Origin of the sequence: Emergencia sp. 1XD21-10, from assembly GCF_009936045.1 — a bacterium.
Taxonomy (GTDB): domain Bacteria; phylum Bacillota; class Clostridia; order Peptostreptococcales; family Anaerovoracaceae; genus Senimuribacter; species Senimuribacter intestinalis.
Map to the genome: position 1 here is coordinate 1 of NZ_QWEQ01000027.1, position 45077 is coordinate 45077.

A 45077-nucleotide genomic window follows, 5' to 3' on the forward strand; every position below is an offset into this window, starting at 1 on the left:
ACGGAGGAGTGAGCGAAGCGAGCGTTGCCGGTTAAAAAAGAAAAGACAGTCGTATGGCTGTCTCTTCTTTTTTAGCGCAGCGTACAAAACGGGACAGCGGAGAGAGTAATCCGATTTTAGGATTACGACCGGAGAAGGGAGCGGAGCGAGTGTTGCCGGTTTCAGTAAAAAGCAAGTTACGAAGTAGCTTGCTTTTTTAGTGTCCGAAGGACACGTCTGAAACGGGACAACAACGGGTAAGTTGAGTATGGGATTTTGGCTTGAGGTATGGGCGTAGTGCTGGTTTTGATAAATGTAACCTGCAGCATGAAACGATTTTTTGCTTTGCAGAATTTTGCTGTACTTCTGTTCAAAAAAAGGAAAATGATATTTTTGTAGGTCTAAAACTAGAAAAGTGGGGGTGCATATTCTATAGATAATGATATATATTATTGGATTTTTGTCATTTTTTTAATATATATGCCTATTTAAATCCAGGCGGCTGGGTATGGGAATGTGGATTTTCCTTTTTTTGCGAAAGTAAAGGGTAGGTTTCTGCAACTCTTATTTTGCCCAACTTTAAGACAGGAGGCGGGTAGTGAAGATAGGGCAAATGGAAGGTCATGAATCGCTGAATTTACAGTTTTTTACTCAGATAACAGGAAAGTCCTTTATCTCAATGGAGATTTGTGATATACTTATTCTGTATATTTGGGCGAACAGAAAGGATGGTCAGACAATGTTATTTTTGAAAATTATATTCTGCATTCTGCTTTGCTGTCCGTTAGCTTATGGAATTGCACTTCTTTTTATGAAAATGGTAGATGATGCAGTTAAGAAGCACTAGGAGTAGGTTATGAAACGAGGACTTTTTATTACGCTGGAGGGACCGGACGGTTCCGGGAAGTCGACACAAATAGAGTTTTTAAAGGTATATTGTCAGGAAAGGGCTCTGCCATGCATATTTACCAGGGAGCCTGGAGGAACGGCCATCGGAGAGAAGCTCCGCAATATTATACTTGATAAAGAAAACCAGGAAATGTGTGATATGACAGAAGCTCTTCTTTATGCGGCGGCAAGAGCACAGCACGTGCAGCAGCTGATTAGACCGGCGTTAGATTCGGGAAGGATTGTAATTTGTGATCGTTTTATCGATTCCAGTATTGCTTATCAAGGCTATGGGAGAAATCTCGGTGATGTGGTGCGTGTCATCAATGAACTTGCTGTTGACGGGTGTATGCCCGATGTAACTTTTTTGATGGAACTTTCGCCGGAAATCGGAAAGTCCAGGATTAGTGAAGATAATCAGGACAGGCTGGAGCAGGAAAAGTTGGAATTTCACGACAAAGTGTATGCGGGATATAAGGAGATTGCGAAATTTTATCCAGACCGGTTTGTAGAGATTGACGCGGGAAAAGATAAAGAAACCATTCGCGATATTATGTTTTCACATCTTGATAGAATTTTGGAAGGCTAGTTTATATGTCATTAAGAGAGTATAAGGAGTTCGGAAGGCTGCCGGAGAGAATCAGCAGAGCGATTTCCTGCGGGAATGTGTCCCACGCCTATATCATTGAGGGCGACAGCTGTGTTGATAAGCGGAAATTTGCCAAGGATTTTGTAAAGGCAATTTTGTGTTCTGAAGAGCCAGGATTTGGCTGCGATCAGTGTGTAGTTTGCCGGAAAATTGACCATGATAATTATGAGGACTTATATACGGCACAGGCGGATGATCTTTCTGTAAAGGATGCCTCTATTTCGGCATTGCAGGAAAAACTTAAAAATAAACCGTCCGGTGGCATGAGAAATATAGCAATAATTGAGGATGCAGATACGATGACGGTGCGGGCACAGAATAGGCTTCTAAAGACGCTGGAAGAGCCTAATGACGGAACCGTAATTGTGCTTTTGTCTGAGAATACAGAGAACCTGCTGCAGACCATTACATCAAGGTGTATAATCTACAGGCTGGGAAATTTTATAAATAGCAGTGAGAACTCTAATCTTTCCGGTGCAGAGGAAATCATGGAAATGATTTTTGCGGAGGCATACTTTTGTGACATAAAGGATCGTCTTGGAAAGATTGTCAAAGACCGAAAAGAGGCGTTTCAGCTTCTGGATGGGCTGGAACGGCTTTATCGCAGATATTTGACGGCGGACGGTCCGCAGGCGGTGAGAAAAGAAAAGCTAATTGCGAACATTAAATATATAGAAGAGGCAAGGCGGGATTTGCTTGCCAATGTAAATTACAAATATGCAATCAGAAATCTGATATTGAAGCTTGGAGGGTAAGACTATGATAAAAGTAGCTGGAGTTAGATTTAAAAATGCCGGCAAAGTATATTATTTTGATCCGGACAATTTGGAAGTTGGTCTGGGCGATTCTGTCATCGTGGAGACTGCCAGGGGACTGGAGTTCGGTACAGTCACTATGGACATTACAGAAATCAAGGAAGAAGAAGTGGTGCAGCCACTAAAGAAAATTATTCGAATTGCAGGAGAAGAGGACATCAAGCGCCACGAGGAAAACGAGAGAAAGAAAGCTAAGGCACTGAAACTCTGTCAGGACAAAATCGACAAGCACCATCTGGAGATGAAGCTGATCGATGTGGAATATACCTTTGATAACAATAAAATTATTTTTTACTTTACTGCCGATGGCAGAGTAGATTTCAGAGAACTGGTAAAGGATCTGGCAGGTGTGTTCAAAATGCGTATCGAGCTGCGTCAGATTGGCGTGCGTGATGAGGCTAAAATGCTGGGAGGTATTGGTTCTTGCGGGAAAAGTCTGTGCTGCAATACATGGCTTTCCGATTTTGAACCGGTGTCTATTAAAATGGCGAAAGTACAGAATCTTTCGCTGAATCCGACGAAGATTTCCGGCATTTGTGGACGTCTGATGTGCTGCCTGAAGTATGAAAATGATGTCTATATGGAACTTCGAAAAGGACTTCCTGATAACGGAGAGAAGGTGAAGACTCGCGACGGCATGGGAAAGGTTGTGGATACCAATATTTTGGAGAGCAAAGTGCGGGTTAGACTCTATACAGGGGAAAAAGATGACGATGGCGGTGAAAAACTGGGTACGGAAATCTTTACCTATAAAAAAGATGAAATTAAGAGACTAGGTCACAAGAAACATGGTGGTTCCCAGAACAATAATATTTTGGAGGACGTTGACGCTGAGTACATTGATGAACTGAAAGCTTTAATTAAGGAGTAGTTCATGGGTCTTCGGCTGGATAGAACAGGTTTTGGAGAGTTAGAGATTTTTCAAAATCCTGAAGAGTTTTGTTACGGTGTAGACGCAGTGCTTCTTGCGGATTTTGCTGCCAGTGGCGCGATGCGGCGGAAGCAGGCGTGCAGAATTATGGATTTGGGCACGGGAACGGGGATTGTTCCGTTGATTCTCAGTCATAAAACGCAGGCTGCATATATTGCTGGTATGGAAGTTCAAGAAAGCTCATGGGCTCTGGCAGAGAAAAACAGGCGGCACAATAGTTTGGAGCAGCGGCTGGAGTTTTTTCATCAGGATGTCAAGAATTTTGACAAATCTCAGTGCGGGACTTATGATGTAGTGACAACAAATCCACCCTACACCCAGGGAAGCTGCGGTATTGAAAGCAGCAATCGTGCAAAGGCAATCGCTCGCCATGAGACTACAGCCTCTTTGGATGATTTTGTAAAAACTGCTGCGGCGCTTTTGAAGGATAAAGGTGATTTCTATATGGTGCATAGACCGGGGCGGCTTGTAGATATTTGTGAAAGCTGCAGAAGGCATGGGCTGGAGCCGAAGGAAATGCGCTTTGTTAGCGGTAGACCTTTGGAAAAACCCAACATCATGCTGGTACATTGTATAAAAAACGGAAACAAGGAGCTGCGACTACTAGACCCCATGTATGTGCATTGTGCAGATGGCAGCTATTCGGAGGAAATATTAAAAATATATGAGAAAAAATAAGAAATAGGTTGCTATTTTATGGAAAAAACGGTATAATAATCCATAGTCGGGATAAGGAGGTTTACTATGGTAACAATTGACATTAAAGCTACGCTGGTTTATCTGCTTTTTGCAGCTTTGATTGTACTGGTGATATATTTGATTATCATTGCAAAGAATCTAGTGAAGACAATCAAGGAAACCAATAAGATTTTGAGAGATGCCTCAGTAATCTCCGGTATTGCTGCGGATAAGGCAGAGCAGCTGGATGAGATGGTTGGAGACGTCCAATCTGCTGTCGCTGATATTTCAAAAGCAGTGAAAGGTCAGCAGAATCTGGTAGGTGCTGTATCCAATATTGTGAAGGCTTTTGGTTCTCTTGCTGCGATTTTTAGGAAAGAAGACGGCGAGGAGAATAGCAATAATAAAAAAAGTAAGTAAATGCAAGACGGAAAGGAGTTTTTATGAAAGCAACAGGGATTGTAAGACCGGTAGACGCACTCGGCAGAGTCGTGATTCCGGTAGAATTGAGAAGAAATTTAAATATTAAGACAGAGGATTCTCTGGAAATTTTTGTTGATGGTCAGTATATCATGTTGAAGAAATATGAGCCATCTTGTATTTTCTGCGGAGAAGTGGGAGATGTCAGATTAGTTCACGGTAAGACTGTGTGTGTTGACTGCATTGCAGAAATGAAAAAAATGTAGCTGCATGGAATAGAACATCTGCTAAAAGTCTGCTTCGGCAGACTTTTTTTTCATTTTTTTCATCTTTAGTTGAAAAAAAGGGGAATCATTAGTATACTAATAGTATATACCTTTGATTGCGGGGAGAAAATAACCTCGCTGGTTAAGGGAAGTGCTAATAACAATTTGTGGAGGATAGATGTGGCGAAATTTTTAGTTCAGAAGAGCGAGCCATTAAATGGAGAAGTAGTAATCAGCGGAGCAAAAAATGCAGTGCTGCCGCTGATGGCATCTGCTATTTTGGCAGAAGAAAAATGTATAATCCGGGACGTACCGGCACTTCGAGATGTGGATGTGATGAAGGATATTTTGCGTTCCCTGGGTTCAGAGATAAACGAACTGGAAGAATCCATTATTGAGATAAATACAGAGAAAATTTTAAAGTGTGAAGCAGAGTTTGACTTAGTCAGCAAAATGCGGGCATCATTTCTTGTCATGGGTCCGCTTCTTGCAAGAGTGGGAAGAGCCAAGGTGCACATGCCGGGGGGCTGCAGCATTGGAGCAAGACCTATTGATTTGCACCTGAAAGGATTTGAGGCACTCGGTGCGGAGATTATCGTAAAGGATAATTACGTGGAAGCAATTGCAGGTCCACAGGGGCTTGTGGGAAACAGCATTTATCTGGACTTTCCAAGTGTAGGCGCTACAGAGAACATTATGTCTGCTGCAGTTCTTGCCAAAGGCACCACTTATATTGAAAATGCGGCAGAAGAACCGGAGATTGTCGATCAGGCAAACTTCCTCAACAAGATGGGCGCAAAGATTAAGGGTGCAGGAACTGATACTATCAAGATTGAGGGGGTTGAAAGCCTCCACGGCGCGCAGCATACAGTCATTCCGGATAGAATCGAAACGGGAACTTTTATGCTGGCTGCAGCTATCACTCATGGACAGATTCTGATTAAGAATGTGGTACCTGACCATGTAAAGCCGATTACCGCAAAGCTTCGTGAGTGCGGTGTCACTGTAGAAATGGGAGATGAGGGCATGTACGTTATTGCGGATAATCCTGATTTGGTTGCAACGGATTTGAAGACCCTGCCTTATCCAGGATTCCCTACGGATATTCAGTCGCCTTTTATGGCATTTTTGACTACGGTAAACGGCGCTAGTACGGTAATTGAAACTGTCTTTGAGAATCGATTTATGCACGTTGCGGAACTGAATCGAATGGGCGCCAACATCAAGACTGACGGTAACCGTGCCATGATTCAGGGAGCAAAGCAGCTGGAAGGTGCGCAAGTAATCGCAACGGATTTGCGCGGTGGTGCAGCGCTGGTTCTGGCAGGACTTGTGGCGCAGGGAACGACAGAGATTTCAGAGATTTATCATATTGAGCGTGGATACGAAAAGTTTACTGACAAGTTCAGAGGGCTGGGCGCCAATATATTCCGTATCGAAGATTAAATAGAATATTGTTTACAAAAGAGATAATCCCAGAGCAAAATCTATATTTGCACCGGGATTTCCTTTTTCGCAGGGGTTTCCCATAGAGCAAGTCGTCATTTGCTTTCTCCTGTGCTGACAGAAGTTCCTCGGTAATAGTGGGAAAGTATTTTTTTATAGGTCTTTCCTTTCTTTGCCAGACCATTGGCGCCGTACTGACTCATGCCGACGCCGTGACCGGAGCCTGCGGTGGTGATAGTGATTTTCGTATTTCCTGAAAAGGATATCTCAAAGCGGGTCGAGTAAAGGCTTAGGGCAGTGCGGATATCGCTGCCGGTGATGGTTTCTTTGCCGACTTTTGCAGTTGCAACTCGGCCTCCTTCTGAACGAGACTTGATTTTGATATTGGATTTTTTGATGGTGCCGAAGTTCTTTTCGGGAAAAGCCTTTTTGATCGCCTTTGAAAAGGCGGAAATCGTCATGGTAGTTTTCTCTTTCTTATGGGTAGCGCCGGGCTCGTAGGAGCTGTCAACGCTGACCAGATAGGCGTAGGTGCCGGAGAAGACATCTTGTGAGTTTTCTGTGGGTCCTGCGCTGGAAGCGAAATAAAGAGCATGTGCGGCAAGTTTTCCTTTATATAAAAGAACCTGACCACAGGTTTCCTCTACCGCTTTGCTGACCTTTTCATCAATGTTGTCGCTGCGATAGACTTGACAGTGGACGGAGTCACAGATTTCGGTTCCGGCAAGGATTCTGCCGAGGGCATAGGTTCTGCTTGCTACAGCTTGCGCCTTTAAAGCTTCGTACTCAAAGGAGGCGGGCATTTCTGAGGCTACGACGCCTTCTATGTAATCTTCGAAAGCGATGGTTTCGTATTTATCCTCTTTTGTCAGGTAAATTCTTACAGTGTCGGGGATTTCTCCATCATAAGTGGAAGTTTCAGGCAGGTCTTTTACCAGAGCCGGAAACAGTTTTATAGAGAGATAGGGCAGGACTACCATGAGGATAACCATGGAGACAAAATAAATGACAGCGTGCTGCCTGTTCAGTTTTCCGTGATGAAACATTGTACAAATTCTCCTTCTGCTTAAGTTTATGCTGATGTGGACAAAATAGACGTGAAAGTATATAATAAATAGGACAACAGTTAAAATATAATTGAAAGGAATCTGATATGCCTGACATTAAATTCCTGGAGCTGCTTTCGAAGGATTATCCCAATATTAAAGCAGCTACAGCAGAAATCATCAACCTGAGTGCGATTTTGGCGCTGCCAAAGGGAACGGAGTATTTCCTGAGCGATCTTCATGGTGAGCACGAGGCTTTTATTCACATGCTCAAAAGTGCCTCCGGCACCATCAAGACCAAAATTGATGAGCACTACGGCGGCGTTCTCAGCGACAGCGACAGAGAGGATCTGGCGGCGCTGATTTACAATCCGCAGGCTGAGCTGGCGCGGAGAAGGAAGAACGAAGCCGATTTTAATAAGTGGTGTATGACTGTGCTGCATCGTTTAGTTACGATTTGTCAGTCGGTATCTACCAAATACACGCGTTCGAAGGTTCGCCGCATGCTGCCGAAGTATCTGGACTACGCTATGGACGAACTGCTTCACGCAGACGATGAAGAGAACCGTCTCCATTACTATAACGCAATTATCAAAACGATTGTTGAAAGCGGAATTGCAGATGACTTTATCATAGAAATGGCGGACGCTATCAGTAATCTAGCTGTGGATCATTTACATATTATTGGGGATATCTTTGACAGAGGTGCGCACCCTGATACGATTTTAGATTTTCTGATGGATTACCACGATGTGGATTTTCAGTGGGGCAATCACGATATCGTATGGATGGGCGCTGCTACGGGAAACTGGGCATGTATAGCCAATATTCTTCGTATGAATATTAGCTATAATAATTTTGATATGCTGGAGTACGGATATGGTATCAACTTGAGACCGCTCGCTTCCTTTGCGGAGAAGGTGTACGGCGACGATCCGTGCCAGTTCTTCCAGCCGCATATTTTGGAGAAGAACGAGTACGACCAGATTGAGGAGCCTCTGGCGGCAAAAATGCACAAGGCTATCGCCATCTGCCAGTTTAAGGTGGAAGGGCAGCGTATTAAGGCGCACCCTGAATACCATCTGGAAAACCGTCTGATTCTGGATAAAATTAACTGGGAAAACGGCACTGTGGAAATTGACGGTACTGTATATGAACTGAGAGATACCAACTTCCCTACTGTAGATCCGGAAAATCCGTATGCGCTGACGGAAGAAGAAGAGGAAATGATGAATGCACTGGAAGCTTCTGTCCTGAATTCGGAGAAGCTGCAGAAGCACATTAGATTTCTTTACAGCCATGGTGCGCTATATAAACGGGTCAACGGCAATCTGCTCTACCACGGCTGCATTCCGATGACGGAAGACGGAGATTTTGAGCTTGTGGAGCTCAACGGTGAAGCTTTTAAGGGAAAGGCGTTGATGGATTATCTGGACAGCGAAGTGCGTAATGCGTATTTTTCTCCTGATGAGTCCGGAGAAGTGGGGCGTATGGGCGACCTGATGTGGTATCTGTGGCTGGGGGGTAATTCGCCATTGTTTGGGAAAGCCAAGATGACAACCTTTGAGCGGCTGTTCATCGCAGATAAAGCAGCGCACAAGGAGCCGACCAGACCGTACTATAAGTTGATTAAGGAAAGAGGTCCTTGCGAGAAAATTCTTATGGAGTTTGGACTGGATCCGCACCGCTCAAAGATTTTGAATGGTCACGTGCCAGTAAAAATCAAGGACGGGGAAAGCCCAATTAAGGGTGGCGGTCTTCTATATGTCATCGACGGCGGTATTTCTAAGGCCTATCAGAAGCAGACCGGTATTGCGGGCTACACCTTCATCTTCAACTCCAGATTTATGGCGTTGGCGCAGCACAAGCCGTATCAGCCGCTGCAGCCTGACGGGACGCAGGAGTTCCAGTCGCCGGAGGTGAAAACTGTAGAGGTGCTTCCGGAACGTATGATGGTCATTGATACAGATCAGGGAAGGGAGTTGACAGAACAAGTAGAAAACATGAAGCGTCTGGTGGAGGCATACCGAAAAGGTATTCTGAAAGAGAGATATTAAATATAGTTTTTAGTAGCAGTACAGTTTTGTAGACTGTACTGTTATTATTTTTGCAAAATTCCCACATGATGCGGTGAAATCAGGAGAATTGTTCCTATTAAAAAATATAAAAGTGTCTATTTTAAACGGTGCAGATTTCTTCTATAATACTAGATGATCGAAGAAGAACTGATAAGGGGGCTATCGTTATGGAAGATAAGAAAACGAAGACTTTGGTTATGACAGCGTTGATGGCGGCAATTGTGTTTGTTGCTACATATCTGATTAAGATTCCAAATCCAGCAACTGGCGGATACAGTCACATGGGCGACTGTATGATTTTTCTGGCTGTTTTGATGTTAGGCAGGAAAAACGGTGCTATTGCAGCGGCTCTTGGCGGTGCGCTTTCAGATTTGCTTGCTGGTGCTGCAGTATGGATTTTACCAACGCTGGTGATTAAATATATCATGGCTTATATCATGGGCACTGTGATAAAAAGCAATCCACAGGCTCACAAGCTGCAGTTAGCAGGCTCTATAATTGGTGGTATATTTCAGATTATCGCTTATACGCTTGTAAAGATAGTAATGCTTGGAATAGCGCCGGCTGTTGCATCGATACCTAATGTTACCATTCAGACGACTGTAGGCGTGGTGATTTTTATGGTGCTTTCTGGAGTACTATCCGGTAGAATTGTAAATTTGGCAGAGAGAGGAGATGCAGCAAAATGAAAATCATAGATGGGCATGCGCATATCGGATATATTGGAGGCTGGGCAGACGTAGGTATTACAGGTGAGCAGCTCATCGCGCAGATGGATCGCTTCGGCATTGAGAAAACCGTTCTCTGTCACGAGGACAATGAGGTTACTTTGGATATGATGCGGAAATATCCGGGGCGTATTATAGGCGCAGTTTATGTGAATCCACTTAATCAGAGTACCGTGGATTCCATGGAAAACTATTTTGAAAAAGGGTTTAAGGCAGTCAAGCTAAACCCGCTGCGTCATGCTTATTGCGCGGACAGCGAGGCTCTGGATCCGGTCCTTCATAAAGCAGAAAAAGCCGGCATTCCTGTTTGCATTCACAGTGGTCATCCGCCTTATTCCTTGCCTTGGCAAATTGGGCTTCTGGCTGAGCGCCATCCTGATGTAAAGGTAATGATGATTCATATGGGACATGGTCATGGTGTTTATATTGACGCGGCACTGAAAATGGCACGTCGCTATCCGAATCTTTTTCTGGAAATGAGCGGAATGCCGATGCCGTCAAAAATACGTGAAGCTTATGAGACTGTTGGCAATGACAGAATTATGTTTGGTACAGACACACCTTTTCATGATCCATCGGTGGAACTGCAGAAGGTGCTTGTCAGTGGCGTAGATGAGACAGGCATTAGAAGAATCCTTTATGATAATGCAGCGGCGTTTTTTGCATAAACAAAAAAGAAAGCCAGATAACTGTTTTTGTGTTAAAATAAAGCTATGCATTATGTAACGGTAAAGGGGATATTTTCTAAAGACAATGGTATGAATTTGTACCGCGGTTGCTCTCATGGCTGTATTTACTGCGATTCCAGGAGTAAGTGCTATCAGATGAAACACGATTTTGAGGATATTGAAGTAAAATCTAACGCCATAGAGCTTTTGGGACGCGCCCTATCTCGAAAACGAAAAAAATGTATGGTAGGTATGGGCTCCATGACTGATCCGTACGTCCCTTTAGAGCTGGAATTGCAGCATACGCGAAAGGCACTGGAAACGATTTATGCTTATGGACATGGCGTAACGCTGATTACCAAGTCTGACAGGGTGCTGAGGGATATCGATCTGTTAAAGGCGATTCACGAAAGGTCTAAATGCGTGATACAGATGACTTTAACGACCTTTGATGAAGGACTGTGTCGAAAAATAGAGCCGGGGGTTTGTACTACAGCAAGGCGCGTAGAGGTGCTGATGCAGTTGAAAGAAGCAGGGATTCCTACAGTTGTCTGGCTCTGCCCAATTTTACCTTTCATCAATGATACGGAAGAAAATCTGAGAGGAATTTTGCGTGGGTGCAGACAAAGCGGCGTGTATGGTATATTGAACTTTGGAATGGGCGTTACTATGCGTGAAGGGAACCGCGAGTATTTTTTCCAACAGCTGGATTTACAGTTTCCTGGAATGAAGCAGCGATATATGGAGTACTACGGAAATCAATATGTGCTGGAAAGTCCACGCAGCAGGAAGCTAATGGAAATTTTTGTATCTACTTGCAAAGCGTATGGAATTGCTTATGAAAGGGAAAAGGTTTTTCAGTTTTTGCAAACTTTAGATAGTAAGGAGCAGGGAGAGCAGCTAAGCCTTTTTTAGTATAAGGGCATAACGAGCACGGCAAACCCACGAAAACGTTTAGTGATTTTCTGGAACAGACAAAGCTGACAGCTTTTTAGAGTTTTGTCAGCTTTGTCAGTGTTTCTATCAAAAATCCTGACAGAACTGACAATTATTTTTGATTTTGTCAGCTTTGTCAGGATTTCAGGCGTATTAAGATAGGATTCTTTACAATTTGCTGACAAAATCCTGCATGCTGGTATCATTTTGTCAGTATTTATGGTTCAGAATACTTTTCATGCATTTGCCGTGAATAACGGGTTGTAATTATTGACGGAGCGACATTTCGCTGGCGGAAGTGAGGGAAGATACCGGAAAGTATATAGAAAACAATTGAAAAAATAAATCATAACAGCAGGTACGAACCAGTATCAAATGGATTCGTACCTGCTTTTTCTGCGAAAATGCGCGCTTGGTTGGAGGAAAGGGACTGTGAGATTTTGCAAATGCGCAAATTTTTCCATGATTAGCTTGACTATTTGACAAGAATATGGTATCATAATAGACTGCCACGCAAATGTAAACTGTGAAGATATAAGGAGTGATAAATATGCCAAAACCTATCAAAGTAGGTAGAAAAGACCGTATGACATTCTCAAAAATCAATGAAGTTGGTCAGATGCCAAATCTCATTGACATCCAGACCAGTTCATATGATGCTTTTATCAAAGAAGGTCTGAGAGAAGTTTTTGAGGACATCTCCCCGATTAGAGATTATGCGGATAATCTGATTTTAGAATTCATTGATTACTCCCTGAACGATCCTCCGAAGTATGAACAGGAGGAGTGTAAGGAGAGAGATGTAACATACGCAGCTCCGCTGAAAGTCAGAGTAAGACTCGTAAACAAAGAAACTGGAGAAGTAAAGGAACAGGAAGTGTTCATGGGAGATTTCCCTCTGATGACAGAAAAGGGAACTTTCATTTACAATGGCGCTGAACGTGTCATCGTAACACAGCTGGTTCGTTCCCCGGGACCTTACTACGGTGTCGAAACTGACAAATCTAATAATAAACTTTATTCCACCCAGATTATTCCTAACAGAGGTGCATGGTTGGAATACGAGACAGACTCCAACGAAATTATTTCCGTTCGAGTTGACAGAACCAGAAAGCAGCCGCTGACTACGCTGCTTCGTGCACTGGGTATCAGCTCCGACAGAGAAATTATTGATATCTTCGGTGAAGACAGCAGACTGCTGAAGACCTTAGAGAAAGATACAACCAATGACTACGAAAGTGGTCTGAAGGAAATTTACCGCAGACTGAGACCTGGCGAGCCTCCTACAGTGGACAGCGCTAGATCCCTGCTGAATTCCCTATTCTTTGATCCAAAGAGATATGACCTTGCTAAAGTAGGAAGATATAAATATAACAAGAAGTTAGGGCTGTCAAACAGACTGCCTGATGTTGTCGTTGCTGAGGACGTTATCGATCCGAACACTGGAGAAATCCTGGCGGAAGCTGGTCAGAAGATCAGCCGCGCTCTTGCAAAGGACATCGAAAATGCCGGTGTTGAATATGTAATGGCACGTGGAAAAGATGATGAAACACAGATTACAAAAGTAATCGGCAGCAGATTTGTCGAGCTGTCTCAGTATGTAGATTTTGACACGACAGATCTGAAAGTGGCAGATCAGGTATATTATCCTGTACTGATGGAAATTTTGGAACAGTGCCAGGATGAGGATGAGATTAAACAGATGCTGGTGACAAGAAAGAATGACCTTTCTCCAAAGCATATTATTATGGAAGACATCATTGCATCTGTCAGCTATATTCTAAACCTGAATTATGGCATTGGAAGCACTGATGATATCGACCATCTGGGCAACAGAAGACTGAGAACTGTAGGAGAACTGCTCCAGAATCAGTTCCGCATCGGTCTTGCCAGAATGGAACGTGTGGTTAAGGAAAGAATGACCATTCAGGACATTGAGGTAACAACGCCGCAGGCGCTGATGAATATTAGACCTGTTACGGCTGCAATCAAGGAATTTTTCGGAAGTTCTCAGCTGTCCCAGTTCATGGACCAGAACAATCCGCTGGCGGAGCTGACTCACAAGAGAAGACTTTCCGCATTGGGACCTGGCGGTCTTTCCAGAGAAAGAGCCGGATTCGAAGTGCGTGACGTACACCACTCTCACTATGGAAGAATGTGTCCGATCGAGACGCCAGAAGGTCCGAATATCGGTCTGATCGGTTCCTTGACGACCTATGGTATCGTAGATGAATATGGATTCATTGAGACTCCATATAGAGTAGTAGATAAAGAAACCGGTGTGGTTACAGAAGAAATCCGTTATATCACTGCAGACGAAGAAGAACTGCTGATTATCGCCCAGGCAAATGAGCCGCTGGACGAAGAGGGACACTTTGTCAATGCAAAGGTTGCTGCCAGAGGTGTCGGCGGCGAAATCGCTATGTTTGCAAGAGAAGTTGTAGACATGATGGACGTATCTCCGAAGCAGGTAGTATCCGTTGCAACTGCAATGATTCCGTTCCTGGAAAACGACGACGCCAACCGTGCCCTGATGGGTTCCAACATGCAGCGTCAGGCAGTGCCTCTTCTGGTGACAGAAGCGCCGTTTGTAGGAACTGGTATGGAATACAAGGCAGCCAGAGATTCCGGTGTTGTAATCCTCGCTAAGAATGCAGGTACTGTTGAGTTTGTTGACGCTGACAAAATCCGTATCAGAAGAGATGACAACAACGAATTAGATGAATATAAATTATTGAAGTTCAAGCGTTCCAACCAGGGAACCTGTATCAACCAGAGACCGATTGTATCTCACGGTGAACACATTGAAGCCGGCGAAGTAATCGCTGACGGTCCTTCCACAGACCTAGGAGAAATTGCACTGGGCAAGAACCTGCTCATCGGCTTCATGACCTGGGAAGGCTATAACTACGAGGACGCAATCATTCTGAACGAAAGACTTCTGATGAATGATGTGCTGACTTCCCTGCATATCGTGGAATACGAAGCAGAAGCAAGAGACACCAAACTGGGACCTGAAGAAATCACCAGAGATATTCCTAACGTCGGCGATGAGGCGCTGAAGGATCTGGATGAAGAGGGTATCATCAGAATCGGTGCAGAGGTTGACTCCACAGATATTCTGGTCGGTAAGGTAACGCCAAAGGGCGAGAACGACCTTTCCGCAGAGGAAAGACTGCTGCGCGCCATCTTCGGTGAGAAGGCAAGAGAAGTCAGAGATACTTCCCTGCGCGTGCCTCACGGTGAAACTGGTATCGTAGTAGACGTAAAAATCTTCACAAGAGAAAATGGCGACGAACTGCCGCCAGGTGTCAATAAATTAGTAAGATGCTATATCGCAACTAAGAGAAAAATCAATGTAGGCGATAAGATGGCAGGTCGTCACGGTAACAAGGGTGTAATTTCCCGTATCCTACCGGAAGAGGATATGCCATTTAAGGAAGACGGCGAGCCGCTGCAGGTTATGCTGAACCCTCTGGGTGTACCTTCCCGTATGAACGTTGGTCAGGTGTTGGAAGTGCATCTGGGTCTTGCAGCAAAGACTAAGGGCTGGTATATTGCAACACCAGTATTTGACGGTGCGACCGAAAAAGATATCCGTGAGCTTCTTGAGGACTGTGGTTTCTCAGAGACAGGTAAACTGAGACTGAGAGATGGCAGAACCGGTGAGTGGTTTGACAATCCTGTAACCGTAGGTTACATGTATATGCTCAAGCTTCACCATTTGGTAGACGATAAGATTCACGCAAGAAGTACTGGTCCGTACTCTCTGGTAACGCAGCAGCCTCTGGGCGGTAAAGCACAGTTCGGCGGACAGCGTTTTGGAGAGATGGAAGTTTGGGCGCTGGAAGCATACGGCGCAGCACACACACTGCAGGAAATCCTCACCGTAAAATCCGATGATATCGTAGGTCGTGTACAGACTTATGAAGCAATTGTCAAAGGTGAAAATATTCCGGAACCGGGTATTCCTGAGTCCTTCAAGGTTCTCATCAAGGAGATGCAGTCACTGGCACTGGATGTAAGAGTGCTTACTGAGGACAACGAAGAAATTCAGATAAAGGAAGTATCCGAATACGATGACGTTTCCGGTATCGACGGCATTATGGACGTAGATACGGAATTGGAAAGTGAAGAAAAATTGTTTGCAGAGGGATTCACAGAAGAGACCCCCGACGACGATATGACTGGCAACTTTGCAGATGATGAGTTATAAGAAAGGGGAGGAAATCTTTGACTGAGAATGTAAATAAGAACACAAACAATTTCGAATTGAATAATTTCGAATCTTTACAGATTAAACTGGCTTCCACAGAAAAGATTCTGGAATGGTCTCACGGCGAAGTAACAAAGCCGGAGACAATCAACTACAGAACCCTGAAGCCGGAAAAAGACGGTCTGTTCTGCGAAAAGATTTTCGGACCTATGAAGGACTGGGAATGTCACTGCGGTAAGTACAAGAGAATCAGATATAAAGGTATCGTCTGCGACCGCTGCGGTGTAGAAGTAACGAAAGCAAAGGTGAGAAGAGAGAGAATGGGGCACATCAAATTGGCTGCTCCGGTTTCTCATATCTGGTATTTCAAGGGAATCCCTTCCAGAATGGGACTGATTCTTGACATTACGCCAAGAAACCTGGAAAAAGTTCTCTACTTTGCGGCATATATCGTAACCGATCCTGGCGATACAGGACTTGGCTACAAAGAAATTCTGACTGAAATGCAGTACAGAGAAGCCAAAGAAAAGTACGGAAATGACTTTAAAGCGGCTATGGGTGCAGAGGCAGTTAGAGAACTGCTTTCTCAGATTGATCTGGAAGAGCTGTCTGCATCTCTCAGAGAAAAGCTGAAGGATGCCAGCGGTCAGAAGAAAATCAGAATCGTAAGACGGCTTGAAGTTGTAGAGGCTCTCCGAATTTCTGGAAACAAGCCAGAATGGATGATTCTGGAAGTAATTCCGGTTATTCCGCCTGATATCAGACCGATGGTACAGCTGGACGGCGGCAGATTTGCAACTTCTGACCTTAATGATTTATATAGAAGAGTAATCAACAGAAACAACAGACTGAACCGTCTGTTGGAACTGGGCGCACCTGACATTATCGTCAGAAATGAAAAGAGAATGCTGCAGGAAGCTGTAGACTCTCTGATTGACAACGGCAGAAGAGGAAGACCTGTTACTGGTCCTGGCTCCAGACCGCTGAAATCTTTGTCCGACATGCTGAAGGGTAAGCAGGGACGTTTCAGACAGAACCTGCTGGGTAAGCGTGTTGACTACTCCGGACGTTCTGTAATCGTAGTCGGACCGGAACTGAAATTCTATCAGTGCGGTCTGCCTAAGAAAATGGCGCTGGAGCTGTTCAAGCCTTTCATCATGAAAGAACTGGTTGAACAGGGCTATGCCCACAATATTAAGAACGCCAAGAGAATGGTAGAAAAAGTAAGACCGGAAGTATGGGATGTATTAGAAGGTGTCATCAAAGAACACCCTGTAATGCTGAACCGTGCGCCGACACTGCATAGACTGGGTATCCAGGCATTTGAACCGGTACTGGTAGAAGGTAAGGCAATTAAGCTGCACCCGCTGGTATGTACAGCGTTCAATGCTGACTTTGACGGAGACCAGATGGCTGTGCACGTACCTCTTTCCGTAGAGGCACAGGCAGAAGCCAGATTCTTGATGTTATCCATCAATAACATTCTGGCGCCGAAGGATGGTTCCCCAATCACTACGCCGACACAGGATATGATTCTGGGTGCGTACTATCTGACCTATCCGGGCACCTGCAAAAAGGTTGAAATCGTTGACGGCAAGGAAAAGGTTTCCTATGATAAAGACGAATTTAACGACAGAAAAGCTTCTGAAGCGCACAAGGCCGCAGGCTTTGAGCGTGTACCGGAAAAGGGCGACGGCAAAGTATTTACTGACCTTGATGAAATGCTGATGGCATATCAGGATGAAATCGTTGATATCCACGCTAAGGTAAAGGTTAGAATGTACCTTGGCGAAAATGACCAGAGAGGACATCTGGTTGAATCCACTGTGGGAAGATTCATCTACAACCAGCAGATTCCGCAGGATCTCGGCTTTGTTGACAGAAATGTTGACCCGTATTCCTTGGAAGTTGACTTCCTTTGCGACAAGAAAAAGCTGGGTGCGATTATCGATAAGTGCTACAAAGCACATGGCAATACTGGAACTGTTATCATGCTTGACTATATCAAGGATATGGGATATCACTATTCCACAAAGGCTGCCGTTACAATCGGTATCGACGATATGAAAATTCCTGACAACAAATGGGATATCGTAGCAGAATCTCAGAAAGAAGTTGACAAATACGAAAAAGCTTTCAGAATGGGTCTGATTTCAAACTCTGAAAGATACGATAAAGTTATTGAAATCTGGAACAAGACTACGGATGATGTAGCAGACGCACTGATGGAATCTTTGGATCCGCAGAACAATCTGAACATCATGGCAACATCCGGAGCCAGAGGTAGTAAGAACCAGATCAGACAGGTCGGCGGTATGCGTGGTCTGATGGCGAACGCAACTGGTAAGACTGTAGAAATTCCAATTAAGGCGAACTTCCGTGAAGGGCTTTCAATCTTGGAATACTTCATTTCTTCCAACGGTGCTCGTAAAGGTCTTGCCGATACAGCGCTTCGTACAGCCGACTCCGGTTATCTGACAAGAAGACTGGTTGACGTATCTCATAACGTTATCGTTAGGGAATTTGACTGCGGCACTGACGAGGGTGTGGAGGTTAGAGCCTTTACCGACGGTAAAGAAGTCATCGAACCTTTGAATCAGCGTATCGCAGGAAGAACTGCGCTTCTTGACATTGTAAATCCGCAGACCGGGGAAATCATTGTTGAACAGGGCGAGGAAATCAGCGATGAACAGGCAATGGATGTTGTCAACGCAGGCATTGACTCCGTTGCAATCCGTTCCGTTATGACTTGTCACTCCAGAACCGGTATTTGTGCAAAATGCTACGGAAGAAACCTGGCAACAGGTGAAGAGGTTAATATCGGTGAATCTGTCGGTATCACTGCGGCACAGTCCATCGGTGAGCCGGGTACACAGCTGACTATGAGAACATTCCATACCGGTGGTGTTGCAGGTTCCGATATCACCCACGGTCTTCCGAGAGTAGAGGAATTGTTCGAGGCTAGAAAGCCAAAGGGTCTTGCAGAAATCTGCGAGGCAAACGGCAGAGTAATCGATATTCAGCCTAGAACTGACAATAAGACAGAGGTTATCGTAAGAAGCGATGACGGAGAAGATATGACTTACGTTGTGCCTTATGGCGCAAGACTTGCCGTAAAGAAGGACGATTATATCCTTGCCGGCGGTAACATCACCAGCGGTCCTTTGAACCCGCACGATATTTTGAGACTCAACGGTGTTGAGGGCGTATATCAGTACCTGCTCAAGGAAGTGCAGCGTGTATATAAGAACCAGGGTGTAGATATCAACGACAAGCACGTAGAGGTTATCGTAAGCCAGATGCTTTCCAAGTTCAAGATTGAAGACGCAGGCGATACGGATCTGCTTCCGGGTGGTCTGTACAGCAAGTTTGAAATCAAGGAAGCAAACGAAGCTGCCTTTGCAGCAGACGGCGAACCTGCAAAAGCGAAACAGATGTTGCTTGGTATTACCAAGGCTTCTCTGGCAACTAACTCCTTCTTGTCTGCAGCATCCTTCCAGGAAACCACCAGGGTTCTGACTGATGCCGCAATTAAGGGCAAGAACGATAAGCTGATGGGTCTGAAGGAAAACGTTATCATCGGTAAGCTGATTCCTGCAGGAACCGGTATGAAGCGTTACAAAAATATTGACGTGGATTACGGTGTAAATGAGGAATTCATGCGTGAATATACTCGTATGCAGGAAGAGGCCCTGTTAGAAGCTGAAGCTGACGTGGAAGCGATGGATGATGAAAGCGCAGAAGATTTGGATTTGATGAGCATGCCTAACGAGGGTATTATGGAAATGGATACAGCATTGGTGCTGGAACCGGAAGAATCCGAGCTGATTGAATTAGAATAAGAGACTGGATATTGTAAAGGGGCTACTTGTACGGTTGACCAATTAGGTTGATCTGAGGAGGTAGCTCCTTTTTGTTAGTGCGTTCTGTGCCGCCTGTGCATATATTCGTAAAAAAGACCTAAAATATGCATAACGTCCTGAAGGAATCTGCATATTTTTGGCAATTTTTCCTCTCATATGCATTTTCGCCAATAAAATACTCTGAAATAGCAACGCGATTACCGGTTCGCAGTGAAAAATATGCATATATAATGCAAAATCCCCGCAAATATGCAGACTGATGTGCATATTTGCGGGGATTTCTTTAAAAATATGCATTTTGCCATGAGGAAGGAGTATCGTGGAATCATTAGCGTTAAATTGGGAGCCAGTCATTTTTATTGACTTAATAGGAATTGTGCGATATATTGAAATTAATTTAGGGAAAAGATTTGGCGGTGAATTCTGAAAGGAGAAAGGATATGAACCCGATTGAAACCAAAGATTTAATCATACGCGACAGCGTTTTTGAGGATTTAAAGTATTTTGACCCATGGGAAAGGCAGCCTGCAGTAACGGAGTTTTTCAGCATTGCGGACGGGCAGAGTCTGGAGGATGTGACCAAGGCATATGTGAAATTTGATGAGGCTGCCGATATGCGCCAGTACACTATTTGTCTGCGCGAGAGCGGTGAGCCGGTGGGAAGAATTATTCTTGGCGATATCATAGAAGGCTGGAAGTGTGAAATTTGGCGGATTTACATTGCGGACACGGCACTTCGCGGCAAAGGCTACGGCAGACAGGCTATGGAAGCGACCATGAAACTGTGCTTTGAGGATTTTGGGATGAAACGGGTATATCTGGATCATTACACGGGAAATCCAGCGGCGCACCTGTATCTGAATCTGGGATTTCAGTACGAGGGCGTGCTGCGAAAGAACTGCCGGAAGAACGGCGTCCTCTATGATGTGCACCTGATGTCCATGCTGGCGGAGGAGTATTTTAGAAATAAGAACTTATAAGTATAGTGGTAAGAAAAAAAATTGACGTTGTCAATTTTTTTTTATAAATGTGGAGAGTGATTTTCGGCGAAAACGAATTTTATTTCGGAAAAAGGGAAGAGGGTGACGGAGGTGAAAAGGGGGAGATTGCAGGGAATATGGCTTTTGTGTGGCGTGGTGAAGGCAGGAGGTCTGGCTGTTGCTTATCTTTGGCATGTGTTTTGCTTCTTTAATAATAGTAAAAGGAACATGATGAAAAAAGGAGGAGGCAAAATGATTATTAGTGTAATAAAAGAAATCAAACCTTATGAAAACAGAGTGGCAGCTACGCCAACAACGGTGGGAGAGCTGGTGCGAAGAGGCCATGAAGTTTTGGTAGAAAGAGGTGCAGGTCTGGGAAGCCATTTTACTGATGGGGAATACGAGGCGGCAGGTGCTAAAATTGTAGCAAAAGAAGAAGCCTGGAATAAAGGAGAACTGATTTATAAAGTTAAAGAGATTTTTCCCGAAGAGTACCAATATATCAATGACAAAAAGATTATTTTTACTTATATACACTCCAATGCGCATTTGGATCAGACGCAGTATTTACTGGCATCAGGCTGCACCAGTATTGCATATGAGGATGTGATTGCATCGGATGGAACCTTCCCGCTTCTTGCACCGATGAGTGAGCTGGCAGGTAAGGGAGGTTTTTTGGCAGCGCTTCATTTTAGCCAGAGTGTGCATGGCGGACAAGGGGTTTTGCTGAACAATGTATCTGGTGTAGAGAGTCCGGCTGTAACGATTATTGGGGCAGGAGTCAGTGGCATGGGTGCTGCAGAACTGGCGGCAGCATTTGGAAATCGGGTGCAGATTTTGGAAGTTAATTCTAAAATTATAGAAAATGCTAGAAACCGTTTACCATATAACGTAGAACTGCTGTACTCCAACAGAGCAAATTTAGAACGTTGTTTGAAGAACTCTGATGTTATTATCAACTGCATACTATGGGATAAGACCAGAAAAGACCATTTGATTTACAGGGAGGATTTAAAACTCATGAAATCAGGTGCGCTGATTGTAGATGTGGCCTGTGATGATAACGGGGCTATTGAAACTTGCAGAAGTACCAGTCATGCTGATCCGATATATGTTGAAGAAGGTATTACGCATTACGCAGTTGACAATATTCCATCTGCTTTTGCGAAGACTGCATCGGTTACTTTGTCCAATGCAACTCTTGCATATGTCATAGAAATTGCGCAAAAGGGTGTGGAACGGGCACTTAAAGAAAATGCAGGATTGCGTAGAGGACTTACAACTTATAAAGGACAGCTTACTTTGTTGGAAACCGCAGAAAAATATGGCATTGAATTCATAAATCCGAATGAGCTTGTGGAAACTTTTTAAATCTGGGAGGGGCAGAAATGAGAAGAGCACTCATCAATGGTCGCATACATTGTCTTGATGATAAAAGAACGGTAGCCGAGGCGATTGCAATAGATGGAAATCGCATATCGGAAGTAGGGACTAATGCGGAGATTTTGGCGCTGATGCACGAGGAAGAACTGGAGGCAGTGGTAGATTTAGAAGGTAAAGTGGTACTGCCTGGATTTAATGACAGCCATTTGCATTTGCTGAGTTATGGCTATGGAAAAACCATTGCAGATTTGGAAGGAGTAGATTCTCGTGATAGCGTGAAGGAAATTATTCGCACCCATATTGAAAAGAATCAGATTCCACCAGGACAATGGGTGGGAGCAGCCGGATGGAATAATGATAACTGGGATGACAGCAGAAATTTAACGAAAGAAGATTTGGACCAGATTTCAACAGAACATCCGATATATGCGGTTCGCATCTGCGGACATATTTCTGCGCTGAATACGAAAGCAATGGAAGTAATCGGTCTGAATCGGAATACGCCGCAGCCACATGATGGACATTATGAGGTGGATGAGATGGGTGAGCCGACAGGCAGTATTGCTGAGATGATGAATCTGGTCTACAATCAGATTGAAGAACCAGATATAGAGGCAATTAAATCAATGATTTTAAGAACCTGTCAGGATGCGAGTCGGGTAGGGATTACATCTATGCAGACAGATGACTTTGATACGCTGCCGGGAAGAAATTTCCGAAATATCATCGCTGCTTACAGACAGCTGATTGCAGAAAATCAATTAAATGTAAGAGTGAGTGAGCAATGTGCGCTGGCAGATTTACGGCGTTTTGATGAATTTCTGGCAGCTGGGTTTCGGTTAGGAGAGGGGGACAACTTTTATAGACTTGATACAGTGAAACTATATATTGATGGCTCTTTAGGGTCCAGGACAGCGTGGCTTTTGGAAGATTACAGTGATGATCCCGGTAATCAGGGATTTGCTGTTTATCGTGATGAGAGACGATTATTTGAAGTAGTGGAACGGGCACATAGAATGGGAACAGGTGTAGTGATGCATTGCATCGGCGATGCTGCTTGTGAACAGGCAATTTCTGCTGTTGAAGCAGCGCAGAAAAAATATCCTGGGATTAAACCGCGCCATGGATTGATTCATGCCCAGATATTAAACGATGATTTATGTGAACGGATGATTGCAGCTGGAATATATGCATATATTCAGCCTATTTTCATTGAATACGATCTTCATATGGCAGAAGAACGGGTGGGTGCTGAGCGTATCAAAACCAGTTACCATTGGCGAACAATGAAGGATATGGGGATAGAGATGTCAATGGGAACTGACTGCCCCGTTGAAAGCTTCAATCCAATGTTGAACATATATGCAGCTGTGACCCGAAAAGACTTGGATGAAGAACCGAAGGCTGGATGGTATCCGAAAGAGGCGCTTACTGTTGAGGAAGCTGTCGATGGTTATACCTTTATGGCGGCACGAATGTCAGGGGAAGAGGATTGCAAGGGGAGACTGCTTCCTGGCATGCTGGCTGATCTGGTTGTGCTTGATGAGGATATTTTTTCAGTCTCCCCTGAAAGGATTAAGGAGATTTCCGTAGCAATGACGATAGTGGATGGAAGGATTGTATATGCAAATGCAACATCTTAATTACGAGGAGGAAAAAAAGCAGTTTTACAGAAAAGTATTGATTATTGCGATTCCTGTAGTGATACAGCATTTAATCAGCATTGGTTTAAATTTGGTGGACACGCTGATGATTGGTCTGGTTGGAGAAGAGGCATTAGCGGCAGTTGGAGCGGCAAATCAAGTTTATTTTATCTTTTCTACGATGTGTTACGGACTGTACAGTGGTGCGGCAATTTATACAGCGCAGTACTTTGGCGCCGGGGATATCGGCCGCATCCGTAAAATTTTGGGAATGGATTATGTAGTGGGATTTGTAATTGCCTGTCTCTTTACCCTTTGTGGATTTTTTATGGCACCGCAGCTGATTTCAATTTTTGACAGCAGCCCAAAGGTGGTAGAATTGGGGACGCAGTATTTACGGATTGCATGTTTTTCCTACTTGTTTGCTGCGCTGTCTTTTTCTATCAACTATAATTCCCGTGCGATTCAGGATTTACTGATGCCAACTGTAATCAACGGTGCAGCCTTGGCGATTAATACTAGCTTGAATTATCTGCTGATTTATGGATATATGGGGTTACCGCAGCTGGGTGTTAAAGGTGCAGCAATTGCGACGGTCGCGGCGAGAGCTATGGAATGTACTACATTGTTTACGTATGTATACACAAAAAAGTCTCATGTTTTTAGAGCTGGGCCTATGGAACTATTCAATTTTAGACGATCGGAGTTTTTGACAGTTATGAAAACCGCTGTGCCGGTTGTAGTAACAGAGGGAGGCTGGGCAGTCTCAATGTCTGCGATTTTTTCTATATATGGAAAGTTGGGAACATCGGCTTTGGCGGTAACACAGGTAGCAAATACCATCAGCGAATTTTTGCAGTCGGTTTACTTTGGTCTTGGCAATGCGACGGCTGTGCTAGTGGGGAATGCCCTCGGTAGCGGAGAGACGGATAGAGCTTACAATCAGGCGAGAATTGCGATAAGACTTACTTGGTTTATCAATATAATTATGGCGGTTATCTTGGTTCTTGCTCGAGGTCCGGCGGCGGCAGTGTATCAGTTTAATCCGGAAACGACCAAGCTTTTATGTGATGCCCTGTTGGCATGGACGATTGCATTGGCGCCAAAGATGCTGGCATATATGTTGGTCTGTGGGGTTTTGCGCGCCGGTGGCGATACAGTTTTTTGCATGGTTATGGATTTTGCTTTTAATTTGGGTGCGCAGGTGACCATGGCGGCTGTGGCTGTATTGCTGTTTCAGTTGTCGCTGCCTTATGCGATGCTCATGGTAGCTATAGGGGATGTTCTGAAAGTGATTTGGTGCTATCGCAGATTTTATGGAAAGAAATGGATGAGAATAATGACATAATTCATTGTTACAATTTAGGACATGAGACAGTGAGCTGAATTACAGGAAAGAGTAAAGAAAATAGAAGAGGTATCAGAAATGAATGAAAAACCCAAAATTGCTATTTTACGATGGGAGGAAGGACGAGTACCCATGGGGTTGCTGCAGTTGGAAAATTTGCCAGGAAACAGTACTAATCCTGCGTCCTACCCCTTTGAGGTGCGAATGATTCATGTCGAGGGGGCCTGTACCGAAACAGTGATTACGAATCCCAGTCAGAAACTTTTGCAAGGCATGATTGAAATTGCAAGGCGCTTGGTGGAGGAGGAAGGGATTCAGGCAATTACTACAAGTTGTGGATTTAATGCAGTGTTTCAAACTGAGCTTAGTAAAGCGGTGCCTGTGCCCGTATTTACCTCTGCGCTGCTGCAAATTCCATTTATCAAAAATTTGATTGGGGATAGACCCATTGGTGTTTTGACAGCAAACGGAAAGGCTTTAACGCGGAAACACTTTACGGCATGTGGAGTTGATAAAGATACTGCTTTGCATGTGATGGGGCTTGAAGGAGCACCGCAATGGAATAAGATTTTTACCAATCCAGACGAGATGTTTGAGGCAGAACTGGTAGAGCAGGAAATTTTAGAGGAGGTAAAGCAAGGGGTGAAAAACTGCCCGAATATGGGGGCAATTCTTCTCGAATGTACGGATTTGCCGCCATTTAGAAGGAAAATTCAGGAAGCAACAGGGCTCCCTGTGTTTGATTTTAGTTCTATGATGAGTATGGTGGCTGCAGCACTGGGGGAAGTTTCGTTGGTAGAAATTTCTACTTTTATGGGCAGCTGAGGGATGAATACTTTATAATCATAAAATAAGTACTGGAGCCAGTTTTAGACTAATCAGACCTGCAGATAGAGGCTTGCTTTTAGGTTTGCAGTATTTCAGGTTCAATGTAAAATGTTGGGGTGGAACGCAAAATAAAAAATTTAAGTGACTGAGGAGGCAGTGATAAAGCTGTCTCCTTTGGTTTAATATTGAACCATAGTATGGAGAATTCTTTTCTTAAATCTTTCGTAGTTTCTCATGCCATAAGTGACTCTCTTGGTGACTTTGATTGGATTGTTGCAGCCTTCGGTATATCCGTTGGAAAATGGTACGTCAATTCTGTGTAGGCATAGGCAACTTTGTTGAACGGGCTAGGTTTGCTGCTTGTACCGCCATTTTAAAGGCTAGTAGTCTTTTCTTTGCGGTATAGATATCTGGGGAAGCAAATCGGTCATACGCCAGTTCTTTCAGGGCTAGTTCTTTGGATAGTGTGAGCATATTGGATACTTGTTCGAGTTCTTCTGGCTCCAGTTTCTCTTTGTGTTTGATGAGGAGTGTTCTGGCATGTTTAAAGTATTTTCTTCGTTTTGTGTGGAAGTTCTTTTGGACTTCTTTGCGAATTTGTTCTAACGCGTAAATGGCAAGTCTCAGGGCATGGAATCGGTCGGCGACGATTTCTGCTTTTGGAAATGCTGTTTTTACCACGCGCTTCTGAATAGTGTGCCTAAATCTATGACGACGTATTTTACGTTGTTTCGGTTTGGATATCTTGCAAAGTATTGGTATAGGGCATCGGTTTTTCTGTTTGGCAGGATGTCCAGTACTTTCTTTTCTTTTGGGTTTGAAATATGCTGAAAGGAAGATAGTTGTTTGAGGAAATTCATGGAAAAGAAAAATACAGGATGTAAGATAGCGTTTCTCTTTGGTGCCGGAGCGGAAGGAAATTATGATATGCCCGCAGGGATGGAGTATTTGATTAAGAGTGCACTGTCTCAACAAAAGGAAAATTGATATGAACCCGATTGAAACCAAGGACTTAATCATACGCGACAGCGTTTTTGAGGATTTAAAGTATTTTGACCCATGGGAAAGGCAGCCTGCAGTAACGGAGTTTTTCAGCATTGCTGATGGGCAAAGCTTTGAAGATGTGACCAAGGCTTATGTGAAGTTTGATGAAGTAGAGGATATGCGCCAGTACACTATTTGTCTGCGCAAGAGCGGTGAGCCGGTGGGAAGAATTATTCTTGGCGATATCATAGAAGGCTGGAAGTGTGAAATCTGGCGGATTTACATTGCGGATACGGCGCTTCGTGGAAAAGGCTACGGAAGGCAGGCGATGGAAGCGGCTATGAAGCTGTGCTTTGAGGAGTTTGGCATGAAGCGGGTTTATCTGGATCATTATACGGGAAATCCAGCGGCGCTTCTGTATCTGAATCTGGGATTTCAGTACGAGGGCGTGCTGAGAAAGAATTGCAGGAAGAATGGAGTGCTTTACGACGTGCATCTGATGTCCATGCTGGCAGAGGAATACTTTGAGCGATATGGTAAATGAATGCAGTGAATAAGCTGGAAAAACGCCAACACGCCGAAAAAAATTATGCCAACACGCCGAAAAAAATAGACACAGATAAAATGAAAAAACCGGCTTTTTTAATGATTCTTATTGGCGTAGGTGATTATGCTTACCGAAGGCAGGATGGAATTTATGTAGTGCCGGTGGGATGTCTAAAGAATTAAGAATAATTAACAGCCGCCTAGCGAAAAGGGCGGCTGTCTTTATAAGTGGAGTTTGACAGGTTTACGGCGTTTCCTTTTGTACACTCTTCAAGAGATTTTTCCGTCAGTCTGAGAACGGTTTCTGATGTTGACAAAAATAAAAGAATCACGAATATTTGTCACATTTCTTTTTTCATGCCTTTGCCCTGTTTGAAGACATGCAAAAGTCTTGCATTTTCGCTCAAATTGTGTATAATGATATATGAAAATTGAAAAGAGCTTGCCAGTACCCGAAAGGGTTTAAAGGAAAACAGGTGAAATTCCTGTACGCCGCCAACGCTGTAACAGAGGAGTCTTCTTCACGATGTCACTGGGAAACCGGGAAGGCGAAGAAAGATGCTGATACTGGAGTCAGAACACCAGCTGGGGAGCAGCGCAAACGCATTGGAGAGATATGATGCGAAAGTATCTCTGCCGGATGCGTTATTTTTTTATATGGAGGGCACTAATGAAAAAACTATTTAAACTGGAAGAAAATCACACCACTGTCAGACAGGAAGTACGCGCCGGTCTGACAACCTTTTTTGCCATGGCGTATATCATTTTTCTGAACCCGGTATTTCTGTCATCTACAGGCATGAGTTCCGGCGGCGTTATGGTTGCTACATGTCTTTCTGCCGCAGCAGGCACGCTGCTGTGTGCATTTTTGAGCAATAAGCCTTTTGCGATGGCGCCGGGTATGGGGATGAATGCCTTTTTTGCGTATACCCTATGCGGAATTTACGGATATTCATGGCAGCAGGCGCTGGCACTTACCTTCCTTTCCGGAATCCTATTTTTTCTAATTGTTATCTCGCCTCTGAGAGATAAGATAATCAATGCAGTACCTGTAAATCTGAAATACGCTATAAGCGCCGGCGTGGGTCTGTTTATAGCGCTCATTGGTCTTCTGGATACAGGGATTATATCTTTAGCAAGCGGAATGCCTGCTCTCGGGGATCTCAGTTCGCCTACAGTTCTGATTGCATTGCTTGGAGTGGCAATCACAGCTGTTTTGGTGGTATTGAACATAAATGGAAGTTTGATTATCGGTATGGTGATAACGATTGTACTGAGTCTGGCGGCAGGACAGACAGCGATGCCCGACCACCTTGCAGAGTTTCCGGGCGCAATAGCGGACGTGGCTTTTAAGCTTGATTTTTCCGGATTGATTTCAGGAAAAGCGGGCTTGTCCGGTATCCTGTCACTTATTGCGCTTATTATCTCATTGACCATGGTTGATATGTTTGATACCCTTGGTTTTTTAATCGGCACCAGCTCCAGGGCGGGAATGACTGATGAAAAGGGAACCATGCCGGGAAGCGGGTCGATTTTAATTGCTGATGCGGCAGGTTCTGTGATGGGCGCTTTATTTGGAACCTCTACCGTTACATGCTATGCGGAATCGGTTTCCGGGATTGCGGCAGGCGGAAAAACCGGTCTGACTGCTGTAACAACTGCTTTGTGCTTCTTGCTGGCGGTTGTGTTCTCGCCTCTGACAGGGGTGATGACAAGTGCTGTAACTGCACCGGCTTTGATTATCGTGGGAATGTATCTTCTCATGGAAGTGAAAAAAGTTGATTTTGGTCGTCTGGATGACGCCATTCCTGCATTTATTACCATAGTGGCGATGCCTATGACATACTCCATTACGACAGGAATTGCTGCGGGATTTATTTTTTATCTGATTTGCAAAATTGCCGCTGGCAGAAGAAATGAGGTGAATCTGCCTGTTGTGGCGCTGGCTATGGTATTTTTTCTTTATTTCTGCCTGTAAAATTTAGGTTTGCAGTATTTTGAATATATGCCTTTTCTTTAGCTGGTTCAATTCATCACGTGTTGGAGCTGTGAGTGCAGTGGCTTCGGTGAGGTCGGTAAGAGGATTCTCGGTAGCGATACATTTGCTGACAAAGGAATCGTATCGACCAAGGGAAAGACTGCAGAACAGACCAACGATAATTGAAGATGTACCAAAATTGCTGGTAAGATCCAGAACCAGCAAATCATTTTTATTTGCAGTATTTGCGAGGAAAATCCTCTGGGATGAATCGAAAGTCTGCACTGTTCCTGTGTAATAATAGGTGCACTTAGCAAAATCGGTGGGGTCGACTACACGCCCATAAAAGGAAGCTTTTTCTTGATTTATGGTCAAGATGTTGACCTCTTTGTTTTTTTTCTGTATGAGAGAGGGTACGTACACATAATAGATTTTTCCTGGTTGTGAAGAACCGGGTGTTTCTTGTGATAAATTCTCAGTTGGAAGTAAATAGTCCATGTCAAGAAGCTGTGAAATATGAACATCAAGATTCTTTGCAATAATAATGAGTGTTTCCACATCAATTGATACTTCTCCACGCTCATATTTTGAAAGGGAAGATTTACTTTTGTTAATGAGTAGAGCAAATTCTGCCAAACTGTAATGTTTTTGTTTCCTGTAGTGACGAATGCGCTGACCAAGTATACTGCGTATTGTTTCTTCCATGCTGTACCTCCGCAAAGATTTCATATAATTGCTTTTTTCTCTGAAATAAAGTAAAACTTGTAAAGTTTTTTATTAGTATAGCATATTTTATGCAAAAAATCCAATGTCGTTGGAAAAAAGTGCAGAAAATAGTCGTAGAATGAAAATACCGTTTTTTGAAAAGGAAAAGGAAGTTCTTTATAATGATAGAAAATTTATTATAAGGAGTGATTATTTTGAAAGATCGAAGAAAGTATTTCATTGTGTTTTTATTGACCCTGTCTACTTTGTGCTATAATTTGCCCTATTTAAGTTCGACTTTTTATACGCAATTTTTGGAGGCATTTCATTTATCTAATCAGCAGGCGGGGATGCTACTGACGATGTTTTCTTTTACAGCAACGCCGGGATATCTGCTGGGTGGTATTTTAGCAGATAGATTTTCACCGAAGAAGCTGGTTGTAATTTCACAGCTTTTGACAGCAGGTCTGGGCATCCTTATGACCTTTGCACCTAACTACTTGGTGTTAATTGGCTGCTATTTGGGATTCGGCGTATCGACAACCTTCATTCACTGGTCGGCATATTTGAAATTGGTTCGTGCACAGGCAGATGAAAACGAAGAAGGAAAGATGTTTGGATTCTTTGAAATGTGTGCAGCAATTGTAGGTGCAATTATGAGTTACGGTGTGCTGGCGGCACTGTCACAGTTTGCAGAAAGCATGGGATTCAGATATGTAACGACAATTTTTGCCGTTGTAATTGCGATTGTGGCTATTTTAATTATGGTGCTGGTGAAGGATGTAAAGGGCTTAGAGTCTAACGATGATTTCAAGTTTTCTATGCTTGGAAGAGCGCTGGCGCATCCGGTGACCTGGTTGAACGGGTTTATTGTTATGGGGTTGTTTATTGTGATCTCTGGTGCAACATATCTCAACCCGTTTTTATCTGGCTTGTTCGGTGTATCTGTGACTTTCAGTACAGCTTTTGCAATTGCAAATCGTTCGGTGGTAAGAATCATCCTCTCGCCGCTGGGAGGGCTTCTTCTGGATAAGTGCCGCACGCCTAAATTCTTGATTCTGGTTTGTATCGCTATAGGTATTACGATTGTGGGTCTGCTGTTTGTTCCGCATCAGGAATCCAGCAAAACAATTGCGGTGATTTTGAGTATTGTACTTATCAGTGTAATTGCGCTGAGCCGTTCCGGCCTATATACTCCGATTCCTGAAGCGAAGGTTCCTTTTGAAATTACCGGAACTTCTATGGGGATTGCTTCAGCAGTAGGCTATTCAACTGACCTGTGGCTGTATAATTTATGTGGAAAATGGCTGGATACAAAAGGCGCAGATGGATATAACAACATTTTTATTTTGCTGATAGTTGGTCTTGGAATTGTAGTGGTTTGTGCAGTGTTGCTGCATTTATATGAAAAGAAAAATCACTGCTTTGAATCTGAGCGGGCAGTGATGTAAAGATTTGGAGGGAATGTAATATGAAAACTTTAGTTTTGAAAAATTGCAGACTGATTCCCTATTTGACTGAGGGATTTGTGGTTCAAGAAAATCAACTGGCAGATGTTGTGATTGAAGACAAGAGAATTAAGACGATTCTTCCGGCGGGAACTGCCTTTGAGGGGGATGTTGACATACTGGATGTCAAAGGAGATACTCTCATGCCGGGTATGTTGGATTTACATATGCATTTTGATTTTACAACGATGGACGTTTTGCAGATTAAATATCGCAGTGCGGTAAAAGAACTAGTGGAAGGAATTGAATATGGCTTTGATTATCTGCGCAGCGGTTATACTACGGTTAGGGACTGTGGCTCTGCATTTAATCTGGGCGTAACGCTGCGTGACATGTATGCTAAGGGAACTATCATGGGTCCGCGTGTGATTGCTTCCGGCCATTGTAACACCCCGACTGCACCGGGCAATGCAGAATTCGGACCACTTTATAAAGTGTTTGACGATGTGGCTGACGCAAGAAAAATTGTGAGAGAAGATATTGAAGCTGGCTGTGATTTTGTCAAATATATGGCAACTGGTGCAGTTATGAACATCGGTGGGGATCCTGGAGCTATGATCTGCTCTTTTGAAGAACTGAAGGCACTTTCCGATGCGGCGAAAGAACAGGGAACTTATGTAGCGGCTCATTGTCATGGAAAAAAGGGCATTATGGCATGTGCGGAGGCAGAAATAGGCAGTATTGAGCATGCTTCCTACATTGATGATGCGTGTATCGAGACATTATTAGCGCATGGAAACCAGACTTTCATCGTTCCAACTGTGGAAATTGCATATTCCATGTTGAAGGATTTGACGGGAAATACGCCTGCGTTCATGCATGAACGTTCTATAGAAATCATGGAGCATATTTCGGAGTATATGACAAAAGCCTATCGCGCCGGAATTAGGCTTGGTTGGGGTACGGATGCAGACAGAGTTACTTTTAATGAATTCCCTGGGTTGGAATTTATTGCCAGAAAGGCGGCGGGATTTTCTAACGAAGAGCTACTGAAGATGGCGACGGTGGACAGTGCAGCTCTTGTAGGACTGCAGGAGAGTATTGGAACCGTAAAAGAAGGCAAATTGGCTGACTTAATCGTAATGGAAGGTGAGCCTGATATAAATATTGAGGACATGAAAAAACTACCCAAATATGTATTTAAGGAAGGTAAATTGTTTGTCGAGTAAAGAAGGCTGTGTAGAATGATGAAGACGATAGACTATATTTTTATGGCTCTGCTACTTGCAGCTGTTTTAATTGTTGGTCACTGCTCCAATCGCAAACTTTCGGATTCAAGTGATTTTCTGACGATGAATAAAGGCTTGAATAAGCTGCAAACCGGACTGTCTATGGCGGCGACGGATTTTGGCGGGAGCGGACTGGTTGGCGCAGTAGGGTACTGCTATCTGATGGGGATGGGCGGCATGTGGTGGAACCTTGCCGCTGCGCCAGGATTCTTACTGATAGGCTTTGTTTTGGCGAAAAGGCTCAACGGTTTGAACGGACTTACTGTACCGGATTATTTGGGTAAACGATATGGATTGAGCGTAAAGTACATTACCAGTGTAATGCACATCTGTGCGTCTGTTGCTGCACTGTCGACACAGTTTACGGTTTCATCTGTAATGCTTAACACGTTGACTGGTTTAGACGTGCGAATTACACTGGTAATCGGAATGCTTATTACATTGTTTTTGACTAGCGGGGGTTTGAGAACTGTTGTTAATACAGACATTTTGCTGTTCTTTGTTATGGTGGCGGCTGTTTTTACGGCAGTACCTGTGACAATCAGTGCAGGTGGAGGCCTTGGAGAAATAACGAGGAGTTTGCCGGAAGGATTTATGTCGATCGGCAGTATAGGCATATGGACGCCGTTGTCCTGGGGGATTTTGTTTGGCATCTCTTATGGGACCAATCAGAATTATATACAACGAATTGTATCTGCAAAAGACGGCAGTACGGCAAGATTTGGGATGCTGTTTACTGCAGGATTTTATGTTGTGGTTTCGGCAGCAACGGGGTTAATTGGTGTAAGCGCTGTGTCGCTTCTTCCAGAGATAACAGACTCGAATATGGTGTTTTCGACGCTTCTTGTTAAAGTGCTGCCTGCAGGCTTTGCGGGGATTGCAGTTGCTGGTGTTTTCGCGGCGACGATTTCGACCAGTACTTCGGTATTGCATGCGGTTACAGTGCTTAGTGTAAGTGATGTTCTGATGCCGATCGTGGAAAAGAGAGAAATAGAGCTGAGTGACGTGAAACTATCGAGGGTTACGACAGTTGTTATAGCGCTGATAAGTCTTGCTATTTCGTTGGCTTTTGATAATATCATTGCGGTGCTATATACATCCGGTTTATTTTACAGTTCGGCAGTTTTCCTTCCGATGCTCTTGGGATTGTACACGGATTGGGCGACGAAGAAAGCGGCGATTGCCAGTGTGGCAGGCTCAATCATTTGCGGACTTGCATGGGAGTTTTTTGTCTTAGGCAAGGTGTCGATTCTTGGAAAAATTCCATCGGTTTTAGTTAGCTTAGCTGTCAGTGGAATTTTGCTGTATGGTGTTTCGATGGTCTCAAAGGATAAGGCGTCGATAAGCAAGTAAAAAATTACGCGATTTTGCAGCGAGTCTATCCGGATCATTACACGGGAAATCCGGCGGCGCACCTATATCTGAATCTTGGATTTCAGTATGAGGGTGTGCTTCGAAAAAACTGCAGAAAAAACGGGGTACTTTATGATGTGCACTTGATGTCTATGTTGGCAGAGGAATATTTTGAGAAATATGGGAAATCGATATAAAAAGCGAATGACATCATGAAATAGGAAGTCTAAGCCATGGTACGGCTTTGCGTCCAGAAGAAAATATCCCCGTACACCTAACCGGCACGGAAAGAATCTCGAGGCAGAAGTCTTGGGATTCTTTTTTCGTTTTGGCCGAGAGGGAAACTCCCGTCAATTATCAATATGATAAAAATGAATTAATATATTGAAATATTTATAAAAATTTATTAGAATGATAATTGAACCTTTCCTGATTATCAAAATGATAATCAGGAAAGACAAAGAAAAAATCGATACGGAAGAAATCTTCGTTTTGTAAGGGTTCAAGGAGATGGCACAATAATTGCTTTATAAATAATAAAGGAACTTGTCTACAAAACAGCGCATAATCTTAAGGAGGAATGAAATGGAAACTTTAAATGACAAGAAAAGCAGAGTTCCACATACGTATGTCATTATTTGCGGATTTGTAATCTTAATGGCAATTTTAACGTACGTTATCCCTGCGGGTAGTTACAGCACAGTGTTTAATGAGGAAATCGGGAAAGATGTCATTGATCCTAATTCGTTTGAATATGTGGAAAAATCACCGGTTTCGCTGCTTTCACTACTTACTTCTGTCACACTTGGAATGCAGGGCGTGGGAGACGTTATTTTCTTCGTATTTATCATTGGTGGATCCATGGAAATCATCAATGCAACCGGTGCAATTGAGCATGGTGTGGGAACCTTAGCCAGAAACAAATTTATGGGCAAGTTTTTTATCCCAGTTTTCGCTTTTGTTTTTGGTCTGATGGGCGCAACATTCGGTGCATCTGATGAACTGGTGGTATTTGCACCTATTGGAGTAGCAGTAGCCCACGCTTTTGGATATGATGCCCTTACTGGTCTGTCAGCAGTTACCCTTGGTGCAGCATGCGGATTCAATGCAGGATTTTTAAATCCATTTTCTACAGGTGTTGCACAATCTATTGCTGAGTTACCAATGTACTCCGGCATCGAACTGAGAATTGTTGTTTTTGTGATCATGTTTGCTGTGACAGTCTGGTATATCATGCGCTACGCAAAAAAGGTGAAGGCAGATCCGAAAGCCAGCATTGTCTACGGATGCAGATGTGAAACAGAAAAAGAAGATGTGGATATTTCTCAGATCGCGAAGATGGGAAAAAGAGATGTTGCAATTATGCTTCTGTTTGTAGCCGGAATCATATTCATGGTATACGGTGTATTCAACTGGGAGTGGTACATTGATGAAATGTCAGGTATTTTCATTGCAGTTGGAGTGATTGCCGGAATCATCGGTGGATTGAATCTGAACAAAATTGCAAATACTTTTGTTGAAGGTGCGGCATCACTGACTTTTGGCGCACTGGTAACAGGGTTTGCGAAAGCCATCGTAATTGTTATGGAAGAAGGTCAGATTATGGATACCATCATTCATGCCCTGAGTCAGGCTGTCATTGCGCTGCCTACAGGCATCTCTGTAGTCGGCATGTTTATTGTGCAGATTATAGTAAACTTTTTTATTCCATCTTCCACAGGGCAGGCGGCAACCATTATGCCGATTATGATTCCGCTTTCTGATATTGTGCAGGTTACAAGACAGACTGCAGTACTTTGCTTCCAGTTTGGAGACGGTTTCAGCAATTCTATTATTCCGACCTCCACAGTACTGATGTCCTATCTGGCAGTAACGAAGGTTCCGTACAATAAGTGGTTCAAATTTATCTGGCCGCTGATGCTGATCTGGATCTGCATAGGTGCAGTGATTCTGATTGCGGCAAATCTGATCAATTACGGACCGTTTTAAAGGAGGGACAATATGTGTAGCAGAACTATGACAAAAACAGAACGCGTCAAAGCGGCAGTCAACTTTCAAGAAGTAGATAGAATTCCTTTGGGGCTCTGGCCACATCACACGGATGTGGATCAGGACTATGTGAAACTGGCCGATAAACAGTTTGCCTTTTACAGAGAAACAGATATTGATTTTGTAAAGCTGATGCCTTTTGGACTTTACACGGTAGAAGATTACGGATGTAAAATTGAAAAAATATGCCAGCCGGATCAGTGGCCACGAATCGTAGAAGCGTTTATAGAGACGCCGGAGGACTGGGAAAAAATCGTGCCTCTTGACGTGACAAAGGGCACCTACGGCAATCAGCTGAAATATGCGGAAAGAATGCTGCAGCTTATGAAAGAACACCAGGATGAGGCGCCGGTGATTCACACCATTTTCAGTCCAATCACTACATTGTACAAGCTGTTGGGCGAAAAGAAACTCTTTGAGGAAATCGAAGCGCATCCGACACTGGTGCATCGTGCGCTGGAGCAGGTTACGGAAACTACAATTGCCTTTGTAAACGAAAACATCAAACTTGGCGTCAGCGGGTTTTTCTTTGCAAGTCAGCTTGCAAACTACAGATTTATGACGGACGAAATGTATGATGTATTTGGTGAGCAGTATGATTTGAAAGTCATCGGTGCATATGCAGACCGAACCTGGTTCAACGTAATTCACGTACATAGCTTTACACAGGAAAAAGAGAAGTCCATGTTTGAAAGACTTGCAAACTACCCGGGCACCTGTCTCAACTGGCATGACAGATGGGTGGGACCGAGTTTGGCAGAGGCTAGAAAATACACGGACAAATGTCTGATTGGAGGCATTAATGAAGAGCAGTATTTCAACAAAACTAGCTATCAAAACGTATATGGACATATTCGCGAGGCAGTAGAAATGGCAGGCAGAACTGGATTCATGCTGGGACCGGGGTGTACCATCTACGAGGATACACCACTTGAAAATTACCTGGCTGCGAGAATTGCGGCAACCAAGTACGGTAAATAATATGTAGGGGAAGACGTATGACAGAGTTAATGCACATTAGAGAATATGCTTTCGCAACGGCGAAAACCATTGCATCTGTAATCAACGAAGAGGTAGTCATCTGTGATAATGAGATGAATCTTTTAGGTGACAGCAATTGCAGCAGTCCTTCGGAACTGACTGATATTTCTGTGACGAAACAGTCAATTATGCTCAATGCAATGGCACATAAGACAACGATTGTCAGCGAGGATATTAAGCATTCTTTAAAGGGATGCAGCCTGTGCGCGAATTTCAGAACCTGTGATATTCACTCTATCATAGCTTTTCCTTTATTGAAAAATGACGTTGTAATAGGGTGCATCGCACTTTATTCCAAAGAAAAAAGACTTTCCGGCGATAAAAAAGAACGCGTAGATCAGTTGAAGAATTTTATTTCAAAGATGTCAGAGCTGCTCATCAGTAAGCTGGACGAAAATCAGGAAAACTATGAACTGTCTGTTGTAAAAAAGCAGCTGCAGGCAGTTGTCGACCATATCGGCAGTGCAGTGGTATGTATTGATAACGATGAAAGAATTATTTATGGGAATCAGATGTTTAGGAAGCTTTTCGGCATCGGACCGAAGATGCCTGAAAGAATCACAGATATTCGCCAACTTGCAGAATGCAGCGAACTGATGAAGAGCCTATACCACGTAAACGGAACCTTCAGCAAAGAGCTGTCCTTTTCGGACGGAAAAACTGAAATCAACCATGAAATGGTTACGGTTGTTTCCATCAACGATGAGGGCACACAGGTAGGCAGCGTGATTTATTTTCGGGACAGCGAAAAGTATTATGAGGAAATCAACCGAGTCACCAATGCATCTTCGGAAATGACATTTAAAGATTTGATCGGTAAAAGCAAACCGATTCAGAATCTGAAGATGCAGGCGCAGAAGATTGCCAACAGCTTATCGACCGTTCTGATTCAGGGAGAAAGCGGAACGGGAAAGGAAATCATAGCAAGAGCGATACACAATGCAAGCAGAAGATCAGCGGGACCATTTATTTCTGTCAATTGTGCAGCAATTCCGGATAATCTTCTTGAAAGTGAACTGTTTGGGTATGAAGAGGGCGCATTCACCGGCGCGGCAAAGGGTGGGAGAATCGGCAAGTTTCAATTGGCAAACAAGGGAACTCTGCTTCTCGATGAAGTTGGAGAGATTCCGATTCATCTGCAGGCCAAGCTGCTTCGTGCCATTCAGGAAAAGAAAATACAGAGAATCGGTTCAAATGTTGATATCGCAACAGACATAAGAATTATTGCGGCAACCAATCGAAATCTTGAAGAGATGATTGTGTCCGGTGCATTCAGAGAAGATCTGTTTTACCGTCTTAATGTGATTCCGATTTATGTGCCGGCATTGCGGGAGCGGAAAAGTGACATTCCTTTTCTTGTGGATACCTTTATAAAAAAATACAATGAAGTGCTGAACAAAAATATCAGCAGATTTTCCAAAAAAGCGATGAAAATGCTGGAGACGTACGACTGGCCGGGGAATGTACGGGAACTGCAGAATGTTGTAGAATACTGCGTAAACATTTCCAATAGGAGGGTGATAGAGCCTGACAGTCTGCCTGCGCGTGTAAAATGTGAGAGAAAAGAATTTTCTATAGAGCATTCGGCAGAGATAAAGCCGCTGAAGGATGTAGAAAAGGCCTATATCGATGAGGCAATCCGTGTTTACGGTGATACTACCGAAGGCAAGCAGAAAGCTGCAGATGCGCTTGGCATCGGAATTGCGACATTGTATAGAAAACTGAAGGAGTGAACAAACATATGAAAAATGCATATATTAGAATATTGGAAACGGAACTGATGCCCGCCATGGGGTGTACAGAACCTATTGCGATTGCATATGCAGGGGCAGTCGCCAGAAAAGTACTGGGAAATGTTCCGGAGAAGGTGTTGGTTCGCTGCAGCGGAAATATCATCAAAAATGTGAAAGGCGTGATTGTGCCATCCACGAAAGATATGAGAGGCATAGAGACCAGCGCACTTTTGGGCGTACTGTGGGGAAACCCGGATGACAAGCTGGAGGTTCTGAAGGGCATTACGGAAGAACAGGTTGCGACAATGGTTCAGTATCTCGAAAAGGGCATCTGTTCTGTAGAGTTGGCTGCGGGTGTTGAGAATCTGTACATTGATATGATTATTTCTGACGGCACCCACTGTGCGGAGGTCGTGATTTCGCAATGGCATACAAACATTGTCAAAGTTGCCAGAGACGGACAGTCGATTCTCGAAAGCGAAAGTGAGTCCTTCCATGATTTCGAGGAAGAGGAAAAGATTATGGATCTGAAAGGAATCTATGATTTTGCCAGAGAAGGCGATATTGCGGAATTGATTCCATACATAGACCGTCAGATTCAGTATAATAAAGCGATTTCTGAAGAGGGCATAAAGAATCGGTATGGTGCAAACGTGGGAAAAAGCATTCTGAAACACAGACACCATGAGATTCGTGAAGTTGCAAAGGCATATGCGGCAGCAGGCTCTGATGCCAGAATGGCAGGTTGTGAACTGCCGGTAGTAATCAATTCAGGCAGCGGAAACCAGGGGATCACCGTATCTGTTCCCGTTGTTAAGTACGCAGAATATTTAGGTGTATCGGATGAAAAGCTGTATCGCGCGCTGATTCTCAGCAATTTAGTAGCAATACATATCAAAAGAGGGATCGGAAAATTGTCAGCTTTTTGTGGCGTCGTGGGGGCTGCCTGCGGTGCGGGTGCTGGTATCAGTTTTCTGTATGACGACTCTTTTGATGTGATTTCCAATGGTGTGATCAACACCCTGGGAAATGTTTCGGGTATCGTATGTGATGGTGCGAAAGCATCCTGTGCTGCAAAGATTGCATCTGCCCTAGATGCGTCAATTATGGCCAGGGAACTTGCCATAGATGGCAGCAGATTTCAGGATGGAGAAGGGCTGGTTGAAGAATCCGCTGAGGAGACCATTGAAAACATATGGAGACTGGGAAAAGAAGGGATGAAGAATACTGACACGGAAATATTGAATATGATGATTTCCAATTAATTTTGAGGAGCTGAAAAGTATGGAATATAAAAAAGATGACGCCAAACAAGTAATCATTCGTGTTTCCAATGTGAGTCTTGTATGGAATATTTTGTTGGCGTCAGTCAAGCTGGTGGCTGGAGTCATTGCCAATTCCCATGCTATGATTTCTGATGCAATCCATTCCGGTTCAGACGTTTTGGGCACAGGTCTGGTGATTTTAGGCGCACATCTTTCTGGAAAAAAGGCAGATAAGGAGCATCCTTACGGTCATGAAAGAATGGAATGTGTCATTGCGCTGCTTCTTGCAAATATACTTGTGCTGGCTGGCATTGCAATTGGATATGCAGGGATAAAAACGGTGCTTTCTATCAGAGCTGGGGCAACTGTTGCAGCGCCCGGAACCCTTGCGCTTGCAGCGGCGGTGGTGTCCATCCTTGTAAAGGAAGGTATGTACTGGTATACGATTATTGCAGCCAGGAAAATCAATTCGGTTTCTCTGAAAGCGGAAGCCTGGCACCACAGATCTGATGCATTCTCCTCTGTGGGCAGTTTGATTGGAATTGCCGGCGCTCGTATGGGATTTGCAGTTCTGGATCCTATTGCAAGTATTGTAATTTGTATTTTTATTATCAAGATTGCTGTAGATATTTTCCTTGAGACTGTGGATAAAATGGTGGATAAAAGCTGCGATGACAGCATCATACAGAACATGGAGCAGGAAATTAAAAATGTGCAGGGTGTGATCGATATTGATGATATCAAGACGAGACAATTTGGTGCGAAAATGTATGTAGATGTGGAAATTCAGGTAGATGGCGAACTGAGCCTTAAGAATGCGCATACGATTGCAGAAGACGTCCATGCGACGATTGAGCGCAGTGATGAGAATATCAAGCATTGTATGGTTCATGTAAATCCTTCTTTGAACTGAAGGTGGATGGCATTATATACTTTTTAGGGGTTTCACCTGTGTGTCTAAACGGAATAGAGATTTTTAGAAGTCAAAGATTGTTCCCACACCTTCGGCTAAATTTACAGCAAAATCAGGAATAATTTCCTTGCACTTGGAAAAAATATGTGATAAAATATTAGAGCGTTTCGAATGAAATTGACCCTAGAAGTGATTTAGGGTCAGTTTGATTGTGAAAATAAAGTTTAAAAAGAAAGGAGAAACGAATGCCTACTATTAACCAATTAGTACGTCAGGGCAGAACCAGTTCTGTTAAGAAGTCAACCGCTCCTGCTCTCGGTAAGGGTATGAACTCTTTAAGAAGAGTAGCAACTAACACCAACTCACCACAGAAGAGAGGCGTGTGCACTTCAGTTAAGACTGTAACCCCTAAGAAGCCGAATTCCGCTCTTAGAAAGGTTGCCAGAGTACGTCTGTCCAACGGTATCGAAGTAACCGCTTATATTCCTGGTATCGGTCACAACCTGCAGGAACACAGCGTAGTGCTGATTAGAGGCGGAAGAGTTAAGGACCTCCCAGGTGTGCGTTATCACATCATCAGAGGTACACTGGACACTGCCGGCGTAAACAACAGAAATCAGGCTCGTTCCAAGTACGGTGCTAAGAGACCTAAGAAGAAATAAGAATATTTCTTACAAGTAAAGAATGAATCGGGAATAGAAAGAGCCCTTAATATATATAATATTGATGCTGGCAGGATGTACAGCCTCTGGCATGGTACGACAGGATATTAAGTGCGCTCGCGGCTCCTTGGAAGGAAGTCGAGTACCCCCGTAAGACTGGACGCCTATTTAATTGCAGGGCGATTCCAGAGTAATCCTGCGCTTTTGCGTATGGGTGAAGAGAATGTGCAATTAGAAAATCAGTTAGAACAATTGTGCAGGTAATTTCAATGATAAGGCAAGCCTTATAGAAAGAGGAGTGGCATGAGAGAAGAGCATACTCTCGCGCCGATAATTTCGCATAAGGCTAGGCGCGCAGGAGGAGCATGAAGCGCCGCGTACTTAAGTACGGTAGCGAATGCGACGAGTGCAGCAACAACGCCTTATGCGAAATTATCAAGCGAGGAGGGAAGAGAAGTGCCAAGAAAAGGTAACACACCAAAACGTGAAGTACTTCCAGATCCAGTATACGGCAGTGTTGTTGTAGCAAAACTGATCAACAGCATCATGCTTGACGGAAAGAAAGGTACAGCACAGTCGATTGTATATTCCGCCTTCGATAGAATCAAGGAAGCAACCGGCGAAGAACCTTTGGAAGTATTCGAAAAGGCAATGAACAATATCATGCCTGTTTTAGAAGTAAAAGCAAGAAGAATCGGTGGTGCAAACTATCAGGTTCCTATTGAAGTAAGACCGGAAAGAAGACAGACTTTAGGTTTGAGATGGCTGACGAAGTACACCAGACTTAGAGGCGAAAAGACTATGTCTGAAAGACTGGCAAAAGAATTAATGGATGCAGCAAATAACACTGGCGCATCTGTAAAGAAGAAAGAAGATACACATAAGATGGCAGAAGCTAACAAGGCATTTGCACACTTCAGATGGTAATTTCACTTTCTTCAATTTCATAAAAAAATGGAGGAAATGTAATGGCTGGTAGACAGTTTTCACTTGAGAAAACAAGAAACATTGGTATCATGGCGCACATCGACGCCGGAAAGACCACTACCACGGAGCGTATCCTTTTCTATACAGGAAGAACCCATAAGATTGGCGAAACCCACGACGGTGCAGCTACAATGGACTGGATGGAACAGGAACAGGAACGTGGTATTACAATTACCTCTGCAGCAACTACAGCACAGTGGAAGAACCATAGAATCAACATCATCGATACCCCGGGTCACGTTGACTTTACAGTAGAAGTAGAACGTTCCCTGAGAGTACTGGATGGAGCAGTAACTGTACTTTGTGCAAAGGGCGGTGTTGAACCGCAGTCCGAAACAGTTTGGAGACAGGCTGAAAAGTACGGTGTTCCTAGAATGATTTTTGTAAACAAAATGGACATTTTAGGAGCAAACTACTTCAGAGTAGTTGACATGGTTAAGGACAGACTGAAAGCAAATGCAGTGCCTGTTCAGCTTCCTATCGGTGCGGAAGATAGTTTCGTTGGAATTATCGACCTGGTAGAAATGAAAGCAGAGATTTACAAAGATGAACTAGGACAGGAATTTGAAATCACTGAGATTCCTGACGATATGAAGGAACTTGCCGCAGAATGGAGAGAAAAATTAGTAGAATCCGTTGCTGAATGTGACGAAGAACTGATGATGAAATTCCTGGAAGGCGAGGAACTGACCGTAAAAGAAATGAAAGATACCATCAGAAAGCAGACGATTGCCTGCGAAATGGTTCCGATGCTTTGCGGCAGTGCATATAGAAACAAGGGCGTACAGATGATGCTGGACGCAGTCATCGACTATATGCCGTCCCCAGTTGATATTCCGCCTATTAAGGGTGTTAACCCAGATACTGGAGAAGAAGACGTAAGACACGCTGATGATAACGAACCGTTCTCAGCACTTGCATTTAAGATTATGGCTGACCCGTTTGTTGGTAAGCTGGCATTCTTCCGTGTTTACTCCGGTACACTGGATTCCGGTTCCTATATCTACAACTCTACAAAGGGTAAGAAGGGCAGAATCGGAAGAATCCTGCAGATGCATGCAAACAAGAGAGAGGAAATCGACAAGGTTTACTCCGGAGATATTGCTGCTGCAGTAGGTTTGAAAGATACTACAACTGGTGATACACTTTGCGATGAAAAACATGAGATCATTCTGGAATCCATGGAATTCCCAGATCCAGTAATCGAAATCGCAATCGAGCCTAAGACCAAGGCAGGTCAGGAAAAGATGGGCATTGCGCTGGCTAAGCTGGCAGAAGAAGACCCAACTTTCAAGACCTATACAAACGAAGATACCGGACAGACAATCATTGCCGGCATGGGAGAACTTCACTTGGAAATCATCGTAGACAGACTGTTGCGTGAATTTAAGGTAGAAGCAAACGTAGGTAAACCTCAGGTATCCTACAAAGAAACCATTTCTTCCAACGCTGATGTTGACCACAAGTATGCTAAACAGTCCGGTGGTCACGGTCAGTATGGTCATGTTAAAATCAAGGTTTATCCGAGAGAACCGGGTGCAGGCTTTGAATTTGTCAACAATATCGTCGGTGGTGCAATTCCTAAGGAATACATCCCTAAGATTGAAGACGGTATCAAAGAAGCGATGGAAAACGGTCCTATTGCAGGATATCAGGTAGTAGACGTTGGTGTAGAACTGTACGATGGTTCCTATCACGAAGTCGACTCCTCTGAAATGGCATTTAAGGTTGCCGCTTCCATGGCATTCAGAGAAGCAGCTAAGAAGGCAAAACCAGTTCTTCTGGAGCCAATCTTCAAAGTTGAAGTTACAGTTCCTGAAGAATATATGGGTGATGTAATCGGCGATATCTCCTCCAGAAGAGGAAGAATCGAAGGTTCTGACATGAACAACGGCGTTGTTGCAGTAAGAGGTATGGTACCTCTGTCCGAAATGTTCGGCTATGCAACCGACCTGCGTTCCAAGACTCAGGGTCGTGGTGTATATGTAATGCAGATGGACCACTTCGAAAAATTGCCTGACAGCTTAGTTGAAAAAATTGGAAATAAATAAAATTATAAATTAACCTTTAGCGGTCTGTCCTTTCGGACTAGCGACTGGGGCAGACCTATCATTAGGAGGAAAACAAAAATGGCAAAAGCAAAATTTGAGAGAACCAAACCGCATATCAATATCGGAACCATTGGCCACGTAGACCATGGTAAGACAACGCTGACAGCAGCAATCACAACCACCCTGTATCAGAGATATCAGCTTGGAGAAAAGGTAGCATTCGACCAGATCGATAAGGCACCAGAAGAAAAAGAAAGAGGAATCACCATTTCTACAGCACACGT

40 protein-coding genes and 1 riboswitch are annotated in these 45077 nt (G+C 43.8%); of the genes, 35 read left to right on the forward strand and 5 right to left on the reverse strand.

Going from position 1 to position 45077, the window contains the following annotated elements:
• Nucleotides 1–577: 577 nt before the first annotated feature.
• The 8 genes from D1151_RS14175 (at nucleotide 578) to murA (ending at nucleotide 6072) form a co-directional block, all read left to right on the forward strand.
• Nucleotides 578–826: a hypothetical protein gene (locus tag D1151_RS14175; RefSeq protein WP_161909331.1), complete on the forward strand. Its 249-nt coding sequence runs from the start codon at nucleotides 578–580 to the stop codon at nucleotides 824–826.
• 9 nt (nucleotides 827–835) lie between these two features.
• Complete coding sequence (gene tmk / locus D1151_RS14180) at nucleotides 836–1456, forward strand: dTMP kinase (protein WP_161909332.1); 621 nt, start codon at nucleotides 836–838, stop codon at nucleotides 1454–1456.
• Nucleotides 1457–1461: 5 nt separating this feature from the next.
• Nucleotides 1462–2271, forward strand: coding sequence for a hypothetical protein (locus D1151_RS14185; protein ID WP_161909333.1), 810 nt, complete (start codon nucleotides 1462–1464; stop codon nucleotides 2269–2271).
• Nucleotides 2272–2275: 4 nt separating this feature from the next.
• Nucleotides 2276–3202: a stage 0 sporulation family protein gene (locus tag D1151_RS14190; RefSeq protein ID WP_161909334.1), complete on the forward strand. Its 927-nt coding sequence runs from the start codon at nucleotides 2276–2278 to the stop codon at nucleotides 3200–3202.
• Nucleotides 3203–3205: 3 nt separating this feature from the next.
• Nucleotides 3206–3940, forward strand: a complete 735-nt coding sequence (locus tag D1151_RS14195) for a tRNA1(Val) (adenine(37)-N6)-methyltransferase (RefSeq protein WP_161909335.1) — start codon at nucleotides 3206–3208, stop codon at nucleotides 3938–3940.
• A 66-nt stretch (nucleotides 3941–4006) separates the two neighbouring features.
• Nucleotides 4007–4360, forward strand: a complete 354-nt coding sequence (locus D1151_RS14200) for a hypothetical protein (RefSeq protein WP_160202908.1) — start codon at nucleotides 4007–4009, stop codon at nucleotides 4358–4360.
• Nucleotides 4361–4383: 23 nt separating this feature from the next.
• Nucleotides 4384–4626, forward strand: a complete 243-nt coding sequence (locus D1151_RS14205; protein ID WP_160202907.1) for an AbrB/MazE/SpoVT family DNA-binding domain-containing protein — start codon at nucleotides 4384–4386, stop codon at nucleotides 4624–4626.
• A gap of 180 nt (nucleotides 4627–4806) precedes the next feature.
• On the forward strand, nucleotides 4807–6072 hold the full coding sequence (gene murA, locus D1151_RS14210) for a UDP-N-acetylglucosamine 1-carboxyvinyltransferase (protein WP_251614262.1): 1266 nt from the start codon (nucleotides 4807–4809) through the stop codon (nucleotides 6070–6072).
• Between the two features lie 95 nt (nucleotides 6073–6167).
• On the opposite strand, the gene spoIID is transcribed toward murA, so the two are convergent.
• The gene (gene spoIID, locus D1151_RS14215) at nucleotides 6168–7118 is read right to left on the reverse strand and encodes a stage II sporulation protein D (RefSeq protein ID WP_161909336.1); all 951 of its coding nucleotides are present in this window, start codon (nucleotides 7116–7118) and stop codon (nucleotides 6168–6170) included.
• Nucleotides 7119–7225: 107 nt separating this feature from the next.
• Between spoIID and D1151_RS14220 the strand changes: the two genes are divergently transcribed.
• From D1151_RS14220 to D1151_RS14270, 11 genes are all read left to right on the forward strand, one after another.
• Complete coding sequence (locus D1151_RS14220; protein WP_160202905.1) at nucleotides 7226–9175, forward strand: fructose-1,6-bisphosphatase; 1950 nt, start codon at nucleotides 7226–7228, stop codon at nucleotides 9173–9175.
• A 188-nt stretch (nucleotides 9176–9363) separates the two neighbouring features.
• Nucleotides 9364–9885, forward strand: a complete 522-nt coding sequence (locus D1151_RS14225; protein ID WP_161909337.1) for an ECF transporter S component — start codon at nucleotides 9364–9366, stop codon at nucleotides 9883–9885.
• Nucleotides 9882–10592 (forward strand): amidohydrolase family protein, encoded by a 711-nt coding sequence (locus tag D1151_RS14230; RefSeq protein ID WP_161909338.1) that lies wholly within the window; start codon nucleotides 9882–9884, stop codon nucleotides 10590–10592. The genes D1151_RS14225 and D1151_RS14230 overlap by 4 nt, the downstream gene beginning before the upstream one ends.
• 90 nt (nucleotides 10593–10682) lie before the next feature.
• Entirely contained in the window at nucleotides 10683–11507 is an 825-nt protein-coding gene (locus D1151_RS14235) for a radical SAM protein (protein ID WP_330588349.1), read from the forward strand.
• Nucleotides 11508–12078: 571 nt separating this feature from the next.
• Nucleotides 12079–15744, forward strand: coding sequence for a DNA-directed RNA polymerase subunit beta (gene rpoB, locus D1151_RS14240; RefSeq protein ID WP_161909340.1), 3666 nt, complete (start codon nucleotides 12079–12081; stop codon nucleotides 15742–15744).
• A 17-nt stretch (nucleotides 15745–15761) separates the two neighbouring features.
• A complete protein-coding gene (rpoC, locus tag D1151_RS14245) occupies nucleotides 15762–19586 on the forward strand; it encodes a DNA-directed RNA polymerase subunit beta' (RefSeq protein WP_161909341.1) in 3825 nt (1274 codons plus the stop codon).
• Nucleotides 19587–20047: 461 nt separating this feature from the next.
• Nucleotides 20048–20587 (forward strand): GNAT family N-acetyltransferase, encoded by a 540-nt coding sequence (locus D1151_RS14250; protein WP_160202899.1) that lies wholly within the window; start codon nucleotides 20048–20050, stop codon nucleotides 20585–20587.
• A 252-nt stretch (nucleotides 20588–20839) separates the two neighbouring features.
• The gene (locus tag D1151_RS14255) at nucleotides 20840–21958 is read left to right on the forward strand and encodes an alanine dehydrogenase (protein ID WP_161909342.1); all 1119 of its coding nucleotides are present in this window, start codon (nucleotides 20840–20842) and stop codon (nucleotides 21956–21958) included.
• 17 nt (nucleotides 21959–21975) lie between these two features.
• Nucleotides 21976–23613 (forward strand): amidohydrolase, encoded by a 1638-nt coding sequence (locus D1151_RS14260; protein ID WP_161909343.1) that lies wholly within the window; start codon nucleotides 21976–21978, stop codon nucleotides 23611–23613.
• Complete coding sequence (locus D1151_RS14265) at nucleotides 23594–24961, forward strand: MATE family efflux transporter (protein WP_160202896.1); 1368 nt, start codon at nucleotides 23594–23596, stop codon at nucleotides 24959–24961. The genes D1151_RS14260 and D1151_RS14265 overlap by 20 nt, the downstream gene beginning before the upstream one ends.
• A gap of 78 nt (nucleotides 24962–25039) precedes the next feature.
• Nucleotides 25040–25786, forward strand: a complete 747-nt coding sequence (locus tag D1151_RS14270; RefSeq protein WP_161909344.1) for an aspartate/glutamate racemase family protein — start codon at nucleotides 25040–25042, stop codon at nucleotides 25784–25786.
• Nucleotides 25787–25968: 182 nt separating this feature from the next.
• On the opposite strand, the gene D1151_RS17385 is transcribed toward D1151_RS14270, so the two are convergent.
• The 3 genes from D1151_RS17385 to D1151_RS17390 are packed head-to-tail and all read right to left on the reverse strand — an operon-like array spanning nucleotide 25969 to nucleotide 26649.
• Nucleotides 25969–26103: a transposase gene (locus D1151_RS17385; RefSeq protein WP_161909352.1), complete on the reverse strand. Its 135-nt coding sequence runs from the start codon at nucleotides 26101–26103 to the stop codon at nucleotides 25969–25971.
• Nucleotides 26099–26470, reverse strand: a complete 372-nt coding sequence (locus D1151_RS16910; RefSeq protein ID WP_161909345.1) for a transposase — start codon at nucleotides 26468–26470, stop codon at nucleotides 26099–26101. Before D1151_RS16910 ends, D1151_RS17385 begins: the two co-directional genes overlap by 5 nt.
• The gene (locus tag D1151_RS17390) at nucleotides 26464–26649 is read right to left on the reverse strand and encodes a transposase (RefSeq protein ID WP_160202893.1); all 186 of its coding nucleotides are present in this window, start codon (nucleotides 26647–26649) and stop codon (nucleotides 26464–26466) included. Before D1151_RS17390 ends, D1151_RS16910 begins: the two co-directional genes overlap by 7 nt.
• Between D1151_RS17390 and D1151_RS17080 the strand changes: the two genes are divergently transcribed.
• From D1151_RS17080 to D1151_RS14290, 4 genes are all read left to right on the forward strand, one after another.
• Complete coding sequence (locus D1151_RS17080) at nucleotides 26648–26776, forward strand: hypothetical protein (protein WP_279261871.1); 129 nt, start codon at nucleotides 26648–26650, stop codon at nucleotides 26774–26776. The genes D1151_RS17390 and D1151_RS17080 overlap by 2 nt on opposite strands.
• A 1-nt stretch (nucleotide 26777) precedes the next feature.
• A complete protein-coding gene (locus D1151_RS14285; protein ID WP_161909346.1) occupies nucleotides 26778–27317 on the forward strand; it encodes a GNAT family N-acetyltransferase in 540 nt (179 codons plus the stop codon).
• Nucleotides 27318–27322: 5 nt separating this feature from the next.
• On the forward strand, nucleotides 27323–27502 hold the full coding sequence (locus D1151_RS16700; RefSeq protein WP_202620439.1) for a hypothetical protein: 180 nt from the start codon (nucleotides 27323–27325) through the stop codon (nucleotides 27500–27502).
• A 246-nt stretch (nucleotides 27503–27748) separates the two neighbouring features.
• Nucleotides 27749–27924: riboswitch (cobalamin riboswitch) on the forward strand.
• A gap of 65 nt (nucleotides 27925–27989) precedes the next feature.
• Entirely contained in the window at nucleotides 27990–29297 is a 1308-nt protein-coding gene (locus tag D1151_RS14290) for an NCS2 family permease (RefSeq protein ID WP_161909347.1), read from the forward strand.
• 3 nt (nucleotides 29298–29300) lie between these two features.
• Here D1151_RS14290 and D1151_RS14295 read toward each other — a convergent pair whose 3' ends face one another.
• Nucleotides 29301–30002, reverse strand: coding sequence for a helix-turn-helix domain-containing protein (locus D1151_RS14295; RefSeq protein ID WP_160202889.1), 702 nt, complete (start codon nucleotides 30000–30002; stop codon nucleotides 29301–29303).
• A gap of 242 nt (nucleotides 30003–30244) precedes the next feature.
• Between D1151_RS14295 and D1151_RS14300 the strand changes: the two genes are divergently transcribed.
• From D1151_RS14300 to D1151_RS14355, 12 genes are all read left to right on the forward strand, one after another.
• Nucleotides 30245–31453, forward strand: a complete 1209-nt coding sequence (locus D1151_RS14300) for a nitrate/nitrite transporter (RefSeq protein ID WP_251614447.1) — start codon at nucleotides 30245–30247, stop codon at nucleotides 31451–31453.
• A gap of 20 nt (nucleotides 31454–31473) precedes the next feature.
• Nucleotides 31474–32679, forward strand: a complete 1206-nt coding sequence (locus tag D1151_RS14305) for an amidohydrolase family protein (RefSeq protein WP_160202887.1) — start codon at nucleotides 31474–31476, stop codon at nucleotides 32677–32679.
• 15 nt (nucleotides 32680–32694) lie between these two features.
• Nucleotides 32695–34092, forward strand: a complete 1398-nt coding sequence (locus tag D1151_RS14310; protein WP_161909348.1) for a sodium:solute symporter — start codon at nucleotides 32695–32697, stop codon at nucleotides 34090–34092.
• Nucleotides 34093–34677: 585 nt separating this feature from the next.
• Nucleotides 34678–36081 carry a YfcC family protein gene (locus D1151_RS14315; protein ID WP_161909349.1) on the forward strand — a complete coding sequence of 468 codons (1404 nt, stop codon included), beginning with the start codon at nucleotides 34678–34680 and terminating at the stop codon, nucleotides 36079–36081.
• A 12-nt stretch (nucleotides 36082–36093) separates the two neighbouring features.
• Nucleotides 36094–37122: a uroporphyrinogen decarboxylase family protein gene (locus D1151_RS14320; RefSeq protein WP_243151104.1), complete on the forward strand. Its 1029-nt coding sequence runs from the start codon at nucleotides 36094–36096 to the stop codon at nucleotides 37120–37122.
• Nucleotides 37123–37139: 17 nt separating this feature from the next.
• The gene (locus tag D1151_RS14325; protein WP_160202884.1) at nucleotides 37140–38915 is read left to right on the forward strand and encodes a sigma-54-dependent Fis family transcriptional regulator; all 1776 of its coding nucleotides are present in this window, start codon (nucleotides 37140–37142) and stop codon (nucleotides 38913–38915) included.
• Between the two features lie 8 nt (nucleotides 38916–38923).
• The gene (locus D1151_RS14330) at nucleotides 38924–40180 is read left to right on the forward strand and encodes a serine dehydratase subunit alpha family protein (protein ID WP_202620438.1); all 1257 of its coding nucleotides are present in this window, start codon (nucleotides 38924–38926) and stop codon (nucleotides 40178–40180) included.
• Between the two features lie 19 nt (nucleotides 40181–40199).
• A complete protein-coding gene (locus tag D1151_RS14335) occupies nucleotides 40200–41093 on the forward strand; it encodes a cation diffusion facilitator family transporter (RefSeq protein WP_161909351.1) in 894 nt (297 codons plus the stop codon).
• A 245-nt stretch (nucleotides 41094–41338) separates the two neighbouring features.
• Nucleotides 41339–41755 (forward strand): 30S ribosomal protein S12, encoded by a 417-nt coding sequence (gene rpsL / locus D1151_RS14340; protein ID WP_160202881.1) that lies wholly within the window; start codon nucleotides 41339–41341, stop codon nucleotides 41753–41755.
• A gap of 456 nt (nucleotides 41756–42211) precedes the next feature.
• Nucleotides 42212–42682: a 30S ribosomal protein S7 gene (rpsG, locus tag D1151_RS14345; protein ID WP_160202880.1), complete on the forward strand. Its 471-nt coding sequence runs from the start codon at nucleotides 42212–42214 to the stop codon at nucleotides 42680–42682.
• Nucleotides 42683–42723: 41 nt separating this feature from the next.
• Entirely contained in the window at nucleotides 42724–44793 is a 2070-nt protein-coding gene (gene fusA, locus D1151_RS14350; RefSeq protein ID WP_160202879.1) for an elongation factor G, read from the forward strand.
• A gap of 78 nt (nucleotides 44794–44871) precedes the next feature.
• Nucleotides 44872–45077 (forward strand): GTP-binding protein (locus tag D1151_RS14355; RefSeq protein WP_243151226.1); only part of this gene is annotated, 206 nt, incomplete at its 3' end.

Bases quoted from the DNA above. Each gene is read 5' to 3' on its own strand.
- tmk (WP_161909332.1), top strand. From the start codon at position 836: ATGAAACGAGGACTTTTTATTACGCTGGAGGGACCGGACGGTTCCGGG.
- D1151_RS14185 (WP_161909333.1), top strand. From the start codon at position 1,462: ATGTCATTAAGAGAGTATAAGGAGTTCGGAAGGCTGCCGGAGAGAATC.
- D1151_RS14190 (WP_161909334.1), top strand. From the start codon at position 2,276: ATGATAAAAGTAGCTGGAGTTAGATTTAAAAATGCCGGCAAAGTATAT.
- D1151_RS14195 (WP_161909335.1), top strand. From the start codon at position 3,206: ATGGGTCTTCGGCTGGATAGAACAGGTTTTGGAGAGTTAGAGATTTTT.
- D1151_RS14200 (WP_160202908.1), top strand. From the start codon at position 4,007: ATGGTAACAATTGACATTAAAGCTACGCTGGTTTATCTGCTTTTTGCA.
- D1151_RS14205 (WP_160202907.1), top strand. From the start codon at position 4,384: ATGAAAGCAACAGGGATTGTAAGACCGGTAGACGCACTCGGCAGAGTC.
- spoIID (WP_161909336.1), bottom strand. From the start codon at position 7,118: ATGTTTCATCACGGAAAACTGAACAGGCAGCACGCTGTCATTTATTTT.
- D1151_RS14220 (WP_160202905.1), top strand. From the start codon at position 7,226: ATGCCTGACATTAAATTCCTGGAGCTGCTTTCGAAGGATTATCCCAAT.
- D1151_RS14225 (WP_161909337.1), top strand. From the start codon at position 9,364: ATGGAAGATAAGAAAACGAAGACTTTGGTTATGACAGCGTTGATGGCG.
- D1151_RS14230 (WP_161909338.1), top strand. From the start codon at position 9,882: ATGAAAATCATAGATGGGCATGCGCATATCGGATATATTGGAGGCTGG.
- D1151_RS14235 (WP_330588349.1), top strand. From the start codon at position 10,683: ATGAATTTGTACCGCGGTTGCTCTCATGGCTGTATTTACTGCGATTCC.
- rpoB (WP_161909340.1), top strand. From the start codon at position 12,079: ATGCCAAAACCTATCAAAGTAGGTAGAAAAGACCGTATGACATTCTCA.
- D1151_RS14250 (WP_160202899.1), top strand. From the start codon at position 20,048: ATGAACCCGATTGAAACCAAAGATTTAATCATACGCGACAGCGTTTTT.
- D1151_RS14255 (WP_161909342.1), top strand. From the start codon at position 20,840: ATGATTATTAGTGTAATAAAAGAAATCAAACCTTATGAAAACAGAGTG.
- D1151_RS14260 (WP_161909343.1), top strand. From the start codon at position 21,976: ATGAGAAGAGCACTCATCAATGGTCGCATACATTGTCTTGATGATAAA.
- D1151_RS14265 (WP_160202896.1), top strand. From the start codon at position 23,594: ATGCAAATGCAACATCTTAATTACGAGGAGGAAAAAAAGCAGTTTTAC.
- D1151_RS14270 (WP_161909344.1), top strand. From the start codon at position 25,040: ATGAATGAAAAACCCAAAATTGCTATTTTACGATGGGAGGAAGGACGA.
- D1151_RS17080 (WP_279261871.1), top strand. From the start codon at position 26,648: ATGGAAAAGAAAAATACAGGATGTAAGATAGCGTTTCTCTTTGGTGCC.
- D1151_RS17390 (WP_160202893.1), bottom strand. From the start codon at position 26,649: ATGAATTTCCTCAAACAACTATCTTCCTTTCAGCATATTTCAAACCCA.
- D1151_RS14285 (WP_161909346.1), top strand. From the start codon at position 26,778: ATGAACCCGATTGAAACCAAGGACTTAATCATACGCGACAGCGTTTTT.
- D1151_RS14290 (WP_161909347.1), top strand. From the start codon at position 27,990: ATGAAAAAACTATTTAAACTGGAAGAAAATCACACCACTGTCAGACAG.
- D1151_RS14295 (WP_160202889.1), bottom strand. From the start codon at position 30,002: ATGGAAGAAACAATACGCAGTATACTTGGTCAGCGCATTCGTCACTAC.
- D1151_RS14305 (WP_160202887.1), top strand. From the start codon at position 31,474: ATGAAAACTTTAGTTTTGAAAAATTGCAGACTGATTCCCTATTTGACT.
- D1151_RS14310 (WP_161909348.1), top strand. From the start codon at position 32,695: ATGATGAAGACGATAGACTATATTTTTATGGCTCTGCTACTTGCAGCT.
- D1151_RS14315 (WP_161909349.1), top strand. From the start codon at position 34,678: ATGGAAACTTTAAATGACAAGAAAAGCAGAGTTCCACATACGTATGTC.
- D1151_RS14320 (WP_243151104.1), top strand. From the start codon at position 36,094: ATGTGTAGCAGAACTATGACAAAAACAGAACGCGTCAAAGCGGCAGTC.
- D1151_RS14325 (WP_160202884.1), top strand. From the start codon at position 37,140: ATGACAGAGTTAATGCACATTAGAGAATATGCTTTCGCAACGGCGAAA.
- D1151_RS14330 (WP_202620438.1), top strand. From the start codon at position 38,924: ATGAAAAATGCATATATTAGAATATTGGAAACGGAACTGATGCCCGCC.
- D1151_RS14335 (WP_161909351.1), top strand. From the start codon at position 40,200: ATGGAATATAAAAAAGATGACGCCAAACAAGTAATCATTCGTGTTTCC.
- rpsL (WP_160202881.1), top strand. From the start codon at position 41,339: ATGCCTACTATTAACCAATTAGTACGTCAGGGCAGAACCAGTTCTGTT.
- fusA (WP_160202879.1), top strand. From the start codon at position 42,724: ATGGCTGGTAGACAGTTTTCACTTGAGAAAACAAGAAACATTGGTATC.